This is a genomic window from Rhizobium sp. SRDI943 (assembly GCF_057653695.1).
On sequence record NZ_CM172787.1, the window covers coordinates 4370207 to 4427877 of the forward strand.

Below are 57671 nucleotides of genomic sequence, written 5' to 3' on the forward strand. Positions count from 1 at the left end.
AGGAGATCGGCCACAGCTTTGTCGTGCTGACGCGCCTGCTGCTGAAGACGGGCATGACCAAGGCCGATATGGCGGAAGTGATTAGCCGGCTGCAGGCGGCCCTGAAGAAGCTGAAAACCGCCTTCGCCGGACAGGTGGCCGGCGAGGTCGCCGTGCGCCAGGCGGAGTACAGCCAGGCGGGCCTGCCCGAAAAACTTGCGGCCGAGATCGCCAGCCTCCCGATCTTCGCACTGGTGCCGGAGATCATGCAGATCGCAGAACGCACTGGTGAACCGCTGGTGCGCGCCGCCGAGAACTACATCGCCGTGTCGCAGACCTTCCGTATCGGCAGGCTGCTGGCGGCGGGCGGGCGGATCCTCACCTCAGACCATTACGAGAATCTGGCGCTTGCCCGCAGCATCGACCAAATCGCCAGCGCAAGGCGCGACATCGTCATCTCGGCCCTTTCCGATCACGGCAAGGAGAAGCTTCCCGTTCAAGCCTGGCATGCGCAGGATCGCATCCGCATCAACCGCATCCTCGAGGAGCTTTCAAGCCTCAGCGACGGCGGCGATCCCAATCTCGCGCGTATTACCGTTGCTGCAGGTATCCTGACCGATCTTGCGCGCGACCGGGCGAGGTGAGACAGTCCGCGTCAAAACAAGGAGCGGATGTTGAATCGCATTGACTGGACAGGAACGCAACCGCCGAAGGCCACGGAGAAGGGCATCTGGGGGTGGATGTTCTTCGACTGGGCAGCACAGCCCTTCTTTACCGTGGTCACAACCTTTATATTCGGCCCCTATTTCGTTTCCCGCCTGACCGATGACCCGGTTTCCGCGCAGACGACGTGGAGCAACATGGCGACGATCTCCTCTGTGATCATCGCCCTGCTCTCACCCGTTCTCGGTTCGATCGCCGACCAGTCCGGCGCACGCAAACCTTGGATCGGCTTCTTCGCGATCATCAAGATCGCCAGCCTCTCCTGCCTGTGGTTTGCCGCACCCGGTTCGCCTATTGTCTATCCCGTCATTTTCATGATCCTCGCCTCGATCTCGGCCGAGTTTTCGATCGTCTTCAATGATTCGATGATGCCGCGCCTGGTCAGCAAGCACGAAGTCGGCAAGCTTTCCAACACCGCCTGGGGGCTCGGTTACCTCGGCGGCATCATTGTGCTCATTGCCGTCGTGACGCTTTTGGCGGCGAGCCCCGAGACCGGCAAGACCATCCTCGGTCTCGATCCGCTATTCGGCCTCGATCCTGAGACCGGTCAGGATGCACGCATCACCGGGCCGATCTCGGCCGTCTGGTATCTGATCTTCATCCTGCCGATGTTCTTCTTTACGCCGGATGTCGGCAGGGGTCTTCCCTTCGGCACCGCCGTCCGCTCCGGCTTGCGGGAACTCAGAAACACGCTTGGCGAACTCAGAGAACGCCGCGGCATCCTGACATTCCTCATCGCCCGCATGATTTATCAGGACGGCGTCAACGGCCTGCTGATCCTTGGCGGTATCTTCGCGGCCGGCATGTTCGGCTGGGCGACGATCGAGATCGGTATCTACGGCATCATCCTGAATGTTGTCGCGATCTTCGGCTGCCTGATCGCCGGCCGCGTCGACAAGAGCGTCGGTTCGAAGGTGACCGTCGTCATCAGCCTCACCATGCTGCTTCTCGCCACCATCGGCATCATCTCGACAGGACCGGGTTACACCCTATTCGGACTGATGCCACTGCCGACGGCCGATTCCGGCGGCCTTTTCGGTACTGCCGCGGAAAAGGCCTATATCCTCTATGGTTTGCTGATCGGGCTCGCCTTCGGGCCGGTGCAGGCCTCGTCGCGCTCCTATCTCGCCCGCAGCGTCAGCCCGGAGGAAGCCGGCCGCTACTTCGGCATCTACGCGCTTTCGGGCCGCGCCACCAGTTTCATGGCGACGCTGCTCTTCTCTCTGGTGACTTATATGAGCGGATCACCGCGGCTCGGGATGGCAACGCTGATCCTCTTTCTTGCCGGCGGACTGGTGCTCTTGTTCCGTACACCCTATCCGGCCGCCCGGGCATAGGAACGAGCCCGATCAAACCGGAGATGAGCGTGTGACCGCGCCCAATCCTCATTCAGTGCCGGAAATGGCGCATGCCGGTAAAGACCATTGCGACGCCGTGTTCGTTAGCGGCATCGATGACCTCCTGGTCGCGCATCGAACCGCCCGGCTGGATAACCGCCGTCGCCCCCGCGGCGATCATCGACAGAAGACCGTCGGCAAAAGGCAAGAAGGCCTCGGAGGCGACCGCCGAGCCGTGCGTCATCGGCACTGCGAGGCCGAGCGCCTTGGCAGCCTCTTCGGCCTTCAGCGCGGCGATACGGGCGGAATCGACCCGGCTCATCTGGCCGGCGCCGATGCCGGCCGTCTGGCCGTCCTTGGCATAGACCACGGCGTTCGACTTCACATGTTTGCCGACCTTGAAGGCAAACTTCATATCTTCCAGTTCCTGCGCCGTCGGCGCGCGCCTGGTGACGACCTTGAGTTCCAGATCCTCGACCATGCCGTTGTCGCGGCTCTGGACGAGCAGGCCGCCGGAAACGGTCTTTGCCGTCAGGCCCGCGGCACGCGGATCGGGAAGGCCGCCGGCAGACAACAGCCGCAGGTTCGGTTTGCGGGCGACGATCGCCTTTGCCTCCTCCGTGACATCCGGCGCGATGATCACTTCGGTGAAGAGCTTGACGATCTCTTCGGCCGTTTCGGCATCCAGCGTCTGGTTCAGCGCGATGATGCCGCCGAAGGCGGAAACGGAATCGCAGGCGAGCGCCCGCCGATAGGCCTCGACCAGGCTCGATCCGGTGGCGACACCGCAGGGATTGGCGTGCTTGATGATGGCGCAGGCCGGCGCCTTCTCCGGCAGGAACTCGGCGACGAGTTCGTAGGCGGCATCCGTATCGTTGATGTTGTTGTAGGAGAGCTGCTTACCCTGGAGAAGAGCGGCCGTCGAAACACCCGGACGCTTCTCGCCGGTCACGTAGAAGGCAGCCTTCTGGTGCGGGTTTTCGCCGTAGCGCATCTCTTCCTTCAGCGCGCCGCCGATGACCCGGTGGCGCGGCGTGTCGATCGACAGCGCCTCAGCAAACCAGTTGGAGATCATTGCATCATAGGCGGCGGTGCGGGCATAGGCCTTGGCAGCCATACGCTGGCGGAAGGTATAGGCAGTGTTGCCGTCATCTGCGGAAAGCTGCTCCAGCAGCTCGGCATAATCGGCCGGATCGGTCAGTGTCGTGACATAGGCATGGTTCTTGGCCGATGCGCGGATCATCGCCGGACCGCCGATGTCGATATTCTCGACCGTCGTCGGATAGTCGCCGCCGGCGGCGCGCACCTCTTCAAAGGGATAGAGGTTGATGACGGCGAGGTCGATGCCCTCGATGCCGTGTTGTTTCATCGCTTCCTGGTGTTCGCTGTCGTCACGGATCGCCAGCAGGCCGCCATGCACCGTCGGATGCAACGTCTTCACACGCCCGTCCATGATCTCCGGAAAACCGGTGATTTCGGAGACATCGGTGACGGCAAGACCGGCCGCAGCGATCGCTTTATAGGTGCCGCCGGTCGAGAGCAGGCGCACACCTCTGGCAGACAAGGCGTGGGCGAGGTCGACGATCCCGGTCTTGTCGAAGACGGAGATGAGCGCGGTCTTGATTTCGACCTTGTCGGGGGCGGGGATCTTCTTGGAAATGACGGCCATGAAACCTTCTCCGTTCGGGCTTCGGGAGGACATCCGCAAGGGATGTTCGCATGCTGGCGTCGCGTTAGCACAGGTTTGCCGCCGCGCAAACAGGCCTCAGAGCAGATGTCGAAAGCACGAGCCTTTTTTGGACGGCATCGTACTCTACTCCCTTGATGTGGATGCGATCCCATTCTCGGGCCACTCGCCCAAAACCATTCGCCTTTAGGTTTTGCGGGACAAAAACCAGCGGATTTCCGTCTTCTCGGCAAGATCGAAATCGATCTCGATCTGGTCCGAACCGCAGATGCCGGAGCTGTCGGCAAAAAAGATGTCCTCGGCGATCAGCACTTCATTGCCAGGGGCGGAAAACAGCCAGCTTTCGCCATCAGGCGCCGTCAGCAGCACGGACTCGCCATCACTCTGATGCAGGACGATCGAAGGATGGATATGAAAACGGGCGACCGCCTTCAACGGTTCGTCATGCTCATATCCTTCGCGGACGACAAGCCGGTCGCGGCCGGTCACGATCGAGCCTGCGGCATTGAGTGTCAGCTCACGCTCGTGCAGCACCCCGAACACCCTGAGATAACCGTCATGGCTGAGCTTGATGCCGTCGCGTCCGTCCTCGGTTTCGGCACGCTCGACGGTGATTGTCCTCACCGGTTCGGTGATTGCGTGGTTAAGGAAGGGCGAGGGCGAAAAACGGCTGGACGAGGTGTCGTTGAGGATGACGGTCGAATGCGCCGCCGTCGTGCGCGCCATCTGGACATAACGGTGCCCGGCAAATTTCGGCGAACCGGAATTGACGATGAATCGATGGCGTCCGGACGACATCTCGAAGGAGAGGCTGCCGGCATGGACGGTCCGAAGCGCGCCTCCAGAAGGCGGCGTGCCGGTATCGGCAATGATCACCGTCTTTCCCCCGGAAAGCCGCTGATAGCGCGAATGCGGCAAAGCCTTGAACGGCTGGCCGGCGGTCTCGTCATACCGCAGCACCGACATCAGCTCGTTTGCGAGCGTCGAGGTCGCCCCGTTGAAGAGCGCCAGGTCCCCGTCCTGATGGCGAAAGAACCGCAATGCCGGATAGATGCGGTCTATGCCGGAGATCAGCTTCTGCGGCAGGTCATGGCCGAGATTGACATAGGTCTGCCGGAGCGGCAGCAGATCGAGCAGCAATTCCAGCCCGACGCGCGGATTGCGCGACACATGGCCGCCATCCGGCAGAATCTGGCTATCGAATTCGCGGTCGAGCGCCTGCGCCGCCCTTCTGAGCGTAGAGGCGCGGGTCGGCATGGCGACGGAAGCCATGGCGAGCGCGATACGCAACCGAAACAGCTCCAAGCCGCCGAGGGTAAACGGCGCCATGCGGCGCAGGAACCTCACCTGGAACGCCAGCGACTTCATGAAACGGCGATAGAAGCCGCGGTCGGCGTTCTGCAGCACCACCGGCGAATGCGACAGCCAGGCGATAACGCGTTGGGCGGTGACGTCGGTCTCCCAGGCAATCCCCTCCATGCGACCGGCATGGATGGAAAGCCAGCTGTCGACGATCGCGCGGGCGGCAGCCGAGTTGCGCTCCGTCTTGTTCGCGCGCATATGCCGCAGCCAGCCGAAGCTGTGAAGACGGGTCGCAAAGGGTCGTGAGGGCAGGGTGAAGGTGAAGGGCGACTTTCCGTTCGTTTCCAGCATGCGCCCGGCCAGGAGAAACCGTCCGTTGAGGATTTCGTCGGCCACATGCGGATCGATGCTACGGAGATCGGTCGGCGCCACGATCAGACGCTCGGGCACCTTGATCGAATGGCGAAAGAGCTTCAGGCGCAGCAACGCGACGCGGCGCAAGGCGCGCCGCCAAGCCTCCCGAACATACATGCTCGCAAAACGCCGACCGGACTGCATATTCTATTGTCTATTGACCCTCGTGGTTAAGAATAGGTGAAAAGCGGCCGATTTCATCGCCCGCAATGAATTAATTCGTGACAAGGTTCGAATATACGCAAATTAGCGTGTTTTACCTGAAATCATGCGGGGCTTTTTGGAGAGAACGGCATGCGTGATACGAGGCTATGCAGCACCTCGTATAGGCCAGATCGCCGCGAGCGCTAAAACCTTGCAATCAGGCCACGCGCCGCAGCACAGCCGCATAGAAGCCGTCGAGGCCGGAGGCAATGCCTTCGGGCATTTTCAGCATAGTGGGAAGCGTGCGGAATTCGCCGAGCGGCGTGATCGCCGCCTCAAGGCCGGGCCAGTCACTGGCGCCGATCGGAACGCGCTCGACCGCATCCGTATCGGAAAGAACGCGGGCGACGACGTCCTCACCCTCGACAGGATCGAGCGAACAATTCGAAAAAACCAGTGTACCACCCGGCGTCAGCAATGTCAGCGCATGACGCAGCAGCCGTTCCTGCAGCGCCGCCAGCCTGGCGATATCCTCAGGTCCCTTGGTCCACAACACGTCAGGGTGCCGGCGTGTCGTGCCGGTGGAAGAGCAGGGAGCATCGAGCAGGATCGCATCGAAACGTTCCGCCGGCTCGAATGTCGTCAGATCTGCCGCAATCGTCTCCGCCTTGAGGCCGAGCCGGTCGAGATTCGAGCGCAGCCGTCTCAGCCGGCTTTCCGACTGGTCGAGTGCGGTGACTGCGCCGCCGGCAAGGATGAGCTGCGCCGTCTTGCCGCCGGGCGCAGCACAGAGATCGGCGGTACGTTTGCCCAAGAGATCGCCAAAAAGCTTCGCCGGTATGCTTGCCGCCGCATCCTGCACCCACCACGCGCCCTCATCGAAGCCTTCGACCGAAGGAATGCTGCCGTCGAAGGCGGCGAGCCGCACACTGCCCGTGGGCAGGACGACACCATTCAGCCGCTTCGCCCAATCTTCAGGGTCGGACTTGACGGTCAGATCGATTGCCGCCGGTTCGAGCTGGGATTCCGAAATCGCCAGCGCCGCGTCCCGGCCATAGGCCTTTTCCAGCCTGGCGATGAACCAGGCCGGCATCGGCGCGACCTTGCCGATTTGATCAAGCACCTGCTCCTTCTCGCGGCCGAGCCGGCGGAGTATGGCATTGACCAGCTTGGCGAAACGGCGGTTGCGTGGATCCAGATTGGCCTGCTCGACGGCAAGATCGACAGCCGAATGATCCGGCACGTCGAGATAGAGGATCTGCGCCGCCCCGATTGCGAGCACGTGATGCAGCGCCCTTGCGCCCTCCGGCAGCGGCGAATCCAGCAGCCCTGCAATCGCGGCATCGATGCGCGGCAGGTGGCGCAGCGTCGTGTTCAGGATGGCGCGAACGAGCGCCCTGTCGCTTTCGCCGAGCGCCCTATAGGCCGGATTGCCGTGTTCATGATCGAGAGCGCCATCGAGCGGCAGCTTGCGGTCGACGACGGCAGCAAGAATTTTTGCCGCCGCGGCCCGGGCCTGCAGGCCAGGCTTATCAGGCGCAGGTCGCTCAGTAGAGGGCTTATGCTTGCGGAATGGCTTCTTCGTGCCGTTTGAATTCAAGACCACGGACCTTTTGGCGGTTGCGAACCACCGCGACCAAGACCCGTATCCGGAACAGAGCGCGATTTGCGCGACGGATTAGCAGCACGAGCCGGCGACGTCGAGACATTCATGCCGCTTTGCGCCATGTCGTGCAGCGCAGCGATGCGGTTTTCCGTGTTCGGATGTGTGGAAAACAGATTGTCCATGCGCTCGCCGGAGAGCGGATTGATGATGAACATATGCGCCGTTGCCGGATTGCGCTCGGCGTCTTCGTTCGGCACGTGGGCAGCGCCGCGCGCGATCTTGCCGAGCGCCGAAGCGAGCCAGAGCGGATTGCCGCAGATCTCGGCGCCGCGGCGGTCGGCCGAATATTCGCGCGTGCGGCTGATCGCCATCTGCACCAGCATGGCGGCAAGCGGCGCCACGATCATCGCGACGATGACGCCGACGAAGCCAAGGGGATTGCTGTTGTTCTCACGGTTGCCGCCGAAGAAGAAGGCGAAGTTGCCGAGCATAGAGATCGCACCGGCAAGCGTTGCCGTAATCGTCATCGTCAGCGTGTCGCGGTTCTGAATGTGGGCCAGTTCATGCGCCATCACGCCTGCGACCTCCTCGGCAGACAAGGCGCTGAGCAGGCCGGTCGAGGCAGCGACGGCGGCATTGTCGGGATTGCGGCCGGTGGCGAAGGCATTCGGCTGAGGGCTGTCGTAGAGATAGACCTTCGGCATCGGCAGGCCGGCATTGCGGGCGAGATCGCGCACGATCCGGAAGAATTCCGGCGCGTTGCGCTCGTCGACCTCCTGCGCGCGATAGGCCGAAAGCACCATGCGGTCGGAATTCCAGTAGGAGAAGAAATTCATGCCGGCGGCAATGACGAATGCGATCATCATGCCGGCCCGGCCGCCGATCAGGAAGCCGACAAACATGAAAAGCGCCGTCATGAAGGCAAGCAACATGGCAGTGCGAACGAGGTTCATGGCGGATCTCCATCTCCGATTTCGGCGTCACAAGCTTTCAATCCCGACACCGGCGCATTATGATTTGGTTATTCACCAGCCATTTTCAATATTTCCGGCAGGAGACGGCCATGCAGGACGCCGATAACGACAATAGCGAAACGCCGATGGCCGAGGGAACGGAGCCGCCGCGCAAGATGCTGTCCCCGGCTGCCAGACGCGCCCTTGCCGAAGCCGAGGAGCGGCGACAGAAGCAGAAGCCGCTGGAGCTGCCGCCGGAGATCGGCGGCCGCGGCGGAGCCGAGCCGGCGCGCTTCGGCGACTACGAGATCAATGGCAGGGCGATTGATTTCTAAGCAATTTTCTCTGGTCGGAACCCGGATGTGCGCCATGCGCTGGAGGATATAACAGCCCGCTCGCCGAGAATCCGGCTAATGATCTTTTCTGGCGACAAATATTTGGCCGCATCCGGCGAATGTTACTCTGACAGACGGACGTGATCTTTCTCGTGGCTTCGACCGTGAACGGGGGCCGCAAGCCACGCATCAATGCGTAGAAGTGAAGTGAGCCGCCCTCGGACGCGGGCCGGAGCGGCTCGATAAATCAAGCGGTCGCCTTGTTCTGCCGGTTGGCGATCAGATCGTCGACGACTGCCGGATCGGCAAGCGTCGAAGTGTCGCCGAGAGCGCCGAAATCGTCTTCGGCAATCTTGCGCAGGATGCGGCGCATGATCTTGCCGGAGCGTGTCTTCGGCAGGCCGGGCGCAAACTGGATCTTGTCAGGCGCAGCAATCGGGCCGATTTCACCCCGCACATGTTTTACCAGTTCCTGGCGAAGCGTATCCGATCCCTCATGACCGGCCATCAGCGTCACGTAGCAATAGATGCCCTGGCCCTTGATCGGATGCGGATAACCGACGACCGCGGCTTCCGAAACCAGATTATGCGAGACGAGAGCGGATTCCACCTCCGCTGTACCGAGCCGGTGGCCGGAGACGTTCAGCACGTCGTCGACCCGGCCGGTGATCCAGTAATAACCGTCCGCATCGCGCCGGCAGCCATCGCCGGTGAAATACTTGCCCTTGTAGGTAGAAAAATAGGTCTGGATGAAGCGCTCGTGATCGCCATAGACCGTGCGCATCTGGCCCGGCCAGCTGTCGGTGATGCAAAGATTGCCATCGGCGGCGCCTTCAAGCACCTTGCCCTCATTGTCAACAAGCTGCGGCTTGACGCCGAAGAACGGCGTCGTCGCCGAGCCGGGCTTCAGGTCGGTGGCGCCGGGCAGCGGCGTGATCATGTGACCGCCGGTTTCCGTCTGCCACCACGTATCGATGACAGGGCATCGCTTGTCGCCGACGACATTGTAATACCACTCCCCAGGCCTCGGGATTGATCGGCTCGCCGACCGTGCCGAGCAGGCGCAGCGAAGAACGCGAGGAGCGCGTGACGAAGTCGTCGCCGGCACCCATCAACGAGCGGATCGCCGTCGGCGCCGTATAGAAGATGTTGACCTTGTGCTTGTCGATGACTTCCCAGAAACGACCCTGATCCGGGAAGTTCGGCACGCCCTCGAACATCAGCGTCGTTGCGCAGTTCGCAAGCGGCCCGTAGACGATATAGGAATGGCCGGTCACCCAGCCGACATCGGCTGTACACCAGTAAACGTCGCCGTGGTGATAATCGAAGACATACTCATGCGTCATCGCTGCATAGACGAGATAACCCCCCGTCGTGTGCAGCACGCCCTTTGGCTTGCCGGTCGAGCCGGACGTATAAAGAATGAAGAGCGGATCTTCCGCCTTCATCTTCACCGGCGGGCATTCCGCCTTCACGGTGGCGATCTCCTGGTGATGCCAGAGATCGCGACCCGGCGCCCAGCCGGTCTTGCCACCGGTGCGGCGAACGACCAGAACCTTCTCCACGATCACGTGCTGGCGTGCCGCAATGTCAATTGCGGTATCGGTATTGTTCTTCAACGGCACCGGCTTGCCACCGCGCAGGCCTTCGTCGCAGGTGATGACGAAGGTGGATTCGCAGTCGACGATGCGCCCGGCCAGCGCCTCGGGCGAGAAACCGCCGAAGACGACCGAATGCACCGCGCCGATGCGGGCGCAGGCGAGCATCGCATAAGCCGCTTCCGGGATCATCGGCATATAGATGGTGACGCGATCGCCCTTCTTGACGCCGTGCTTCTTCAACACATTCGCCATCCGGCAGACATGCTCGTAGAGTTCGTTATAGGTGACCTTCTTGTCGATATAGGGGTTGTCGCCTTCCCAAATGATCGCCACTTGGTCGCCATTCGTTTTCAAATGACGGTCGATGCAGTTGTAGGAGACGTTTGTCTGACCGTCCTCGAACCACTTGATCGAAACCTTGCCGGTAAAGGATGTGTTCTTGACCTTGGTATAGGGCTTGAACCAGTCGATCCGCTTGCCGTGCTTGCCCCAGAACTTGTCCGGGTTCTCGACGCTTTCCTCGTACCATTTCAGGTACTTTTCCTTATCGATCAGGGCGCGCGCCTTCACCGGCTTCGTGACCGGATAGATCTTCTCCGACATGCAACTCCTCCTCATGGGACATGCGACGGGCCGCGTGAGCTAGGAAGGGCCCGGACTTGAAATCACGGCAATTCATAGCAGTTCGCATCGCCACGGCAATTAGACAAAGGTCATTTCATTTCGGAAGAATTGCAATTCTGCGACAGTGCGGTTATATAGCGCCATATTTCCCGGACATTGTGGTGACAATCCACGGACCGCGACCGGCGCGGACGATAGAAGGACTATATCCATGGCTCAAACACTGCTCATGCCGAAGGCGACAGCCATTTGGCTCGTCGACAATACGGCACTGTCTTTCGATCAGATCGCGCAGTTCTGCAAACTGCATCCGCTCGAAGTCAAGGCGATCGCCGACGGCGAAGCGGCGCAGGGCATCAAGGGCCTCGACCCGATCTCGACAGGACAGCTTTCCCGCGACGAGATTGCCCGCGCCGAGGCCAATCCGAACCACAAGCTGAAGCTTTCCGAACCGAAGGTGCGGGTGCCGGAATCCAAGCGCCGCGGTCCGCGTTATACGCCGGTTTCCAAGCGTCAGGACCGCCCGAACGCCATTCTCTGGCTCGTTCGCAACCATCCGGAACTGAAGGACGCGCAGATTTCCCGCCTCGTCGGCACGACGAAATCGACCATCGAGCAGATCCGCGAGCGCACCCACTGGAACTCCGCCAACCTGGCGCCGATGGATCCGGTCACGCTCGGCCTCTGCAGCCAGATCGATCTCGACATGGAAGTGGAAAAGGCCTCCAAGGGCCGTCCGCTGCCGACCGCTGCCGAGCTTGGCGCGACGCTGCAATCGGCACAGGAAACCGAACGCCTGACCCCGAGCTACGAGCGCGAGGAGGAAAAGGAAAAGGAAATCGACGCCGATGCCGTCTTCCGCAAGTTGAGCTCGCTGCGCTCGGCCCCGAAGGACGAGGACGACGATCAGTACTGAGATATCAGCGATCTCATGAAAAACCCCGCCGGTATGAGCTGACCGGCGGGGTTTTTTGTTGCAGATGGCCTGTTTCCGATTAGCTGCGGAACAGGGTGAGGATGTTCTGCGCCGAGCTATTGGCGATCGAGAGCGACTGGATGGCGAGCTGCTGCTGCGTCTGCAACGCAGAGAGCCTGCTCGATTCCTCTTCCATATCGGCATCGACCAGGCGTCCGACGCCGGAGTCGATCGAATCGTGAAGACCGCTGACGAAAGTTTCCTGCAACTGGATACGGGTCGAGATCGAGCCCAATGCCGAGCCGGCGGCGGTCATAGCGCCGAGAACCAGTTCGACGCCTGTCAGGGCTGCGTCAAGCTGACCCTGGGTGAAACCGGTGATGTCGAGATCATATATTGACGCCATGACGATGACGGTGCTGCCATAGGTTCCGTTGAAGGCCGTGCCGATGATACCGCTTGATGTCTCGATCGCACCGGTGCTCGTCATGCCGAAAAGCACGTTTCCAAGCGAGCCCGAATCGAGCACATAATCCGTCATCTTGACGGAGACGGCATTGCTGCCGTCGCGGACGAAAGACGAGACGACGCTCTTCGTGCCGGAGGCGCCGGCAACCCAGTTTTCGCCGGAGAAGGACGCCGATTGAGCGATGCTGAGCAGCTGCTCCTGCAGCTGGTCGAGTTCTTGCTGGATCTTCGTCTTGTCGACGCCCTTTTCGGTGGCGGCGACAATCTTGGCCTTGATGTCGCTGACGACATCGAGCGCGCTGTCCATAGCCGAATAGGCCGTGTCGACCTTGGCCGCGCCGAGACCGAGCGCGTCGGAGACGGCCGAAAGCGCCTTGTTGTCAGAACGCATGGTCGTAGCAATCGACCAGTAAGCGGCATTGTCAGCCGCCTTTTCGACACGATAACCCGATGAAACGCGACCCTGGGTGTCCTTGAGGCTATCGTTTACGCCGCGCAAAGTCTGCAGCGCTGCCATAGCAGCGTTGTTGGTAAGGATGCTTGTCATGATCCGTTCCACAATCGTTGAGAAAGGGGCAATCCGGACTACAGCGCCGCGCGTCTTTCAGACGCGCAAAGGACGTTGTAGCACTTCTACTGCTGCATAATTTTGCCCCTTAAATCGATTCCGATTTAAGGAATTATGCAGTAGGCCGGTAACGGCGACCGCGTCATGCAAAGCCTGCTATGCAAGCCATTGCCGTTAACAAATGCTTGCATCAACATGGTTAACAATTCCTCAATCAGGCTTACCGAAAGTTTAATTCACATCGGCAAGGAGCCTAAACTGCGCCCACGCAGCACCTCGGCAATTTCCTCTAAAATCGTTGGATCATCAATGGTTGCAGGCATTTTCCAGGGTATGCCGTCGGCGATTTTCTGCATCGTACCGCGCAGGATTTTGCCGGAGCGTGTCTTCGGCAACCGGTTAACGGTGATGGCGGTCTTGAAGGCGGCGACAGGTCCAATCGAATCACGAATCATCGCCACGACCTCTGATTCGATCACCGTCGCGTCACGGGAAACATGCCGTTTCAGCACCAGGAAACCGCAGGGAGCCTGACCCTTCAGCACATCGATCACGCCGATAACAGCACATTCGGCGACATCGGGATGACGCGCACAGACCTCCTCCATCGCCCCGGTCGAGAGCCGATGCCCGGCGCAATTGATGATGTCGTCGGTGCGCGACATGATGAAGAGATAGCCGTCTTCGTCGACATAGCCGGCATCGGCCGTCTTATAGTAACCGGGAAACTCATCGAGATAGGCCGAGCGAAAACGGTCGTCCGCATTCCAGAGGGTCGGCAGGCAGCCGGGCGGCAAGGGCAGCTTGACGACGATATTGCCGAGCGTTCCCGCCTCGATCGGATGACCGGCATCGTCGAGCACCGCAATATCATAGCCGGGCATCGGCAGTGTCGGCGAACCGTGCTTGATGGGCAGGGCGCCGAGACCGAGCGGATTTGCGGCGATCGGCCAGCCGGTCTCCGTCTGCCACCAGTGATCGATGACGGGTATGCCAAGCATGCGCTCGGCCCATTTCAACGTCTCCGGATCCGCTCTTTCGCCGGCCAGAAACAGCGCCCGCAGATCCGGCATGGGATATTGGCGCATCAGTTCACCGTCACCGTCCTCCCGCCGGATGGCGCGGAATGCTGTCGGCGCCGTGAACAGTGCCCGCACCTGATACTCTGAAACGATGCGCCAGAATGTGCCAGCATCCGGAGTGCCGATCGGTTTTCCCTCGAAGATCAGCGTGGTTACGCCTGATAGCAGCGGGGCATAGACGATATAGGAGTGTCCGACGACCCAGCCGATATCCGAAGCCGTCCAGAAGACCTCGCCCGGCTTCAAGCCGTAGATATTCCGCATCGACCAGTTGAGCGCGACCATATGACCGCCATTATCGCGCACGACACCCTTCGGCTGGCCCGTCGTGCCCGAGGTATAGAGGATATAGAGCGGATCGGTCGCCTTGACGGAGACACAGGCGATCTCAGCGCCACGATGCTGCGCCACCGCCGCCTCGAAATCCTGATCGCGGCCGCTGACGAGATCTGCCCGAAGCTCGTGCCGCTGCAACACCAGACAGTGCTCCGGCTTCGAACGCGCGATCTCGATTGCCTGATCGACCAGGGGCTTGTAGGCGACGATGCGACCAGGCTCGAGCCCGCAGCTTGCGGTGATCACCAGCTTCGCACCGCAATCGTCGATGCGCGCCGCAAGTTCGCTGGCGGCAAACCCGCCGAAAACGACGGAGTGAACCGCACCGATGCGGGCGCAGGCGAGCATCGAAAAGACCGCCTGCGGCACCATCGGCATATAAAGGATGACACGATCGCCTTTGCCGATGCCGCGCTCGACCAACGCTGCTGCGATGGCCATCACTTCCCGCAGCACCTGATCATAGGTGAAACGGCGCTTCTCGCCGTTCATTGCGCTGTCGAAGATGACCGCCGTCTCGCCGCCGCGGCCGGCAGCCACATGCCGGTCCAGGCAATTGTGGCATGTATTGGTTTCCGCGTCTGAGAACCAACGGCCATAGACGCCCTCATTGGGTGAAAAAATCCGCTCTGGCGGCTTGAACCAGTCGATGTCACTGGCCGCTTCGCGCCAGAAGGCTTCGGGATCGCGTTTCCAGGCCGCATAGACCTGATGATAGCCGTTCCGCATCTGCTCCTCCCCAGGACATGCAAACCTCGATATCAATCTAGGCGGCATTAAGGGGAACAGGAAGCCCGACCAAAGCAGCGTTTCAGCGCGTGCCGAAAATCGCTGACCCTACACGCACGCTGGTGGCGCCAAAGGCGATCGCCGTCCCGTAGTCGCCCGACATGCCCATGGAAAGTTTTTCGACGCCGCATTTGAGCGCAAGCTTTGCCAGCAGGGCGAAATGCGGCCCAGGATTTTCCTCGGCCGGCGGAATGCACATCAACCCTTCGATGGAAAGGCCGAGTTCGTCGCGGCAGAGAGCGACGAAGGCTGGCGTGTCGTCAGGAGCGATGCCGGCCTTCTGCGGTTCGAGCCCGGTATTGACCTGGACATAGAGCCGCAGCGCCTTGCCTTGCCGCCTCATCTCCTCGGCAAGTGCGCGGGCGATCTTTTCCCGATCCACCGTCTCGATGACGTCGAAAAGCACCACCGCATCCGCCGCCTTGTTTGATTGCAGCGGTCCGATCAGATGCAGCGCGATATCCTGATGCTCGGCCTTCAGCGCCGGCCACTTGCCCTGGCTTTCCTGCACCCGGTTCTCACCGAAGACACGCTGTCCGGCTTCGATGGCCGGGCGGATCGCGTCCGCCTCGAAGGTCTTCGACACCGCGACGAGCTGAACGGAACCCGCCGGACGACCTGCTTCGCGTTCCGCAGCGGCGATCCGCGACCGCACGTCGTCTAAGCGCTCTTGAAGTTCCATCTATCTGCCTCGGCATATCCGCATGAAAGGATCGGCAATGCCTAACGAGCCAATCTGTGCTTGCCAAGTCCCGCCTTGGCGAAATCGCCTTGTCACGATCAAGATCGGACGCTTGCAGCGCCTGCAAAACTTGACGCTACGGTGGTTTCATGGTGAAGGTCTCGACCAACCTCCCCTGATGTTCCGGAAATACGAATACCATGGCCACCGAACGTTATAATCCGCGCGATGCCGAGCCCCGCTGGCAGCAGAAATGGAATGAAGACAAGGTCTTCGAGACCGACAATGCCGATCCGCGCGAAAAATATTACGTCCTCGAAATGTTCCCCTATCCGTCGGGGCGCATCCATATGGGTCATGTCCGCAATTACGCCATGGGCGATGTCGTGGCCCGCTACAAACGCGCCCGCGGCTACAACGTCCTGCATCCGATGGGTTGGGATGCTTTCGGCATGCCGGCGGAGAATGCCGCGATGGAGCGCGGCGTGCATCCCGCCTCCTGGACCTATCAGAATATCGGCTCGATGAAGGCGCAGCTGAAGGCCATGGGGCTTTCGTTGGACTGGAGCCGCGAATTCGCCACCTGCGACGTCGAATATTACCAGCACCAGCAGCATCTCTTCGTGGATTTCCTGGAGAAGGGCCTGGTCTATCGCAAGCAGTCGAAGGTCAACTGGGATCCCGTCGATAACACTGTGCTGGCCAACGAGCAGGTGATCGATGGCCGCGGCTGGCGTTCCGGTGCGCTCGTCGAACAGCGCGAACTGACGCAATGGTTCTTCAAGATCACCGACTTCAGCCAGGATCTGCTGGACGCACTGGATACGCTCGACCAGTGGCCGGAAAAAGTGCGGCTGATGCAGAAGAACTGGATCGGCCGTTCGGAAGGCCTGACGATCCGCTGGGAGATCGTACCGGAAACGGCGCCTGCCGGTGAGAGCGAAGTGACGGTCTATACTACCCGGCCGGACACGCTGTTCGGCGCTTCCTTCCTGGCAATCGCCGCCGATCATCCGCTGGCGAAGGATGCCGCTGCAAAGAACCCTGATATCGAGGCCTTCTGCGACGAATGCCGCCGCGCCGGGACCTCGCTCGCAGCACTCGAGACCGCTGAAAAGAAGGGCATGGATACCGGTATCCGCGTCAGGCACCCGCTCGATCCTTCCTGGGAGCTGCCGGTTTATATCGCCAATTTCGTCCTGATGGATTATGGCACGGGCGCGATCTTCGGCTGCCCCTCGGGTGACCAGCGTGACCTTGATTTTGCTCGCAAATATGGCCTTCCGGTCGTGGCCGTCGTCATGCCCAGGGATGGCGATGCCGCAAGCTTCTCCGTCGGCGACACCGCCTATGACGGTGATGGCGTGATGATCAACTCACGCTTCCTCGACGGCAAGACCACCGGCGAAGCCTTCAACATCGTTGCCGATCGGCTATCTGCCGCTTCGCTCGGCAATGCGCCGCAGGGCGAGCGCAAGGTCAATTTCCGCCTGCGCGACTGGGGCATTTCCCGCCAGCGTTATTGGGGCTGCCCGATCCCGGTCATCCATTGCGATGATTGCGGTGTCGTGCCGGTGCCGAAGGCGGACCTGCCGGTCAAGCTGCCCGACGACGTCACCTTCGACCAGCCCGGCAATCCGCTCGACCGCCATCCGACATGGCGTCATGTCTCCTGCCCGAATTGCGGCAAGGATGCTCGCCGCGAGACGGATACGATGGACACCTTCGTCGATTCGAGCTGGTATTTCACCCGCTTTACCGCGCCCTGGGAAGAAAGGCCGACCGATCCGGAGGCGGCGAACCGCTGGCTGCCGGTCGACCAGTATATCGGCGGCATCGAGCACGCGATCCTACACCTGCTCTATTCGCGCTTCTTTACCCGCGCCATGCGCGAGACCGGTCACGTCGCGGCCACCGAACCTTTCAAGGGTCTCTTCACCCAGGGCATGGTGGTCCACGAAACCTATAGCCGCAGCGCCGGCGCCAGCCGCGAATGGGTGGCACCCGCCGATATCCGCATCGACGAACTCGACGGCAAACGACGGGCTTTCCTGCTGACGTCGGGCGAGGAAGTCGCGATCGGCTCGATCGAGAAGATGTCGAAATCGAAAAAGAATGTCGTCGATCCCGACGATATCATCGCCTCCTACGGCGCAGATACCGCCCGTTTCTTCGTTCTGTCCGACTCTCCGCCCGAGCGTGACGTCATCTGGTCCGAGGCAGGCGTCGAGGGCGCCCATCGCTTTACCCAGCGGCTGTGGCGCCTGATTTCCGAAGCCGCGGACGCGCTCTCCGCCGTCGCACCTGCGCCGGCTGCCGATGGGGAAGCGTTGCCAATCTCGCAGGCCGCCCACAAGACGCTGAAGGCTGTCGAGAACGACTATGACAAACTCTGGTTCAACAAGGCCGTTGCCCGAATTTATGAACTCGTGAACGCGCTGGCCGCACCGATGACGAGGGTTGCCGCAGGCGAGGGTAATGCCACCTATCGCGCGGCGGTGCGCGATGCCGCCGAGATCCTGATCCAACTCGTCTCTCCGATGACACCGCATCTGGCTGAGGAATGCTGGGCTGCGCTCGGCAATGAAGGCCTGCTTGCCCGGACAAACTGGCCGCGGTACGACGAAACACTCGTCATCGAAAACGATGTGGTCCTGCCGGTACAGATCAACGGCAAGAAACGCGCTGAATTGACAATTTCTCGCGATGCAGATCAGAATGCCGTCACCGACGCCGTGCTGAATCTGGATGCGGTGAAGAGCGCGTTGAACGGACAGGCACCGAAGAAGATCATCGTGGTTCCCCAAAGGATTGTAAACATTGTCGTCTGATATCGCTTGCAAGCTGGCCCGCAATGCCGGCATCGCCATGATCCTTGCCTCCGCGGCTTTTCTCTCGGCCTGCCAGGTCCGTCCGCTCTATTCAGAGAGTTCAGGTGTGGTTGAAAAACTTTCTTCGGTCGGCTTTTCCGAGGCAGGCAGCCGGGTCGAGCAGCAGGTTCGCAATCGCCTGATCTTCCTTGCGTCACGCGGTGCAGGCGAAGCGGTAAACCCGCAATATCTGGTCGAAATACACGCCACGTCGGCTGTAGCCGATACGCTGCTGGCCGAATCCTCTGACACGTCGAAGGCCGGCCGTGTGACCGTCAACGTCAGTTACACGCTGCGTGCCACGGCCGACAATCATGTCATCAAGGCCGGCAGCCGCCAGGCCACGGCGCTGGTGGATTTCTCCGAGCAGGAATTTGCCAAGCAGCGGGCGATCCGCGATGCTCAGAACCGCGCGGCCGATCAGACGGCGGAATTCGTGGGAGCCGATATCGCCGCCGCCCTCAGCCGCTGAGGGCGGAGATGTGGCAGAGATAAAATCCCACGAATTCGAGAGTTTTCTGCAGAAATCGGCGCGGAACTATCGGATTTTCGTCATCTACGGGCCGGATCGCGGCCTTGTTTCCGAACGGGCAAGCCAGCTTGCCGGTAAGAGCGGTGTTGCTCTCGATGATCCCTTCTCGCTGACGAAACTCGATATTGGCGACCTCCAGAAAGACCCGGGTCGATTGGTCGACGAGGTCCAATCCATCGGGCTGTTCGGCGGTGAGAAACTGATTTGGATCCGCGGCGCCGCCAACGAGAAATACCTCGTTGATTCCCTGGCGCTGCTGGCCGAAAAACCACTCGAAGCAGCCTATCTGATCGTCGAGGCCGGCGACCTGAAGAAGGGTTCCCTGCTGCGCAAGACTGCGGAATCCGCCCGTTCTGTCATGACGATCCCGTCCTACGCCGATGACAGCCGCGCCCTGAATGGCTTGATCGATACGGAGCTCGGTGCAGAGAAGCTCGGCATTACGCCGGCCGCGCGCCAAGCACTGATCGCCTTGATCGGCGGTGACAGGATCGCTTCCCGCAACGAGGTGCGCAAGCTCGCTCTTTACTGCCGGGGTTTCGATACCGTCGAAGAACATCACGTTACCGAAATAATCGGTGACGCCAGCGCCATCTCGGTTGACGACGCGGTCGACGCTATCCTCGGGGGCGATCTAAACGCCTTTCTGCACGCCATGCAAAAAATCAGCAGCTCGAAAACCGCGATCTTTCTCGTTCTGCAGGCATGCCTGAAACAATTCCAGCTTCTCGATTCGATGCGCGCCGAAATGGATGAAAAGCGGCTGCAGACACCTCAGATTATGCAGACGATGGGGCGGCATCTGCATTTCCGGCGCAAGCCGATCATCGAACAGGCGCTACGCCAATGGCCCGCGGAAAGCATCGCCCGTGAATGCAATCGGCTGCAGGCCGCTATTCTGCAAAGCCGACGGCGACAGGTGCTGGAGGACAGCGTTGCGATGCAAACGCTTCTCTCCACCACCCTTCAATCCGGCCGGAAATCCGGCTGATCAGCGCATCGGTCCAAAATCAGAACCGATCTTCGGAAAGCAAAGATGCAAGGGATTAGACGTCCTACGGCGTTCTAGAGCAATTCCGGCAAAAGTGCGGAGCGGTTTTTCATCCGGAATTGCGTGAAAACAAAGAGATAGAATATTTCCGTGATTCGGAGAAAAACGAAAACGCTCTAGCGCCTCTCAAGCAAACGGCAGATTTCCTCGAGCTGCTCTAACGACTTATAGGAAATTTTGATCTGGCCGCCGCTTGCCTTGTGATTGATCGCAACATCAAGGCCGAGTGCATCGGAAAGTGTCCGTTCCAGCGCCAGCGTGTCGGAATCTTTCTGATCTCGCTGCAACGTCGCCCGCAGTGGCTCCGATTGGGCCTTGATATTGTTTTGCGCCAGCTTCTCGGCATCACGCACCGACATGCCCTTGGCAACGATCGTGCGGGCAAGACTTGCCGGGTCGGATGTCGAAACCAGGGCGCGTGCGTGCCCAGCTGATAGGCTGCCGGAGGCAAGCAGATCGCGAACCGGATCAGGCAGCTTCAACAGGCGCAACGAGTTGGCAACGTGGCTGCGGCTTTTGCCGATGATTTCGCCGAGGTCGTTCTGGGTGTAACCATATTCAGCGATAAGCTGCTCGTAGCCCAACGCCTCTTCGAGGGCATTGAGATCCGCGCGTTGCACGTTCTCGACAATGGCGATTTCCAGCGCCGTCTTGTCATCCACATCACGGACAATGACAGCAATCTCGATCAACCCGGCAAGCTGAGCCGCGCGCCAACGTCGTTCGCCGGCGATGATCTCATATCGATCCCGCGACATCGTCCGCACAACGATGGGCTGAACAATGCCGTGTTGACGAATGGAACTTGCGAGATCGTGCAGTTCCGAGTCATCGAAGAACCGACGAGGATTGCGGGGATTGCGGCTGACGAACTCGATCGGGATCATTCTGTCGGCGCTGATAACCCGCTCGGCTTCGACCGGGACGGGCTGATCCATTTCACCAATCAGCGCCGCAAGGCCGCGGCCCAATCGCCTCTTTGATACATCGTCATTCATGATCTACACTCACCTACACCCCTAAATGATATCACGCGGCCAATCTTTGGCGCTCTCGCTGGATGACCTCAGAGGCCAGCTGCAGATAGGCCTGGCTGCCCGCGCACTTCAAGTCATAGAGAATAGCCGGCTTACCGTAGGACGGAGCCTCGGAAACCCGGACGTTGCGCGGAATTAACGTGTGATAAACCTTGTCGCCGAGATGCGTGCGCACGTCATTGACAACCTGTTGGGCAAGATTGTTGCGCGCATCGAACATCGTCAAGACGATACCCTGAATATCCAGACGCGGGTTAACAGTCCGCCGAACCTGGCTGACGGTCTCAAGCAACTGACTCAATCCCTCAAGCGCAAAGAATTCGCATTGCAGCGGAACGAGGACCGAATGGGCCGCTGCCATGGCATTCATCGTCAGCAGATTGAACGATGGCGGGCAATCCAGAAGAATATAAGAAAACGCCATCGCTTCGGGCGAAGACAGCGCTTTCCGCAACTTGAACACTCGATCGCTCTGCTGCGAGATTTCCATCTCGATGCCAAGAAGATCCATCGTCGACGGGACAATAAACAGATTAGGAACCGCTGTTTCGAGAGTCACCTCGGGGATTCCACGATCACCAATCATCAGATCGTAGGAGGACAGCTTGCGATCACGACGATCAATACCCAGGCCGGTGCTGGCATTGCCTTGCGGGTCGAGATCGACAATCAAGACGCGCTCGCCGATAGCAGCAAGCGCCGTTGCCAGGTTGATTGCTGTGGTCGTCTTGCCAACGCCACCCTTCTGATTTGCGATGGTGATAATCCGATGTCGTTCGCCAGCCATTGCCGCAATATCCGATCTGTTAAACCAAGCGCCGGAGATTTGATACTTCCAAAATAACAGATTCCTGCTCGACGGCGCTCTTATGTTCTAACAGATCGAATTCCCACCGACCACGTGCTTTGTTGACTTCTCTCAGGTAATCCCGGCCTTTGTGAAAAAAGCCTCGACAATTTTCCTTGCCAAGCATCCAGGGGGCTGAATACTCGATAAGCCCATCAAGATCGGCAAGGGCGCGCGCTGAAATCGCATCACATTCGCCAACCTCCGCATAAGCGTCTTCGATTCGCAGGATATGAACGCTGCCGCGCGCATTTGTCTCCCGCAACGCTGTCCGCAGAAACGCCGCCTTTTTATGGTTGCTTTCAACCAGATGGACCCATCCGTCCTTCAGCTCGGCCAGAAAAATCGCCGTGATAACACCGGGAAAACCGCCGCCACTACCGAGGTCGACCCAGCTTATCGCTTGAGGATTGATCTGGAAAACTTGGCTGCTATCGGCGATGTGTCGATGCCATAGATCATCGAGTGTCGACGGCGCCACCAGATTAATTGCTTTTGCCCACTTCTGAAACAGCACTGCAAAGTGTTGCAGCCGTTCCTGTGTTTCACGTGAAACACGCAAACCGTTTAATTCCATTCTGAAAGACTCTCAAATCTTGTAATCAAGCGCTATGACGCTCGGCAGAGGATAGGCGACGCAAATGCACAAGCAGCAATGCCACCGCTGCCGGCGTCATTCCTTCAACGATAGCGGCCTGAGCAATGCTGAAAGGGCGAGCAGCGCTAAGTTTTAGCTTTAGCTCGTTTGAGAGACCGGACAGTGCGTCATAGTTGAAATCAGGCGGAATCTGCCGCTGCTCGTCGCGTTGCTGGTCGACAATCGCCGCGGCTTGTCGATCCAGATAAACCGAATAACCGGCCTCAATTTCCAACGCTTCGGCGATCTTCGGTCCAATCACGCCGAGCTTCTCCGGCCAAACATGCCGGAGCGCGACGAAATCATAATTCGGATAGGACAGTAAATCATACGCGGTTCGGCGCTGGCCATCGAGATTGATATTCAAGCCAGCGCGGCGCGCCTCATTCGGTGTAAGCGCCAGCGACTGCAACACCGCCCGACTGGAGTCGATCTCCGCCCGATAGGATGTGAATCGCTGCACTCGCGCGTCACTGACGCACCCGAGCCGCATGGCCAGCGGCGTCAAGCGCATATCGGCGTTATCAGCCCGCAACGTCAGCCGATACTCCGCACGCGATGTAAACATTCGATACGGTTCCGTAACGCCGCGTGACGTGAGATCGTCGATCATGACGCCAATATAAGAATTCGTCCGGCTAAAATGGAACGGATGCGAATCGCTGCTTCGCAATGCAGCATTCAGCCCGGCTGCCAGCCCCTGCGCGGCCGCCTCTTCGTAGCCGGTAGTGCCATTGATTTGGCCTGCGAGAAAGAGGCCTCTCAGCCGTTTAACCTCCAGCGATGGAGTCAGCTCTCTCGGATCGACATGATCATATTCGATCGCATAGCCCGGTTGCAGTATTCTTGCCGCTTCCAGGCCGGGAATCGTTTTGATGAAGGCTGCCTGCACCTCCGCCGGCAGGGAGGTGGAAATCCCGTTCGGATAAACCGTGTCATCGTCCAGTCCCTCTGGCTCGAGAAAGACCTGATGTCCATCCCGCTCTCCGAATTTCACCAGCTTGTCTTCGATCGACGGGCAATAACGAGGTCCGACCCCTTCGATCTGCCCGGAATACATGGCCGAGCGCATAATGTTGTCGACAATGATGCGGTGGGTCGCTTCAGTCGTCCTGGTGACCCCGCATTCGATCTGTGGCGTGGTAATCGTGTCTGTCATAAAGGAGAAGGGGACAAGCTCCTCGTCAGCCCCCTGTCGACCGACGGATTGCCAGTCGATCGTTTTTCCGTCCAGCCGGGCGGGAGTGCCGGTCTTCAGACGTCCAAGCCGCAGTCCCAGCCGGGCGAGGGTGGCAGACAATCCGATCGACGGCGCTTCACCGACGCGCCCGGCCGGCGTCTTTTCCGACCCTATATGAATAAGACCGCGCAGAAAGGTTCCAGTAGTCAAAACCACGGCCGGCGCTTTCAGGGTTCGACCATCCTTCATCATCACGCCAGCGATACAGCCATCGACAACGTCCAGATCAAAGGCGTCGCCTTCGATAATATCCAGGTCAGGCGTCGCTTCGATCGCCGCCAACATTGCCAGGCGATAAAGCTTTCGATCGGCCTGCGTCCGTGGTCCTCGGACAGCCGCACCTTTCTTCTTGTTGAGTATCCTGAATTGAATGCCTGCAACATCGGCGACGCGACCCATCAGGCCATCCATCGCATCGATCTCCCGAACAAGATGGCCCTTGCCCAAGCCGCCAATCGCCGGATTACAGGACATTACCCCGATCGTGCCCCGCCTATGCGTAATGAGGGCGGTTTTTGCCCCGAGGCGCGCAGCTGCGCTGGCAGCCTCCGAGCCCGCATGGCCGCCACCGATCACAATTACATCGAAAACATTATCCGTCATTCAGGCACTCCACATGCGGCGGACGTTTCACGTGAAACCATTTAGGGCGTTTTAGTGCCCCAAGGTTTCACGTGAATCATTTACCGATACAAAACTCTGAGAAGATCACGCTGAGCAACTGCTCAACATCGACTCGTCCAGTAATCCTGCCCAAATACTCAGCGGCAATTCGCAGCTGCTCAGTCCGCAGTTCGAGATTCATATCTGCCTGCGATATCGCCGCATCGAGCGCCGCTAAACATTTCGCCAGAGAATCCTTATGCCGTTGCCGGCTGGGGATTGCCATAGACAGACCAGCAAAACGTTTGTCGATGATGTCGCCAATCAATCGTCGCAATTCCGGCAGACCGTCACCGGTCGTTGTCGAAATCTGCAAGTCGTACCGATCCTCGGCAATGCCGATGAGATCCTTCTTCGTCCCGACAGTAACATGTGGAGAGGCTTGCTCCAAGTCGTCGGGAACCAGAGGATTAGTCATGTCAACCAGCAACAGGACAAGGTCGGCATCACTAAGCGCCGCGCGCGCGCGCCGCACCCCTTCCATTTCGACCCTGTCGTCCGCCTCGCGAAGTCCCGCAGTGTCATAGAGCTTGATCAGGTAACCATCAATATCGAGATCAACCTGCAGGACATCGCGGGTGGTTCCGGCAATCTCCGTCACGATTGCCACGTCTCGGCGCGCCAAAGTGTTCAACAGGCTCGATTTCCCAGCATTCGGAGCGCCGGCTATAACCACCTTGAAACCGTCCCTGATAATCTCCCCGGCCGAAGCTGTTGCCAGGTGATTCTCGATATCGCTGCGAAGCTTCGCCATATCGGCCCAGACCACATCCGATACCGAGCTAGGAACATCATCCTCGTCGGGGAAATCAAGCTCCGCCTCGATCAGCGCCCGGGCGCGCGTAAATCGTTCCGCCCACGAATCGTAAATTGCGGACAGTCCGCCTGCGCTATGTTCGACCGCAAGGCGTCTCTGCATCTCGGTTTCCGCCCCGATGAGGTCGGCCAGACCCTCCACCTCGACGAGGTCAAGTTTGCCGTTCTCGAAAGCTCGGCGAGAGAATTCACCCTCGACCGCCATCCGAACACCCGGAATATCGCCAAGTGCGTGAAACAGCGCCGCAAGTACCGCTTTGCTGCCGTGGATCTGCAGCTCGGCAACATCCTCGCCGGTAAACGAATTCGGAGCAGGAAAAAACAGCACCAACCCGCTATCGATCGGCTGATTGTTACGAGTCCGAATCGTTCTGTGAGATGCATGCCGGGCTGCCGGAACGGATCCGGCGAGGCTCACCAATATGTCGCTGGTCAGCGGCCCGCTGATTCGAACGACCGAGACACCCGAAGGCAGGGCACCGCTCGATAGCGCATATATGGTATCATTCAACATGGCCATATCGCCTGGTTCATCGGTTGGAATCGAAATCGATTCCTCTCAAATAGAAAAGCTGGAGGCGTCATGACGATGCCTCCAGCTTTAAGGGGTGAATCCGGCTAAGGATTATGTGTTCATCGATTCGAAGAAGTCGGAATTGTTCTTCGTCTGCTTGAGCTTGTCGATCAGGAATTCGACCGCATCGGTCGTGCCCATTGGAGCAAGGATGCGGCGGAGCACGAAGATCTTCTGCAGATCCTGGCGCGGAACCAGAAGGTCCTCCTTGCGAGTACCGGACTTCAGAATATCCATGGCCGGGAAGATACGCTTATCGGCGACCTTGCGATCGAGGACGATTTCCGAGTTGCCCGTGCCCTTGAATTCTTCGAAGATCACTTCGTCCATGCGGCTGCCGGTATCGATCAGCGCGGTCGCGATGATCGTCAAAGAGCCGCCTTCCTCGATGTTACGGGCCGCGCCGAAGAAGCGCTTCGGCCGCTGCAGAGCGTTGGCGTCCACACCGCCGGTCAGGACCTTGCCTGACGAGGGAACGACCGTGTTATAGGCACGGCCCAAGCGCGTGATCGAATCGAGCAGGATGACAACGTCGCGTCCGTGTTCGACAAGGCGCTTGGCTTTCTCGATGACCATCTCGGCTACCTGCACGTGACGGACGGCTGGTTCGTCGAAGGTGGAGGAGATAACCTCGCCGCGAACCGAGCGCTGCATGTCGGTCACTTCTTCGGGGCGTTCATCGATCAGCAGGACGATCAGATAGCACTCCGGATGGTTGGCGGTGATCGAATGCGCGATGTTCTGCAACAACACGGTTTTACCGGTACGCGGCGGCGCGACGATCAATCCACGCTGGCCCTTGCCAAGCGGCGCCACCAGGTCGATTACACGTGGCGACAGATCCTTGGTGGTCGGAATATCGAGTTCCATCTTGAAGCGCTCGTTCGGATAGAGCGGCGTCAGATTGTCGAAATGGACCTTGTGCCGGATCTGTTCCGGATCGTCGAAATTGATGGTGTTGACCTTGAGCAGCGCGAAATAGCGTTCGCCTTCCTTCGGTCCACGGATCGGGCCTTCGACCGTATCGCCGGTTTTCAGCGAGAAACGGCGGATCTGCGACGGGGAGATATAAATATCATCCGGGCCCGGCAGGTAGTTCGCATTGGGCGACCGCAGGAAGCCGAAACCGTCCTGCAGCACTTCGACGACGCCTTCGCCGATGATTTCGACATCCTGGCTGGCAAGCATCTTGAGGATCGCAAACATCAGCTCCTGCTTGCGCATCGTGCTTGCGTTCTCGACCTCGAGCGATTCGGCAAATGCCAGCAGATCCGTCGGGGATTTACTCTTAAGTTCCTGAAGCTTCATTTCAGCCATGAAGTGACCAATACTCTTTTTAATTTCAAAGGGGAAAGGCGATGTTGGGTCGTATTCGGTACCGCGAAAGGGCTCGCAGACGACTGAACTCTACACACATGCCACGTAGATGAGATGCGCGGAAAATAGCGACTCGCAATCGCTGCCGCAAGAGGGCTGCTTAAAATGAAGCAAATTTAACCTGAGGACGATTTTCCTCAGAACGGCTTCACCACGACGAGGATGACGATCAGGATCATCAGCACTGTCGGGGCCTCGTTCATGAACCGCCAATAACGCGCCGAGCGGCGATTTTCATCCCGCTCGAACGCTCCGACGGCGCGGCTGAAGAACATATGAACAGCGGTCAGCAATACGACGAGACCGATCTTGGCATGCAGCCAGCCGCCCTGGAATCCATAAACCGACCAGGCGAGATAGAGGCCGAAAATCCACGTCAACATCATCGCCGGAGTCATGATGATTCGAAGCAGCCGGCGCTCCATTACCTTGAAGGTTTCCGACTGCACCGAACCCGGCTCCGCATCGGTGTGATAGATGAACAGCCGCGGCATATAGAACAGCCCGGCCATCCACGAAATGACTGCGATGATGTGTAGCGCCTTGATCCAGAGGTAGAGATTATCGGGGTTCCACGCAAAAAGCCCGATCGCCATCAGCGCAAAGAAGGCCAGCGCAAAATGAGCCCGGCGCCGGGCGTAAGCGCCAGATCTGCGATCGGTCTGTTTTTCCATCGTCACGCCCCGCCTCGCACACGATCCACCAGCAGACGCACATGCTCGGGGTCGGCCTGCGGTGTAATGCCGTGACCGAGATTGAAAATCAGCGGACCATTGCCGAGATGCTGCAGGATATCGTCGATGCCGTCTTCCAGCGCCCGGCCGCCGGCAACAACACGCATCGGATCGAGGTTGCCCTGAACCGGTCCATCCTTTTGAAGTTCGGCGGCAAAGGCCAGCGGGACCGACCAGTCGAGGCCGATTGCATCTGCGCCCGTCTTCTGGCGATAGGTTTTCAGCTGATAGCCGGCGCCCTTGGCAAAAGCGATGATGCGAGCATGTGGCCGTTGCGACTTGACGGAAGCGATCATCCGCGCAACCGGCCTGACCGCAAACGCTTCAAACTCCTTCTCGCCAAGAACACCAGCCCAGGAATCGAAGATCTGCACGGCATCGGCGCCGGCATCGATCTGGGCGACGAGATAATCGGCCGATACGTCGGCAAGCAGCATCAGCAGATGCTCGAAGGCGCGGGGATGCCTGTAGGCGAAGAGACGGGCAGGGGCCTGATCCGGCGTGCCGTGACCGGCGATCATGTAGGTCGCAACAGTCCATGGCGCGCCGCAGAAGCCGAGCAGCGTCGTCTCGACTGGCAACTCCTCGCGCAGCCGCCGCACTGTTTCCAGAACCGGCCTGAGATAGTCGACAACCTCTTCGCCATTCAATCTGCCGATACCAGCTTCATCGATCGGATCCATCTCCGGACCATGACCCTCGGTGAACCGGACGTTCCGCTTCATTGCATCGGGAATGACCAGAATATCGGAAAACAGAATAGCCGCATCGAAGCCATAGCGGCGGATCGGCTGCAATGTCACTTCGACGGCATGGTCAGGCGTGTAGCAGAGATCGAGAAAACTCCCTGCCTTTGCCCGCGTCTCCCGATATTCCGGGAGATAACGTCCTGCCTGTCTCATCAGCCAGAGAGGAGGAGGGGAGAGACTTTCGCCACTCAAAACCCTCATGATCTTTCGGCGCGTATCGCTCAAGCGCTTCTTCCCTATAATAAAACAAAGATATTTTAAAAGGTTTCTATTTCTTAGAGTCGGTGACTATCAAGGATTAAAATCCATCCACCGCCGATGCCATTTGTCGCGCGCCCGCAAAACAACATCGGAAAGATTTGTCGATCTCGTCCAAATTTCGGGGAGAAGCCGAATCGGGAAATGATTCCAAATCCTTCCGGATCGGCAATTTTTCTCATAGCTGTGGACAGGCTGTGGACGAGCTTTCAAGAAGCCCACCCCTTCCCCATCGTCCACAGGGCCAACCGAAACCGTTCGGCAAAATCCGAAATGTGGATAAGCAGGCATGTTTTCCCTTGCCGGAGACTGCCTCGCCGCCGTAGCTCTGTTTCATCCAGTGTTTTCAACAGGCAGCGGAAAATAGCGTGGAGAACAGAACGAACTTCTTTCATCTGCATCTGATTTCTGACTCAACGGGAGAGACTCTGATCTCCGCCGGGCGCGCCGCGTCGGCGCAGTTCAGATCAGCGCAGCCGATTGAACATGTCTATCCGCTGATCCGCAATCGCAAGCAGCTGCTGCCGGTTCTGCAGGCGATCGATGACGCCCCCGGCATCGTACTCTACACCATTGTCGACCGGGAGCTTGCGAGCCTGATCGATGAGCGCTGCATCGAGATGGGTGTCGCCTCGGTGAATGTGCTGGAGCCAGTGATGAATGCCTTCCAGATCTATCTCGGCGCTCCATCGCGCCGTCGGGTCGGAGCTCAGCATGTGATGAATGCCGGCTACTTCGCCCGCATCGAAGCGCTGAATTTCACCATGGATCACGATGACGGCCAGATGCCCGACGATTACAACGACGCCGATGTCGTGATCATCGGCATCAGCCGTACGTCGAAAACACCCACCAGCATCTACCTCGCCAACCGAGGTATCAAGACGGCGAACATTCCGATCGTCTATGGCGTGCCATTGCCGGAGAGCCTCTTCGTCGCGAGTAAACCGCTGATCGTCTGCCTGATCGCCACCACCGACCGCATTTCCCAGGTGCGGGAAAATCGTGTGCTCGGGGTGACGCAGGGATTCGATCGCGAACACTACACCGATCGCGCCGCGATTTCGGAGGAACTGAAATATGCCCGCTCGCTTTGCGCCCGTCATAACTGGCCGCTGATCGACGTCACCCGCCGCTCAATCGAGGAAACAGCAGCGGCGATCGTTGCCCTGCGGCCGAAGCTGCGCTAAGCGCTGGCGAAAAACTGGCACGCCGAGGAACCCATGACGCCGAAACTCATCCTTGCATCGTCGAGCCCCTATCGCCGGATGCTGATGGAAAATGCCGGTCTGTCCTTCGAGGCGCATGCCGCAAGGATCGATGAACGGGCCGTCGAAGCGCCGCTGGAAAAAGCCGGCACCAAGCCTGATGCCGTGGCCCTCGTCCTGGCCAGGGCCAAGGCCGAAGAAGTCAGCAGCCGTTTTCCGGATAGCCTGGTCATCGGTTCGGATCAAACGATGTCGCTCGGCGACAGCGTCTTCCACAAGCCGAAGGACATGACCGACGCCGCTAGCCATCTTCAAGCCCTTTCGGGGGTCACCCATCGATTGAACAGCGCCGTTGCGATTGTGAGCGCCGGCGTGGTCTTGTGGGAACATCTTGCGCATGCGGAGCTGACGATGCGGCCGCTGACGATGGAGTTCATCACCAGACATCTGGCGCGGGTTGGTGAACGGGCGCTTTCCAGCGTCGGCGCCTATCAATTGGAGGGGGAGGGCATCCAGCTCTTCGAAAAGATCGAGGGTGATTATTTCACCATTCTCGGCTTGCCGATGCTGCCGCTCCTAAAAAAATTGCGAGAACTCGGAGCAGTCGATGGGTGATTCACGTGAAACATTCGGGCCGAAAGCATTTGTCACGGGCTTTCCTATCAAGCATTCGCGCTCGCCGTTGATCCACGGATATTGGCTGAAGACGCTCGGCCTGCCGGGCAGCTACCGCGCTCATGAAGTGGCGCCCGAGGCCTTTGCCGATTTCATTCACTCGCTGAAGGACGGCAGTTCCGGCTTTGCCGGAGGCAACGTCACCATTCCGCACAAGGAATTGGCGTTCCGGCTCGCCGACAAACCGGACGCGCTGTCGCGCGAGCTCGGCGCCGCGAACACTCTCTGGCTGGAGGATGGCGCTCTGCATGCAACGAATACCGACGGTCGCGGATTCATCGCCAATCTCGACGAATGTCATCCGGGCTGGGACCGGCATGGCACGGCCGTCGTCTTTGGCGCCGGCGGCGCCAGCCGGGCGATCATCCAGGCAATCCGTGATCGCGGTTTCAAGGAGATCCACGTCGTCAACCGTACGGTCGAACGCGCGCGTGAACTTGCGGATCGCTTTGGTCCGCGTGTTCAGGCCCATCCGGCTGGAGCGCTCGCCGACGTGATGAAAGGTGCGGGCCTCTTCATCAACACCACCTCGCTCGGCATGGACGGCGAGGCGGCGCCGCAACTCGATTTCTCGCCTCTTGCAGCCGATGCCGTCGTCACCGATATCGTCTATGTGCCCTTGAAGACGCCAATCCTGGCACAGGCGGAAGAGCAAGGATTTCCCATCGTCGATGGTCTCGGCATGCTCTTGCACCAGGCCGTGCCCGGATTTGAGCAATGGTTCGGCCGGCGTCCCATCGTCGACGCGGCGCTACGCGCGCTCATCATCGCGGATATGGAAGCACACTGATGCTGAAGATCGGTCTCACCGGCTCCATCGGAATGGGAAAATCGACGGCGGCAAAGCTCTTCGCCGATGCTGGAATCCCGGTGAACGATTCGGATGCCGTGGTCCACGATCTCTATGCCGGCGAGGCTGCACCCCTGGTGAATGCAGCCTTCCCCGGTACAATGAAGGATGGAGCAGTCGACCGGCATGAACTCGGCCGCCAGCTCGCTCTTCATCCTGGCGGCTTCAAACGCCTGGAAGCGATCGTCCATCCGCTGGTTCGCAGACGCGAGAGGGAATTTCTGGAGCAACAGCGCGCCGCCGGCGCCGACATGGTATTGCTCGATATCCCATTACTTTTCGAAACCAGCGCCGAGGCAAGAGTGGACGTCATCGTCGTGGTCAGCACTGATCCACAGATTCAGCGCCAAAGGGTGCTTGCGCGCGAAGGCATGACCGAGGAAAAATTCGACATGATTCTCTCTCGCCAGACGCCGGACACGGAAAAACGGCGGCGGGCCGATTATCTGATCGACACCAGTCACAGTATCGCGACGACGAGAGAACGGGTGTTCGAAATCGTCGCCGACCTGAAAACGCGGATTGCCAAGGGAGATTTCCGGAATGCGTGAGATCATCTTCGATACGGAAACAACCGGCCTCGACAACCGCGCCGACCGCATCATCGAAATCGGTGGCATCGAGCTCTTCAATCATTTCCCCACCGGCAACACGATCCATATCTTCATCAATCCTGGAGATCAGAAGGTTCATCCGGATGCGCTCGCCGTGCACGGCATCACCGATGAATTCCTGAAGGACAAGCAGCCTTTTGGGGAGGTTGCCGAACAAATCCTTACCTTCTTCGGCGACGCGAAGTGGATTGCCCATAACGCCACCTTCGATATGGGCTTCATCAACGCGGAATTAGCGCGGATCGGTTTGCCGCCAATCCTGCCGGAACGGGTGCTCGACACCCTGTCGATGGCGCGGCGCAAACACCCGATGGGACCGAATTCGCTCGATGCGCTCTGCCGACGCTACGGCATCGATAATTCGCACCGCACCAAACACGGCGCGTTACTCGACTCCGAATTGCTCGCCGAAGTCTATATCGAGATGATCGGTGGCAGACAGGCAGCCCTCGGCCTCGGCATGGTTGGCAGGTCCAACCAAGCAGCTCGCGGCGACATGGCGATGGAAGACGACGTGGTGATTGCCGCAGTGCTTGAGCGGCCCCGGCCGCTCGCCCCGCGCCTGAGCCAAACCGAGGGGCAGGCACATGAGGCTCTCGTCGCCAAGCTCGGTGAAAAAAGCGTCTGGGCGAAATACGCCAACCTCGATTAAACCGGTCCTCAATTGAAAATGCCCGGGACCAGCCCGGGCATCCGCATTTCAGACAAGCAAGACCGGTCAGTTCGGAACGGCCTGAACCTTGGCGCGGGCCTGTTCCTCGGCAACGCGCTGAGCGAACATCTGCGTGAAGTCGATCGGGTCGATCATCAGCGGCGGGAAACCACCGTTGCGGGTGACGTCGGCGATGATCTGACGGGCGAAGGGGAAGAGCATACGCGGGCACTCGATGAAGAGAACCGGCAGCATGTGTTCCTGCGGGAAACCGGCAACGCGGAAGACGCCGCCATAGGTGAGTTCGGTATGGAAAACCGTCTTGTCGCCGTCCTTGGCCTCGGCATTCAGCGACAGCACGACATCGAAATCCGTATCGGAAAGCGGGTTGGCGTTGACGTTTACATTGATGTTGATCGTCGGCGCCTTGTCGCGGGCCTGCAGCGAACGCGGCGCACCCGGATTTTCGAAGGACAGATCCTTGGTATATTGCGCAAGGATCGAAAGGGTGGGGTTGGTCGCACCGTTGCTGTTGTTATCGTCTGCCATTGGCTTTTCCTCGAGGGGCATGGGAATGGTGCCGCCATCTAACATTTCAGGGAAGGGCTTACAACCCTGGGCGCTTGGCGCGGTTGATCAGCCGCAGTGCCTCAATCGCCGAGATGTTTGCCGGACCACGGTGAGTTGCGATCCGGCTCTCTATGATAGTCCTCTTCGTCGAGATCGACCACCTTCGAGTTCGGCTTGCGGTCGCGGAAATCGGCTTGCGGGCCCGAGGAAGAGGCGCCCTTAGCATTGACGACGACGAAGCGTTTGGCGATCGCCCGCCAGACGAGATCGCGCACCGGCGGAATAAGAATGAGGATCGCGATTATATCGGACAGGAAGCCGGGAATGATCAGCAGCAGCGAGGCGATGACGTTCATCGCCGGCCGCAGCAGGTCGCGGCCCGGCATCACCCCGTTTCGTCCTTCGCTCGACATGCGGCGCAAAATACCGATGCCTTGCCGGCGCAGCAGAATCACGCCGAGGACGAAACCGAGCATGACGAGCGCCAGCGTCAGCCACAATCCGATAGCCCGGCCGACCACGACGAAACCGGCAATTTCGGCGAGCGGCAGCAGCAGAATGAAGGCTGGCAGGATCGAAAAACGCATGTCGGTCATGTCCCGGGCTCGCCGGTCTCCTCTTGGCGCCGGCGAAGATGCCAGCCATCATTTGAATCATCTGTATAGGCAGACTATATGGGAGTACAAATCAGAGATGTTAACGGGCGGCTGCGATACGATATGAGTTCGAACGACTTCATCACATTATTTTTCCTGGTGGCGGCTGTGCTGATTTTCTTTCAGCTCCGCTCCGTGCTCGGGCGCCGTACAGGAAATGAGAAGCCGCCGCGCGATCTCTATACGCCGCGGGATGCGGCTCCGGCCGAAGCCGCCGATGCCGGCAAGGTAGTGACGCTGCCGCGGCGTGATGCGACGACGGAGGACGAGGATCGCTTCGCCGCCATCGATGCTTTCGCGGCACCCGGAACGCCGCTCAACGAATCGCTGCGCGCGCTGAACAAGGCCGATCCCGCCTTCACCCCGAAGGAGTTTCTGAACGGCGCCCGCATGGCTTACGAGATGATCGTCATGGCCTACGCCGATGGCGACCGGAAAACGCTGAAGAACTTGCTGTCCCGCGAAGTCTATGACGGGTTCGATGCGGCGATCGGCGAGCGCGAAGCCCGGGGCGAGAAGGTGAAGTCCACCTTCGTCGGCATCGACAAGGCCGAAATCACCCATGCGGAAACAAAGGGCAGCGAAGCGCAGATCACCGTGCGCATCGCCAGCCAGCTGATATCGGCCACCTACGACAAGGCGGATGTGCTGATTGAAGGCGACGCCGAAAACGTCGCCGAGGTCAACGACGTCTGGACCTTCGCCCGCGACACCCGCTCGCGCGATCCGAACTGGAAACTCGTGGCGACCGAATCGGAACATGAGTGACCACGCATCGGACTTCGTCCTGCAGGCCATAAGCTTCGACACTCTGGAAGGCTGGAAGGATGATGATCCCTCCGGCCTTTTTGAAGTGATGCGAAGCTGCCGCCGGCAAATCACCGATGTCAAATCGTACCGTACCGGATCGCTGGGCCTGAGCTCGGAAGACCTGCTTCCGCTTCTCGCCGCTGCCGAAGATTTCACTCCGCCATCTCCGGCGTCGGCGCGCGCTTTTTTCGAGACGCACTGTCGGCCCTTTCTGATTCGCCGCAAGGATGGCAATTCCGGCTTCGTCACCGCCTTCTACGAACCCGATATCGACGTGGCCGAGCGGCCGGACGAAATTTTCCGTTTTCCTTTCTACCGGCGTCCGGGCGATCTGATCGATCTCGACGACGCCAATCGCTCCGCCGAGCTCGACAAGGCCTATGTTTTCGGCCGTCTGCATGAGGGCCGCGTCGCTGCCTATCCGGACCGCCGCGCCATCGATCAGGGTTTTCTCGAAGGCCGCGGCCTCGAAATTGCCTGGGCGAAGTCGAAGGTCGATGTCTTCTTCGTGCATGTGCAGGGTGCTGCCCGTCTGCGTTATACGGATGGTCGTATCGGCCGCATCACCTATGCGGCGAAGGCCGGCCATGCTTTCTCGGCGATCGGCAAGCTGCTCATCGGGCGCGGGGAGATCAATCGGGCGGAGATTTCGATGCAGGCGATCCGTGCCTGGCTGGCGCGCAATCCCGAGAGCGTCGACGAAGTATTATGGCATAACCGCTCTTATATTTTTTTCCGCGAAGCGCCGGTTGCCGATCCACAGGCAGGCCCGATCGCGGCCGCCAAGGTGCCGCTTCTCGCCGGGCGCGCGCTTGCGGTCGACCGGATGATCCATACCTTCGGCTTTCCTTTTTTCATTCGCGCCGAAAGTCTCACCCATCTCGACCAAGGCCGCCCGTTCCACCGGCTGATGCTGGCGCTCGATACCGGCTCGGCGATTATCGGGCCGGCGCGGGGTGATATCTTCACCGGCTCGGGGGACATGGCCGGGGAAAGTGCCGGCACCGTCCGCAACGAGGCCGATTTCACCATCCTCATTCCCAATGCCGCCGCCGGAAGATTCGACTGATGGCCAGGGATCGCAAGCTGAGCGCGGATGAGAGGATCCTCTGGGGCAAGGTTGCCCGCAGCACGCGGCCGATGCCCGGCAAGGCGGGGGCGTTGACCGAACTCGACGCCTTTCTTGCCGAGGCCGAGGCGGCGGCCGAACGGGAACAGGAAAAGCAGACGCCAGCCACACCCACGCCGCTGCAGGCGACAGCACCGTCAACGGCGAAGCCATCGGCCGGGGTGCATCATCCGCTGGAAAAGCCGGTCAAGCGGAAGATCGCCAAGGGCCGGCTGGCGCTCGAAGCGCGGATCGACCTGCACGGGTTGGTGCAGAGCCAGGCTCATGCCATCCTTCTCGATTTCCTGATCCGCGCCCATGAGCGCGGCATGCGCCATGTGCTGGTCATTACGGGCAAGGGCAGCTCCATGGGCAGCGAGGGTGCGCTGAAGCGGGCGGTGCCTCTCTGGTTCTCGAAGCCGGAATTCCGTTACCTGATCTCCTCCTATGAGTCGGCCGCACAGCATCATGGCGGTGAGGGCGCGCTCTACATTCGCCTGTCGCGGCGGCATGGGGAAAGGCCATGACACCCTTCGGAGAGGCGGTTCGCAGGCTGAGAGCGCGCAAGGGCGTCTCGCAGAAGGAGATGGCGGAGGCACTGAATGTCTCCCCCGCCTATCTCTCGGCGCTCGAACATGGAAAGCGTGGTTTGCCGACATTCGATCTGCTGCAGCGCATCGCCGGCTATTTCAACATCATCTGGGATGAGGCTGAGGAACTGTTCCTGCTCGCCCGCTCGTCCGACCCGCGCGTCGTGATCGACACCTCCGGACTGCCCCCCGAATATACCGAATTTGCCAACCGGCTGGCCCGGCGGATTCGCAACCTTGACAGTGCAGAGATAGGCCGGCTATCGGCTCTTCTCGAAAATGGCGGCAAAGGCGACGGAAAAGCGTCATAATCCCCTGTTTTATGCCTTGTTTTAGGGGCTTGCCATTGGGAAGTGGGTTCAAAAAACCTATATACGAGAGTGAAGAAAGCCGGTGATTCGCAAGGCGCGCCGCAGCTTTACGACAACAGGGAAAATCTCGACAGAATGAGCGATACATCCGCGACGGAAAACGGCGTAAGCACCGAATATGGCGCAGATTCCATCAAGGTTCTGAAGGGCCTCGATGCCGTGCGCAAACGCCCCGGCATGTATATCGGCGATACCGACGACGGCTCCGGCCTGCATCACATGGTCTATGAAGTCGTCGACAACGCGATCGACGAAGCGCTTGCCGGCCATGCTGACATCGTCACGGTGACCCTCAATTCGGATGGCTCGGTGACCGTCACCGACAATGGTCGCGGCATTCCGACGGATATTCACACCGGCGAAGGCGTGTCGGCTGCCGAAGTCATCATGACGCAGCTCCATGCCGGCGGTAAGTTCGACCAGAATTCCTACAAGGTTTCCGGCGGCCTGCACGGCGTCGGCGTCTCCGTCGTCAACGCGCTGTCCGTCTGGTTGAAGCTGAAGATCCGCCGTCACGACAAGATCCATGAAATGAGCTTCACCCATGGCGTGGCCGATGCTCCACTGAAGGTTACGGGCGACGCGCCGAATGAGACCGGCACGGAAGTGAGCTTCATGCCGAGCACCGGCACCTTCACCATGACGGAGTTCGATTACGGCACGCTGGAGCATCGCCTTCGCGAGCTCGCCTTCCTGAATTCAGGCGTCCGCATCCTGCTGACCGACAAGCGCCATTCCGACATCAAGCAGGAAGAGCTGCGTTATGACGGTGGCCTCGAGGCTTTCGTCGCCTATTTGGACCGCGCCAAGAAGTCGCTCGTCGACAAGCCGGTTGCCATCCACGGCGAAAAGGACGGCATCACCGTTGAAGTCGCGATGTGGTGGAACGACAGCTATCATGAGAACGTGCTCTGCTTCACCAACAACATCCCTCAACGCGACGGCGGCACGCATATGGCCGGCTTCCGCGCGGCGCTGACGCGCCAGGTCGTTTCCTATGCCGACAGTTCCGGCATCACCAAAAGGGAAAAGGTAACGCTGCAGGGCGAAGATTGCCGCGAAGGCCTGACTGCGGTTCTGTCGGTCAAAGTGCCGGATCCGAAATTCTCCTCGCAGACCAAGGATAAGCTCGTTTCCTCGGAAGTCCGTCCTGTTGTCGAAAGTCTCGTCAACGAGGCGTTGAGCACCTGGTTCGAAGAACATCCGAGCGAAGCCAAAATCCTCGTCGGTAAGGTCGTCGAGGCAGCCGCCGCACGCGAAGCGGCCCGCAAGGCCCGCGAGTTGACCCGCCGCAAGGGCGCACTCGATATCGCTTCGCTGCCGGGCAAGCTTGCTGACTGCTCCGAGCGTGATCCGACAAAATCCGAAGTCTTCCTCGTCGAAGGCGATTCTGCCGGCGGCTCTGCCAAGCAGGGCCGCTCGCGCGAGAACCAGGCGATCCTGCCGTTGCGGGGCAAGATCCTGAACGTCGAACGCGCCCGTTTCGACAAGATGCTGTCGAGTCAGGAAATCGGCACATTGATCACCGCGCTCGGTACAGGCATCGGCAAGGACGAGTTCAACGTCGAAAAGCTGCGCTACCACAAGATTATCATCATGACCGACGCCGATGTCGACGGCGCCCATATCCGCACCCTGCTGCTGACCTTCTTCTTCCGCCAGATGCCGCAACTGATCGAGCGCGGTCATCTCTATATCGCCCAGCCGCCGCTCTATAAGGTCTCGCGCGGCAAGTCGGTGCAGTATCTGAAGGACGAGAAGGCGCTGGAAGAATATCTCATCAGCCAGGGCCTGGAAGATGCTTCGCTGAGGCTCGGTAGCGGCGAAGTTCGCGCCGGCCAGGATCTGCGCGAGGTCATCCTCGATGCTCTGCGTATGCGCGCGCTGCTCGACAATCTCCATTCGCGCTACAATCGTTCCGCCGTCGAACAAGCGGCGATTGCCGGCGCCCTCAATGCCGAGCTCGCCAGCGACCCGGCCAGAGCGCTGGCGCTGGCAAACGAAGTGGCTGGGCGCCTCGACATCATCGCCGAGGAAACCGAGCGCGGCTGGCGGGGCGATGTGACAACCGATGGCGGTCTGCGCCTCGAGCGCATGGTCCGCGGCGTCAGGGAACTCGTCGTGCTCGATATGGCGCTGATCGGTTCCTCGGATGCCCGTCACATCGACCAGCTGACGGCACGCCTCAAGGAAATCTATCAGACGCCGCCGTCGCTGCATCGCCGCGAAGGCGACGTCGAAATCTCCGGCCCGCGTGCCCTGCTCGACGCGATCTTCGCAAGCGGGCGCAAGGGTCTCACCATGCAGCGCTACAAGGGTCTTGGCGAGATGAATGCCGAGCAGCTCTGGGAAACGACGCTCGATCCGAACGTTCGCTCGCTGCTGCAGGTCAGGGTCAACGACGCCACCGACGCCGATGGTCTCTTCGCCCGCCTGATGGGTGACGAAGTCGAGCCGCGGCGCGAATTCATCCAGGAGAATGCGCTGAGCGTTGCAAACCTCGATATCTAATTGATATTTCAAAAATAAATGGCCCCGCTATCTTTAGGATGGCGGGGCATTCGTTTGCCGGATATCTGCTTGGCCTTTGGCTTCGCTCAATTCGCGACGAAGCGGCCGTTGAAGGCGACCTCGGAGAGCGGCTTGCGCTGGCTGGGGAATTCGCGTGCCTGATTGCGTTCGGAAAGAACGCTCTTATCGGCCAGCCGGCCGACGGCGACACCTGCTTCGACCCGGTATCCCTCGGGAATGGCGAAAGCCTGCCTGATCTCCTCATGCTTGATGCCGCCCATGCCATGGGCGTAAAGTCCGGAGAGGCGCGCTTGGATCGTCAGATGCCCCCACGCGGCACCGGCATCGAAGGAATGGGTGTAGCTCGGCTTTTCCTCAGCCGAGCCGGCAGCCCCGGTGAAGGCGCGCGACACGACGAAGATCAGCGCCGATGCATGCCTGGCCCATTCCTGGTTGGAATCGTTGAGCAAAGCGACGAATTTCTCCCAATGCTCCGAACCCTTGAGGCCATAGACGAAGCGCCAGGGCTGGTGGTTGGCCGAGGACGGCGCCCAACGGGCGGCGTCGAGCAAACCGAGCAGCTGCGCTTCCTCGATGATTTCGCCGGTGAAGGCGCGCGGCGACCAGCGATCGAGAAACATCGAATCGATGGGATATTCGGATTCGCGACTATTGCTCTTCGTCATGCTTGTTCCATGGTTTGGGGGGAGAAAATTTGGACCGGGGCTGGGTTTAGGCCGTCCAAACGATGTCGAGTTCTTCGCGGAAGGCGAAGCGCTTCAGATGATCGTCGATGACGTGCTGCATCCTTTCCTGTTGCGAGGAATCGGCGACGGAAAGTGTCATGGTCAGCGCCGCATCGTCGGCCGCAAACGTTACCTCGGCCGTATCACTGAACGGCACCCGGCCCTTCAGAGGATCAAGATCGACGCTGAACTTGTGGCTCCAGTGTTTGCAGAGCTGCTGCAGGTAGCGGCTTGCGTGTTCGGTCCGCACGACGGCCTTCGAGAGATGCATTTCGAACTCCACGTCATTTTGTATAGCGGAGACATATTTCCTGCTTCACCGGCTTGGCAAGCGCAGCATCGTCGCAGTTGGGGTGTACAGACTGTCTCCATAAAAGCGGCCTCACGCCGGCGTCGAAGCAGGATAATAAACCGTTTAGTCAATCGTTCGGGGAGTTGCGCATGCTGGTGAACGGAAAATGGACCGAAGACTGGCAGCCCGTCCAGGCAAAGGACGAAAAGGGCGGCTTCGTCCGCCAGACCTCAAGTTTCCGCAATTGGGTGACCCCGGATGGCAGCGCCGGGCCGACTGGCGAAGGCGGCTTTGCAGCCAGCGCCGGCCGTTACCATCTTTATGTCGCCTATATTTGCCCCTGGGCCTCACGTACCCTGATCGGCCGCAAGCTCAAGGGACTGGAGGACGTCATCTCCGTCTCGGTCGTTGAACCGCTGCTGGGCAAACAGGGCTGGCGCTTCGGCGATTATCCCGGCGCGACGAAGGATCACGTCAACGGCGCAACCTATATGCATGAAATCTATACCGGGGCAGCACCCGATTTCACCGGCCGGGCGACCGTGCCAGTGCTCTGGGACAAGCAGAGAAAGACCATCGTCAACAATGAATCCGCCGATATCCTGCGTATGCTGAACAGCGGCTTCGGCGGTCTGGCAAAAAATCCGATCGATCTTTACCCGGCGGAGAGACGCACCGAGATCGATGCTTTCAACGACCGCATCTATCCTGATCTCAACAACGGCGTCTACCGCGCCGGTTTTGCCACCACGCAGGTCGCTTACGAAGAAGCCTTTGCCGATGTCTTTTCCTGCCTCGACTGGGTCGAGCAGCAATTCGAGGGCCGGTCTTTTCTGTTCGCCGATCATCCGACCGAGAGCGATATCCGGCTTTTCGTAACGCTGGTGCGCTTCGACGTCGCCTATCACGGCATCTTCAAATGCAATCTGCGCCGACTTTCCGACTATGCCAAGCTGCGCGCCTTCTGCCGCCGCATGCTGGATTGGCCGGGCATCGCCGAAACGGTGAACCTCGATCACATCAAGCGCGGCTACTATTCGATCGAAAGCCTCAGCCCGACGAAGATCGTTCCCGTCGGCCCTGATCTGGCGGAAATTTTCAGAGCATGATGCCGAAAGATACGGACGGTTTTCGGCAGAAAATCATCCGAATCGCGGCAAAGCCGTACCGCTTCCCGGCAAAGCCGTAATGACACCGATGAATAATTCGTTCATAGGTGGCTGCAAATCCGTTTTCGATGAGGAGGAAGTTCCATGAAGCTGATGCGTGTTGGCGAAGCAGGCAGTGAAAAACCAGCACTTCTCGATGCCGATGGCAAGATCCGCGATCTCTCCGGTCATGTCGCCGATATCGGCGGTGAAGCGATCGGACCGGCAAGCCTTGCAAAGATAGCAGCGATCGATCCGAAGAGCCTTCCGGAAATCGCACCCGGCCGCATCGGCGCCTGCGTCGCGGGCACTGGGAAGTTCATCTGCATCGGCTTGAATTATTCGGATCATGCTGCCGAAACCGGTGCGACCGTGCCGCCCGAGCCGATTATCTTCATGAAAGCAACATCCGCAATCGTCGGACCGAATGACAATGTCATTATTCCCCGCGGTTCGGAAAAGACCGATTGGGAAGTTGAGCTCGGCGTCGTCATCGGCAAAACCGCCAAATATGTGACGGAAGCCGAAGCGCTGGATTATGTCGCCGGTTATTGCGTCTCCAATGACGTTTCCGAGCGCGCTTTCCAGACCGAGCGGTCTGGTCAGTGGACCAAGGGCAAATCCTGCGACACCTTTGGCCCGATCGGCCCCTGGCTCGTGACCAAGGACGAAATTGCCGAACCGCAGAACCTCGGCATGTGGCTGACGGTCAACGGCCAGAAGATGCAGAACGGCTCGTCGAAAACGATGGTTTACGGGGTTGCGTTTCTCGTCTCCTACCTCAGCCAGTTCATGTCGCTGCATCCCGGTGACGTGATCTCCACCGGCACGCCTCCGGGCGTCGGCATGGGCCTCAAGCCGCCGCGTTATCTCAAGGCCGGCGACGTGGTCGAACTCGGCATCGAAGGTCTCGGCACGCAGAAGCAGACCTTCGTAGCGGATCGTTAATAACGCTTCCTGCTGAGAAACTTAAGTTTTCAGGTCGATTATGATGCCGGAGATCAATTCTCCGGCATTTTTTGTGTGGGTCTGGTTCGTCAATGTTGCTGTGCAACAAAAAACTGTTAGTCTGCGCTACGTGCCTGCGTTACGAAAAGAGTCGATGTCTTTCAATCGGCGTCATCTTTTCGATAGAGAAAGGTGGCGCCTTCCATGTTTTATCAGCTTTATGAATTGAACCATGCCGCCATGGCGCCGTTTCGCGCCGCGGCAGATATCATGCGATTTGCCTATGCCAATCCGCTGAATCCGTTCTCCCATACGCCGTTCGGCCGGACGATGGCGGCAAGTCTCGAAATGTTCGAACGCACGACGCGCCGCTATGGCAAGCCGGAATTCGGATTGAAGCAGACGACGATCGGTGAAAAGACGGCTTCCGTCCGCGAAGAGGTTGTCTGGTCGCGACCCTTCTGCAATCTTCTGCATTTCGCCCGCGGTATTCCAGCCGCCCGCGGCAATGACCCACGCATCCTGATCGTCGCGCCGATGTCCGGCCACTATGCCACGCTGCTGCGCGGCACGGTCGAGGCGCTGCTGCCGAGTGCCGATATCTACATCACCGACTGGATCGACGCTCGCATGGTGCCGATGACGGAAGGCACGTTCGATTTCGACGATTACGTCGACTACGTCATCGAGATGCTGCATTTCCTCGGTCAGGACACGCATGTCATCGCCGTCTGTCAGCCTTCCGTTCCGGTGCTGGCAGCCGCTGCCGTGATGGAGGAAGCCAGGGATCCGCTTTCGCCGGCGTCGATGACGCTGATGGGCGGCCCGATCGACACGCGCATCAACCCGACGGCGGTCAATAAGCTCGCCCAGGAGCGGTCGCTGCAGTGGTTCTCCGACAACGTCATCATGAACGTGCCCTGGCCGCAGCCGGGCTTCATGCGCCCGGTCTATCCGGGATTCCTGCAGCTTTCGGGCTTCATGTCGATGAATCTTGATCGCCACCTCGTGGCGCACAAGGAATTCTTCATGCATCTCGTGAAGAACGACGGCGAGCCGGAAAGACATCGCGATTTCTACGATGAATATCTCGCTGTCATGGATCTGACCGCCGAATTCTATCTGCAGACGGTGGAGGAAGTCTTCATCAAGCATTCGCTGCCGAAGGGCGAACTGATGCATCGCGGCAAACGCGTCGATCCGGCGGCAATTCGTAACGTGGCGCTGCTGACCGTCGAAGGTGAGAATGACGATATCTCAGGTGTCGGCCAGACAAAGGCGGCGCAGACTATCTGCGTGAACATTCCCGAAGATATGCGCATGCACTATCTCCAGCCGGATGTCGGCCATTATGGTGTTTTCAACGGCTCGCGTTTCCGCCGCGAGATCGCGCCGCGCATCGTCGATTTCGTCCGAAAGCATTCCCGTTCCGCCGTCAAGCCTCCGATCCCGCGTGTCATCAAGGGCGGCCGGACGGGCTGAATCAGGGGCAGCTGAATTAGCAAAACGAATTCAAGGCTTTGTCCGATTTCGCGGGCAATCGTCTTGAAGGCGCTTATTGCGGTTACCACATCGATTTCAGCGTTCGGTATTCTGCCGGGCGCGGAAAGCGAGGGATACCCGCACGATGAACCAGTCAGCATTGCTTCGACCGGATTGGACTCCGGCTACCATTGCCCTGATGATTCTCGGCTTCATGGTTTTCTGGCCTCTGGGTCTTGCCATGCTTGCCTACATCATCTTCGGCGACCGTCTGCGCGGCTTCAAGCGTGACGTCAACCAGGCGACCGATGGCTTCTTCGCCTCCTGCCGCCGCCCGCATGGCCGTCACCGCCCACACTTCTCGACCGGCAACGGCGCCTTCGACGACTGGCGTAAGGCCGAACTCGACCGGATGGAGGAAGAGCGCCGCAAGCTTGACGAAATGCGCGAGGAATTCGACTCGTATCTGCGCGAGCTCCGTCGGGCCAAGGATCAGGAAGAGTTCGACCGCTTCATGCGCGACCGCAGGAACGCCAAGCGCGATGACAACGGCCCGGTCGCCGAATATCAGACGCCGTAAACGCCTGAACGATGAAATGATGACCGGCATCTGTCGATGCCGGTTTTTCCATGTCTGCCCTTCCGCCGATCATTTAGATTTGCCGGCGAATCGTATAGAAAACACGCATGTTCTCGCTTCTGAAAACAATGTCGAAGGCGCGAAAGCCGGCTCCGCCCGAAATGCGGACGCTCGATGTCGCCGGCCGGCTCATGCCGCTGACGATTAAGCAGCACGACCGGGCGACACGAATCACGCTGCGCATCGAGCCGGGTGGCCGCGCCTTGAAGATGACGGTGCCGAAAGGCCTTGCCGCGCGCGAGGTCAATGCCTTCCTCGACCGTCATCAGGGGTGGCTGCTCACCAAGCTTGCCAAGTTTTCGACCGATACCGGCCTGCGTGACGGCGGCGAAATCCTCCTTCGCGGCGTTTCCCAGCGCATCCAGCATAGCGGCAGCTTGCGCGGGCTGACGGAGGCGGTTTCAATAGACGGCAGGCCGGTGCTGCGCGTCAGCGGCATGCCGGAACATGTCGGACGGCGCATTGCGGCCTTTCTCAAGAAAGAGGCGCGTGCCGATCTCGCAAGACTGGCGACGATGCACGCCGCAGCGATCCGGGCGCCGATCCGCTCGATCTCGATGAAGGATACTCGCAGCCGCTGGGGCTCGTGTTCGTCGGAGGGAAATCTGAGCTTTTCATGGCGCATCGTCATGGCGCCGCCGTCGGTGATCGATTATCTCGCCGCCCACGAGGTCGCCCATCTCAAGGAAATGAACCACGGCCCGCACTTCTGGGCCCTCTGTGGCAAACTTTGCCCCGGCATGGACGAGGCGAAATCCTGGCTCAAGCGGCATGGCAGCCAGTTGCACGCGATCGATTTCGACTAGCGCATAAACTCGAATATCGGAATCGATTTTTCGGAAAGGATTACGCGCAGATATAAAGTGATAGAGCGTCCCTAGCATGTCCTGTGGACGCGCAGCGCTCTGGCCGAGAGCCGCGCTAAATTCAGCGTCTGTCGCAAATTGGCTCGACTCTTTCTGCATTTCGTGTCACTTCGCTGCCATGAGACCGGATATCAAGATCTGTGGCTTGAAGACGCCCGACGCTGTCGATCGCGCGCTGAAACGCGGCGCGACCCATATCGGTTTTATCTTCTTCGAAAAGAGCCCGCGCTATATCGAGCCGGACCTAGCGGCAAAACTGGCCGAACCTGCGCGTGGCAAGGCGAAAATCGTCGCCGTCGTCGTCGATCCGACCAATGACGAACTCGACGAGATCGTGTCGATATTGAAGCCGGATATGCTCCAGCTTCACGGCAACGAGAGCCCCGAACATGTGCTGACCATAAAGGCGGTCTATGGTCTGCCTGTGATGAAGGTCTTTTCGGTCCGCACGGCAGACGACCTGAAGCGCGTCGAGGCCTATATCGGCATCGCCGACCGTTTCCTCTTCGACGCCAAAGCGCCGAAGGGTTCGGAACTGCCTGGCGGCAACGGTATTTCCTTCGATTGGAGCCTTCTCAGCTGGCTTGACGGCAGCGTCGACTACATGCTTTCCGGCGGGCTGAACAAGGACAATGTCGCCGAGGCGCTTTTCGTCACCAAGGCACCGGGTATCGACGTCTCCTCGGGTGTCGAAACTGCGCCTGGCGTGAAGAGCGTCGCGAAGATCGATGAATTTTTTGACGCGGTCGAAAAGGCGAATGCGCCGATGATGGCCTCAGGGAGTTGAGAGTGAACGAGACGCCTAAACCGAATTCCTTCCGTTCCGGCCCCGATGAAGATGGCCGTTTCGGCATATATGGCGGTCGTTTCGTCGCCGAAACACTCATGCCGCTGATCCTGGATCTGCAGGACGAGTGGAACAGGGCGAAGAACGATCCGACATTCCAGGCCGAATTGAAGCATCTCGGCGCGCATTATATCGGCCGCCCGAGCCCGCTCTATTTCGCCGAGCGGCTGACGGCCGAACTCGGCGGCGCGAAGATCTATTTCAAGCGCGAGGAGCTGAACCATACCGGCTCGCACAAGATCAACAACTGCATCGGCCAGATCCTGCTCGCCAAGCGCATGGGCAAGACCCGCATCATCGCCGAAACCGGGGCCGGCCAGCACGGCGTCGCCTCCGCGACCGTGGCCGCCCGCTTTGGCCTTCCCTGCGTCGTCTATATGGGCGCCACCGACGTCGAGCGTCAGGCGCCGAATGTTTTCCGCATGAAACTGCTCGGCGCGGAAGTCAAACCGGTCACCGCAGGCAGTGGCACGCTCAAGGACGCCATGAACGAGGCGCTTCGCGACTGGGTCACCAATGTCGAGGATACCTATTACCTGATCGGAACGGCCGCCGGTCCGCATCCCTATCCGGAGATGGTCCGCGATTTCCAGTCGGTGATCGGTATCGAGGCGAAGGAGCAGATGCTGGCGGCCGAAGGCCGTCTTCCGGATCTGGTCATCGCTGCCGTCGGCGGCGGCTCGAACGCCATCGGCATTTTCCATCCTTTCCTGGATGATCCCTCTGTCAAGATCGTCGGCGTCGAAGCCGGCGGCAAGGGTCTGCAGGGCGACGAACATTGCGCCTCGATCACCGCCGGTTCGCCGGGCGTGCTGCACGGCAACCGCACCTACCTGCTGCAGGACGGTGACGGTCAGATCAAGGAAGGCCATTCGATTTCGGCCGGCCTCGATTATCCCGGCATCGGCCCCGAACATTCCTGGCTGAACGATACCGGCCGCGTCGACTATGTGCCGATCATGGACCACGAAGCGCTCGAGGCTTTCCAGACCCTGACCCGCCTCGAAGGCATCATCCCGGCGCTCGAGCCCTCGCATGCGATTGCCGAGGTCATCAAGCGGGCACCGACGATGGGCAAGGACGAGATCATCCTAATGAACCTCTCCGGCCGCGGCGACAAGGATATCTTCACCGTCGGCAAGCTTCTGGGAATGGGACTGTAAGACATGACCGCACGCATGGACAAACGCTTTGCCGAGCTGAAGGCCGAGGGCCGTCCGGCGCTTGTGACCTATTTCATGGGCGGCGATCCTGACTACGACACCTCGCTTGGCATCATGAAGGCGCTGCCGGAGGCGGGCTCAGACATTATCGAGCTCGGCATGCCCTTTTCCGATCCGATGGCCGACGGCCCGGCGATCCAGCTGGCCGGCCAGCGCGCGCTGAAAGGCGGCCAGACGCTGAAGAAGACGCTGCAGCTGGCGGCCGATTTCCGCAAGACCAACGATGCGACGCCGATCGTGATGATGGGTTACTACAACCCGATCTATATTTACGGCGTCGAGAAATTCCTCGACGACGCACTCGCCGCCGGCATCGACGGCCTGATCGTCGTCGACCTGCCGCCCGAGATGGATGACGAACTCTGCATTCCGGCGATCCGCAAGGGCATCAATTTCATTCGCCTGGCGACGCCGACGACCGATGAAAAGCGCCTGCCGAAGGTACTGAAGAACACCTCCGGCTTCGTCTACTACGTCTCGATGAACGGCATCACCGGTTCGGCGCTGCCCGATCCGTCGCTGGTTTCGGGCGCGGTCGAGCGCATCAAGCAGCATACCAGCCTGCCCGTCTGCGTCGGCTTCGGCGTCAAGACGGCGGAACATGCAAAGGTCATCGGCGGTTCGGCCGACGGCGTCGTCGTCGGCACCGCGATCGTCAATCAGGTCGCGACCAGCTTGACGCATGACGGAAAGGCAACGGCGGACACTGTTCAGGCGGTTGCCACGCTGGTGCGCGGCCTTTCCACGGGAACACGTTCGGCGCGCCTTGTTGCTGCCGAATAGTTTGCCCACATTGGCAATAAAGCATGTCGCGCAAAAGTGTGCAGCGTTTTTGCGGCAACGACATGCGGGAAACTAGGACCTAAAGCGTGGCAGCGAATCTGAAAGATCGCGACGCGCTTTTAGACTATCAGGAGTATTCGAGTTGAACTGGATCACCAACTACGTTCGCCCGCGGATCAATTCCATGCTGGGCCGTCGCGAAGTGCCGGAGAACCTCTGGATCAAGTGCCCGGAAACGGGCGAGATGGTCTTCCACAAGGACCTGGAAGGCAACAAATGGGTCATTCCGGCGTCCGGTTATCACATGAAGATGCCGGCCAAGGCCCGCCTGGCCGATCTTTTCGACAATGGCGAGTTCGAATCGCTGCCGCAGCCGAAGGTCGCGCAGGATCCGCTGAAGTTTCGCGATTCGAAGAAATATAGCGATCGCCTGCGCGACAGCCGCCTGAAGACCGAACAGGAAGATACGATCCTTGCCGGTGTCGGAAAGGTGCAGGGACTGAAACTCGTGGCCGTCGTGCACGAATTCAACTTTATCGGCGGTTCGCTCGGCATGGCCGCCGGCGAGGCGATCGTCAAGGCTTTCGAGCGCGCGACGGCTGAAAAGTGCCCGCTGGTGATGTTCCCCGCTTCCGGCGGTGCGCGCATGCAGGAAGGCATCCTGTCGCTGATGCAGTTGCCACGCACGACGGTTGCCGTCGACATGCTCAAGGAATCCGGGCAGCCCTATATCGTCGTGCTGACCAATCCGACGACCGGTGGCGTCACGGCCTCCTATGCCATGCTTGGCGATATTCATCTGGCCGAGCCCGGCGCCGAAATCGGCTTTGCCGGCAAGCGCGTGATCGAGCAGACGCTGCGTGAAAAACTGCCCGAAGGCTTCCAGACCTCCGAATATCTGCTGGAGCATGGTATGGTCGACATGGTGGTCAAGCGTCACGATATTCCGGAAACGCTGGCGCGCCTCTTGAAGATCCTGACCAAGAAGCCGGTTTCTGCGGCGAACGACATGAATGGCGGCGCGATTGCTCTGGCGGCGAGCGCCTGATAACCGACAAGCAGGCGGGGTGCTGAATTGATACCCAGAGGCCAAACCGCGGTGAGTGAGGCAGCACAGGAGATCGACAAGCTCATGGGATTGCATCCCAAGGGTTTTGATCTGTCTCTCGATCGCATCACCCGTCTTCTCGATGTGCTCGGCAATCCGCACAGGAAACTGCCGCCGGTGATCCATGTCGCCGGCACCAATGGCAAGGGGTCGGTCACCGCCTTCTGCCGCGCTTTGCTCGAAGCCGGCGGCTACAGTGCTCATGTCCACACTTCACCGCATCTGGTCAATTGGCACGAGCGTTATCGCATTGGTGTCAAGGGTGGACGCGGGCAGCTTGTCGATGACGCCGTCTTTGCCGAGGCCGTGCGTCGCGTGGCCGCTGCCAATGCAGGACAGCACATCACCGTCTTCGAAATCCTGACGGCGGTCACCTTCATCCTGTTTTCCGAACATCCGGCCGATGCCGCGATCCTCGAAGTCGGTCTCGGCGGCCGGTTCGACGCCACCAATGTCATTTCCGATCCGGCCGTCTCAGTGATCATGCCGATTTCGCTGGATCACCAGCCCTATCTCGGCGACAGGGTCGAGCTGATCGCGGCCGAAAAGGCCGGCATCATGAAGCCGGGATTTCCCGTTGTCATCGGTCATCAGGAATATGACGCAGCTCTCGACGTGCTGATGTCGACGGCCGAACGGCTGCATTGCCCGAGCGCCGTCTTCGGGCAGGATTTCATGGCGCATGAGGAATATGGCCGGCTCGTCTACCAGGACGAGTTCGGTCTTGCCGACCTGCCGCTGCCGCGTCTTCCCGGCCGGCATCAATATGCCAATGCCGCTGCCGCCATTCGGGCCGTCAAGGCGGCGGGTTTTACCGTCACCGAGACGATGATGGAAAAGGCGATGGGTTCGGTCGAATGGCCGGGCCGGCTGCAGCGTCTGAGCGAGGGCCGGCTGCTGTCGCATGCGCCCGCCGGCGCCGAGATCTGGATCGATGGCGGGCATAATCCGGGTGCCGGCGAAGTGATCGCCGAAGCCATGGCCAATTTCGAGGAGCGCCAGTCTCGGCCACTTTTTCTGATTATCGGCATGATCAACACCAAGGATCCGGTCGGCTATTTCAAGGCCTTTGCCGGCTTGGTCGAGAAGATATTCTGCGTGCCGATCCGCGGCAGTGAAGCGATGATCGACCCGGTGATCTTGTCGAATGCCGCCTATGATGCCGGCTTGGTTGCCGAACCGATGTCGACGGTCGGGGATGCGCTGGAAGCGATAAAAGCCGTCGTCGATCCGGAGGCATTGCCGCCGCGCATCCTGGTCGGCGGCTCTCTCTATCTTGTCGGCGATGTGCTTGCCGACAACGGCACGCCCCCGAAATGAAGGCCGCGAAATGAAAAAGCCCGGTCGAACCGGGCTTTTTCGTCAAGTAATATAAGTTGGCCGATATCAATCAGGCGGCGCTCGAAATCCAGTTCGACAGAGCCGTCTTCGGCTTTGCGCCGACAGAGATATCGGCAACTTCGCCGCCCTTGAAGATTGCAAGGGTCGGAATGGAGCGCACACCGAACTGTGCAGCGAGTTCCGGGTTCTCATCGATGTTCAGCTTGGCGACCTTGACCTTGCCTTCCATCTCGACGGCGATTTCTTCGAGACTCGGAGCAATCATCTTGCACGGGCCACACCATTCGGCCCAGAAATCGACGACGACGGGTTCTGCGGATTCCAGAACTTCCGACTGGAAGTTATTGATATCGACTTTCACGGTAGCCATGGGCTGCTCCTTTAACGGAATTGGGTGTTGAACCACATGTGATGGTGCGGTGCCGAATTTTCAATGTCCGGTATTTCACTTTGTCTTGACCGCTGCAAGCGCCAAACCGAGCGCTTTTTCGCTCAGCGTGAAGAGTGAGGCGTTCTCGGTATAGACAAGCATGCAATCGATACGCCTATCAGCATAGAGTGGCGTCAGGATCTCGCGATAGATCGCCAGCTGCGCCCGGTGCGCGAAGGGGATAGCCTCCTCTGTTGCCGGCGGCACCCGATTGGTCTTGTAGTCGAGAATGACGACGCGATCGGCAAGGACGGCAAGACGGTCGATGCGGCCGGAGACGGCATAGCGCCGATCTTCGAGCGTCAATGTTCCCATGATCGAAACTTCTGGCTGGGCCTGCGCACCGAGGACGGCCTGCAGACCTTCCTCGTCCAATAGTTTCAGAACCGAATCGACAAGCTTGCGCCGTTCGGCTTCCGGCCAGAATCGAGCTGCCCGTTCAGCATAACGGCTGGCCGCATCAGGTCGCTCCGCAAGTGGAATTTCGGGAAGCGCCTGCAGCATGCGATGGATCAGCCTGCCTTTCTCCAGTGAACGATCGCTGCGCTCCGTCTCGCCGAACAGCGGCGAGACGACCAGCAGGCCACCCGCGTCTTCATCGATAATCGTCCCGGCGCCGGAAGGACTGAGCGGCCGGGGCAGCTCAGCCTGCGGCGGCAATGGCCGCAACAGGCCGTCCGGCAAGGTCTCCTCGCTGCCGCGCTCTTCGCTGCGGCCGATACGCTCGAAGCTTCGTTCCACCCGCGGCACGCGCCATTTGATGCCCGGCCATTCCCCATCGGGACCGGAGAATGTGGTCGCCTCCACATGCGGATGGTCGTCGCGCAGTGCCGTCGAAATCATCATGTGCCAGGTGTCGTTGTTCACACGCACGCCACGATAGCCGCAGACGACCAGCCGGTCGGCGGCACGCGTCATGGCGACATAGAGCAACCGACGATATTCTTCTTCGGCCAGCATCTGGATACGCGCGGCATCATCCTGGGTCAGCGAATTGGCGAGATCGGAGACAGGAACCCAGACGGGCATCGGCGGTTCGTCGGGGCCGGTCTCGATCAGACGAAGCTTCGGCAGATGGGTATGGGTGAAGGCCTTCGAACCGCCGTCGACGAGGAAAACGATCGGTGCTTCAAGACCCTTGGAGGCATGCACCGTCATGATCCGCACCTCGTTGCGCCCCTTGTCCTGCTCGCGCTTCATCACCGGTGCTTCGAGTTCCAGCGTCGAGATGAAGGATTGCAGCCCGGGAAGGCCGGAGGTCTCGTGGTCGAGCGTGAAGGTCAGGAATTCGTCGAGGATATCGCTGACCTCGGTGCCGAGACGGGCAAGGAATTGCCGCCGCCCGCCATAGCTGCCCAGCACGCGCGCATAGAAATCGTGAACCGAAAGGCTCCTGGACTGCCGGAGAAACAGCTCCAGCCTCTCGACGGCGGCGCGGAAACGCTCGGTGCCGTCGGCGGCGAAGCTTTTGAGATGGCTCCAGACGCTTTCATTGTCGCCACGCAACGCGGCGACCGCAAAGATGTCGTCCTCCGAAAGGTCGAAAAGCGGGCTCTTGAGCACGGCGGCGAGCGAAAGATCGTCTTCCGGCAGAAGCAGGAAACGGCCGAGCGCCAGCAGATCTTGCACGGCGATATGGCTGGTCAGCACGAGCCTGTCCGCACCGGCGACGGGAATATCGCCGCGCCGCTTCAACGCGCGCGTCAATGCATTGACGAAGGCGTCGCGCTTACGCACCAGCACCAGGATGTCGCCAGCCTCGATCGGGCGCTCCTTGCCTTTGTCGACGATCGTTTCGCGGCCGACGAGACTGCCGATCGAATGGGCGATCCGCCGTGCGAGGATCGCGGCCGGCGCGCTTTCCGGCGTCGCGTCGAAGGGCGCCGTCCAGTCCTCCTCCTTCATCACCGCTTCCGGCGCGACCATCTCCCAGAGGTCGACGGCGCCGGGATGGCCGATGCGGCTGGAGCGATGCACGACCGGTTCGCCGAGCGCGCTGAGGCCGCGCGCGTTCTCGGGTGCCTTGAAAATGTGGTCGACGGCCTCAAGCACGTCGGCGGTCGAGCGGAACGACAGCGGCAGCCGCACGGAGGAAAAACTCTGCCCGCTGTCGGAAACGCGCCGCCGCGTCCGGTCGCTCTCCTCGGAAAAACGCTCGGGTCTCGCCCCCTGGAAGGAATAGATCGACTGCTTTTCGTCGCCGACGGCAAATAGCGTGCGCACGATCGGCCGGGCGCTTTCGCCGGAGAAGAAATCTTCGGCGAGCGACTGGATGACGCTCCACTGGATCGGGCTGGTATCCTGGGCCTCGTCGACGAGGATATGATCGATGCCGCGATCGAGCTTGTAGTGGATCCAGGGGCCGACGCCACTTTTCGTCAGGAGGTCGGCGGTGCGGGTGATCAGGTCCTCGAAATCGAGCTGGCTGCGCTGCTTCTTCAACTCCTCATAGTCGTGATTCAGCCGATCGGCGAGCACGAGCGCCGCATGCGTGGCGCCGTACATCCGCATCAGCTTCAGCCGGTCGCGGCTTGCTGCGACATGCGCGCGGGCGATGGCGATAGCCTCCGCCAGCTGCGGTGCCTCGGCAAGCATGGCCTTGACGAAGAATTGCGAGTCCGCCTTGGGCTCGCCCTTCACGGTCAGAAAGATTTTTTCGAGGATCTCAGCGCGCCTTGCGTCGTCGCGCTCCCGCCCGGTGAGCCTGAGGCCATAGGCAACCTCTTGCGCCTTCGCACCGCCTTTCTGGTCGGCGAGCGAGAGATAAAGCTCCAGCGTGCCGCCCGAAAGCGCGGGCAATGGCCAATATTGCGCCGCGATCCGGTCTTCCGTGTCGCCGGCGGCAAGGCCGAGCCTTTTGCGCAGAACCATTTCGACGCCGCCCTGCTGTTCCGCCGTCGTGGTGAAACGACGAATGGCATTGCGGTTGGCGACGATGTCGCCGAGCAGGTTCTCCAGTCCAGATTCGTCGCCGAGATTGAGCACGTAGGCGAATGCCTCGGAAAGGGCGCTGTCTTCGTCAGGCGCCGTTGCCGTCAGCAGCGCCCGGCGCGCATCGGAAAGCAGCGCCACCGCCGCGCGATCGTCGAGAACCGAGAAATGCCCGGCAACGTTGGCCTCTAGCGGGAACTGATGCAGCAGCGCCTCGCAAAAGGCATGGATCGTCTGGATCTTCAGTCCGCCTGGTGTCTCCAGCGCCTTGGCAAACAGCCGGCGGGCCTCGGCAAGCTTCAGTCCGTCGGGAGCCATGCCTTCGATCTGTGTGATGCGACGGCCGAGGTCTTCATCGTCAGGCACCACCCATTCCGCCAGCCGTTCGAAGACGCGGTTCGACATTTCCGACGCTGCGGCCTTGGTGTAGGTGAGGCATAAAATGGCGGAAGGCCGCGCCCCTGATAGCAGCAGCCGGATGACGCGCTGTGTCAGCACATGCGTCTTGCCGGAACCGGCATTGGCCGAGACCCATGCCGAACGCAGCGGATCGGAGGCAATCGCCTGCTGGATCGTCGTCCAGCCGATCCAGGCGCCCGGATCGTCGTCGTTGGGAATGGCGGTCACATCACTCATCGCCGCCGCCCTCTTCGGTTTCGGCCGTCGACCATTCGGAAACGCGGGCGAGATGATCGTAGTCGCCGCCGAAATCGAATTGCTGGGCCGGGATCAGCCGCGAGGTAAAGCCTCTTTCGCTGGATTGCAGCAACCCCACGAATTTGACCAGCTGGTCGATCGATTCGGCGGCGAGATCCATCGCCGATTTCGCCTTGTCGCTGCGGGCCGAGCTCTCGTTGTTGACGGTATCGACTTGAAAGCGGCTTCCCGGACGCAGACGCACATAGAGAAGATCCTGCGGCACGAGGCTGCCGGCATCGCGAAAAGCGCCGGCGCTCAAGGCCGCCGCTTCAAGCGCAAGCTGCGGATCGAGAAGCACGCGTGCCTGCGCCGGCGAGGGATTGTAGCCGGTCTTGTAGTCGATGATGTCGGCCGAGTGTGGTCCTGTTATGTCGATCCGGTCTGCGACGCCGGTGAGCCGGATATTGATCGGCTCCAGCTCCATGCCACCCCGCACCTCCGTCAGCGTTTTCAGGATGCCATGCCGGCGTCCAGCCTCCCATTCGAGGAAGGCGCGGGCCACCGCGCGAAAGCGCGGCCGCCACACGGCATCGATATGCGGCGGCAGCTTTTCCATGTCGAAAAGCTCGGAAAGGACGTGCTCCATCGCCGCTGCCGCATCCGGCGTGCCGGCGATATGGGCTTCGCGGATGAAACGGTCGATGATCTTGTGGTAGAGCGTTCCGCGTTCGGCCGCCCCTGGATCGCGATTGAACGGGTCGACCGGGTCGAGCCGCAACACACGGCGGGCATAGATGGCATAGGGATCTCGGCGCAGCCGGCCGACTTCACTGAAGGAATAGGATTTCGGCTGCAGCGCCAGCGGCGGTTTCGGCGAGGGGCGCTGCGCCGGCGCCTGAGCATCTCCTCGATCGATGAGAGCGGCCCATTGGAGGAACCGGTTACCGCGTCCCTTCAATTCCGCTTCGAACGTCTCTCCGCCGAGCGCCAGCAGCCGCTGCAGCCAACGCGAGGCGACGGTTGGCGTTGAGCCCTGGCGCAGCGCGCGCGAATAGATCAGATGGCGCGTACCGTTTGCCATCTCGAAATCATGCGCCAGCTGGCCGATGCGCCGCTCCGGCGGCTCGAGGCCGATCTCCGTCTTCATCATGCGCGGAATGAAGGGATTATTGGCGGTCTGTCCCGGCCACGTGCCTTCGTTCAGGCCGCCGAGGATCAACGTATCGACGCTCTGCAGGCGGGCTTCCAGCGTGCCGAAGATGAAGAGCCTCGGATGGCTGAGCGCCCGTGGCTTCACCGCATGACCGGCGGCAAGGGCTGCCATGATGTCGATCCATTGCGGTCCGTCGGCCTCCATCTGGCCGTCCGTGTCGATCACTTCACCAAGCAGGGCGGCGAGGGCGTCTCCCGCTTCGTTCGACCAGAGATCGGCGAGATTGCCGTGCGGATCAACCGCGACCGCTTCAAGCGAACGGCCGGTGCGCTTCGCCCATTCCGACAATGTGAAGCGCGCTGTTCTTCCACGATCTTCCGGCCGCTCCCGCATCAGCGCCGAAGCCAGAGGCTCGGTCGCTTGTGTCACCCGCCGGGCAAGGTCGTATGCGGCGTCGGCGGCCTCGGGCGAAAGCGCTTTTCGCCATTGCGGCGCGTGCCTGTCCAGGGCCTGTTCGGCAAGTTGGTGAGCGAGCAGCGGTTCCAGCGTGCTGATATCCACCTCTGCCACGCCACCGCGCAGTGCCAGCAGCTCGAGCGCCTCGGTAGCGGAAATCAATGCGCCGCGTTCCAGGCCGAAGCGGGCAAGCGGATGTTTGAGCAGCGAGATGATCGCCACCGGATCGCCCGGCCGCAGCGCTGCCTCCAGCAGCAATTGCAGCAAGGTGCCCTGCGGCATGGCCGAAAGCGGCGTACCGGCCGAATCGTCGGCGAGGATGCCGAAGCGGGAAAGCTCGGCCATCACCCGCCGCGCAAGATTGCGATCCGGGGTTATGAGTGCTGCCCGGCTCTCGCTGTCCTGTCCCGGTCTTTCCAGCGCCAGCCGGAGCGCGATGGCAATCGCGGTTGCTTCCTCGCGCTCATTGGCGGCTTCAATCAGCGAGACATCAGAGAAGGCCGAAGACAGCGCGCCTGCCGGCAGGTCGTTTTTCCAAGCTCCCCAGTCACTGGTCGCCTCCGCCGGAGCAAGGGCCTGCGACAGGATTTCGGCACGCCGCTCAAGATCGGCCTCCGGTCTGTCGAGGAGCGTGAGGTCGGCCCGCGTCAGCTTCAGCCGCTTGAGCAGCGAAGACAGACCATACTGCGGATGGCTCCGGCTTGCCGGATTGGCATGTTGGCCGGGCGCCGGTTCCGGCGCGACCATCTGCCAGTGCCTTTCGGGCATGGAGAGATCGAGACCTGGAAGCACGATCACGCCTTCCGGCAGATGGGCGACGGCGGCAATGAGATCGGCGGTGGCGGGAACGGAACCCGTCGAACCGGCGATGATGATCGGCCCGGCGGGTTTCGTCGCCGAAAGCCGGCTTGCTTCGGCCCGGAGAATGGCGTTTCTGTGCCGCGCCGGCGAGGATTTGCCGAGTTCGGCCAGCCGCTCGGGCCAGAAGGCGCTGGCGATCTGCAGGAACTCCGCCGTCAACTGCCACCAGGCGGCATAATCGCCGGTATCGAGTTTCGACAGCTCCGACCAGTCAAGATCCTCGGTCTCGAT

The 57671-nt window shown here is 60.2% G+C and carries 49 protein-coding genes and 1 pseudogene (2 of these 50 running past the window's edge); 27 read left to right on the forward strand and 23 right to left on the reverse strand.

The genetic code is table 11. The annotated features are described in order from the left end of the window. Both AC245Y_RS21865 and AC245Y_RS21870 read left to right on the forward strand, forming a co-directional pair. Positions 1 to 623, forward strand: the final stretch of a protein-coding gene (locus AC245Y_RS21865) for an NAD-glutamate dehydrogenase (protein ID WP_017995571.1). Its footprint begins 4153 nt before the window's first position; only the last 623 of its 4776 coding nucleotides appear in the window; its start codon lies off the left edge, out of view; its stop codon occupies positions 621 to 623. Between the two features lie 27 nt (positions 624 to 650). Beyond that, positions 651 to 2039 (forward strand): MFS transporter, encoded by a 1389-nt coding sequence (locus tag AC245Y_RS21870; protein WP_017995572.1) that lies wholly within the window; start codon positions 651 to 653, stop codon positions 2037 to 2039. A gap of 52 nt (positions 2040 to 2091) precedes the next feature. Here the strand turns inward: AC245Y_RS21870 and purH are convergent, their stop codons facing one another. The 4 genes from purH to htpX all read right to left on the reverse strand — a co-directional run bounded on the left by purH (position 2092) and on the right by htpX (position 8145). After that, positions 2092 to 3708, reverse strand: coding sequence for a bifunctional phosphoribosylaminoimidazolecarboxamide formyltransferase/IMP cyclohydrolase (purH, locus tag AC245Y_RS21875; protein ID WP_017995573.1), 1617 nt, complete (start codon positions 3706 to 3708; stop codon positions 2092 to 2094). A 204-nt stretch (positions 3709 to 3912) separates the two neighbouring features. Continuing rightward, positions 3913 to 5586: a heparinase II/III family protein gene (locus AC245Y_RS21880; RefSeq protein ID WP_026157520.1), complete on the reverse strand. Its 1674-nt coding sequence runs from the start codon at positions 5584 to 5586 to the stop codon at positions 3913 to 3915. A gap of 217 nt (positions 5587 to 5803) precedes the next feature. Beyond that, positions 5804 to 7192: an RsmB/NOP family class I SAM-dependent RNA methyltransferase gene (locus AC245Y_RS21885; protein WP_017995575.1), complete on the reverse strand. Its 1389-nt coding sequence runs from the start codon at positions 7190 to 7192 to the stop codon at positions 5804 to 5806. Continuing rightward, entirely contained in the window at positions 7183 to 8145 is a 963-nt protein-coding gene (htpX, locus tag AC245Y_RS21890) for a zinc metalloprotease HtpX (RefSeq protein ID WP_012759524.1), read from the reverse strand. Before htpX ends, AC245Y_RS21885 begins: the two co-directional genes overlap by 10 nt. 110 nt (positions 8146 to 8255) lie before the next feature. Between htpX and AC245Y_RS21895 the strand changes: the two genes are divergently transcribed. Further along, positions 8256 to 8480 carry a DUF1674 domain-containing protein gene (locus tag AC245Y_RS21895; RefSeq protein ID WP_012759525.1) on the forward strand — a complete coding sequence of 75 codons (225 nt, stop codon included), beginning with the start codon at positions 8256 to 8258 and terminating at the stop codon, positions 8478 to 8480. A gap of 247 nt (positions 8481 to 8727) precedes the next feature. Here AC245Y_RS21895 and acs read toward each other — a convergent pair. Continuing rightward, positions 8728 to 10684 (reverse strand): annotated as a pseudogene (gene acs / locus AC245Y_RS21900) (acetate--CoA ligase). Positions 10685 to 10916: 232 nt separating this feature from the next. Here acs and AC245Y_RS21905 point away from each other — a divergent pair. After that, on the forward strand, positions 10917 to 11621 hold the full coding sequence (locus AC245Y_RS21905; RefSeq protein WP_007632151.1) for a DUF1013 domain-containing protein: 705 nt from the start codon (positions 10917 to 10919) through the stop codon (positions 11619 to 11621). 79 nt (positions 11622 to 11700) lie between these two features. On the opposite strand, the gene AC245Y_RS21910 is transcribed toward AC245Y_RS21905, so the two are convergent. The 3 genes from AC245Y_RS21910 to AC245Y_RS21920 form a co-directional block, all read right to left on the reverse strand. Then, positions 11701 to 12636, reverse strand: coding sequence for a flagellin N-terminal helical domain-containing protein (locus tag AC245Y_RS21910; protein ID WP_012759527.1), 936 nt, complete (start codon positions 12634 to 12636; stop codon positions 11701 to 11703). Positions 12637 to 12893: 257 nt separating this feature from the next. Then, a complete protein-coding gene (locus AC245Y_RS21915; RefSeq protein WP_026157521.1) occupies positions 12894 to 14804 on the reverse strand; it encodes a propionyl-CoA synthetase in 1911 nt (636 codons plus the stop codon). 82 nt (positions 14805 to 14886) lie between these two features. Continuing rightward, positions 14887 to 15546, reverse strand: a complete 660-nt coding sequence (locus AC245Y_RS21920) for a YggS family pyridoxal phosphate-dependent enzyme (protein ID WP_012759529.1) — start codon at positions 15544 to 15546, stop codon at positions 14887 to 14889. 200 nt (positions 15547 to 15746) lie between these two features. Between AC245Y_RS21920 and leuS the strand changes: the two genes are divergently transcribed. Genes leuS through holA form a run of 3 tightly spaced genes read left to right on the forward strand, consistent with a single transcriptional unit; the run spans position 15747 to position 19939 of the window. Further along, positions 15747 to 18377: a leucine--tRNA ligase gene (leuS, locus tag AC245Y_RS21925; protein ID WP_017995578.1), complete on the forward strand. Its 2631-nt coding sequence runs from the start codon at positions 15747 to 15749 to the stop codon at positions 18375 to 18377. After that, positions 18367 to 18888: an LPS assembly lipoprotein LptE gene (gene lptE, locus AC245Y_RS21930; protein WP_012759531.1), complete on the forward strand. Its 522-nt coding sequence runs from the start codon at positions 18367 to 18369 to the stop codon at positions 18886 to 18888. Before leuS ends, lptE begins: the two co-directional genes overlap by 11 nt. Before the next feature lie 10 nt (positions 18889 to 18898). Next, positions 18899 to 19939, forward strand: coding sequence for a DNA polymerase III subunit delta (holA, locus tag AC245Y_RS21935; protein WP_017995579.1), 1041 nt, complete (start codon positions 18899 to 18901; stop codon positions 19937 to 19939). Positions 19940 to 20115: 176 nt separating this feature from the next. On the opposite strand, the gene AC245Y_RS21940 is transcribed toward holA, so the two are convergent. The 8 genes from AC245Y_RS21940 to hemE all read right to left on the reverse strand — a co-directional run bounded on the left by AC245Y_RS21940 (position 20116) and on the right by hemE (position 28898). Continuing rightward, complete coding sequence (locus AC245Y_RS21940; RefSeq protein ID WP_017995580.1) at positions 20116 to 20997, reverse strand: ParB/RepB/Spo0J family partition protein; 882 nt, start codon at positions 20995 to 20997, stop codon at positions 20116 to 20118. 31 nt (positions 20998 to 21028) lie between these two features. Further along, positions 21029 to 21823: a ParA family protein gene (locus tag AC245Y_RS21945; RefSeq protein ID WP_012759534.1), complete on the reverse strand. Its 795-nt coding sequence runs from the start codon at positions 21821 to 21823 to the stop codon at positions 21029 to 21031. Positions 21824 to 21842: 19 nt separating this feature from the next. Next, positions 21843 to 22460, reverse strand: a complete 618-nt coding sequence (rsmG, locus tag AC245Y_RS21950) for a 16S rRNA (guanine(527)-N(7))-methyltransferase RsmG (RefSeq protein ID WP_017995581.1) — start codon at positions 22458 to 22460, stop codon at positions 21843 to 21845. 25 nt (positions 22461 to 22485) lie between these two features. Then, positions 22486 to 24363 (reverse strand): tRNA uridine-5-carboxymethylaminomethyl(34) synthesis enzyme MnmG, encoded by a 1878-nt coding sequence (gene mnmG / locus AC245Y_RS21955; RefSeq protein WP_017995582.1) that lies wholly within the window; start codon positions 24361 to 24363, stop codon positions 22486 to 22488. 76 nt (positions 24364 to 24439) lie between these two features. Further along, entirely contained in the window at positions 24440 to 25759 is a 1320-nt protein-coding gene (gene mnmE / locus AC245Y_RS21960) for a tRNA uridine-5-carboxymethylaminomethyl(34) synthesis GTPase MnmE (RefSeq protein WP_017995583.1), read from the reverse strand. Between the two features lie 105 nt (positions 25760 to 25864). Beyond that, the gene (gene rho, locus AC245Y_RS21965; RefSeq protein ID WP_012759538.1) at positions 25865 to 27130 is read right to left on the reverse strand and encodes a transcription termination factor Rho; all 1266 of its coding nucleotides are present in this window, start codon (positions 27128 to 27130) and stop codon (positions 25865 to 25867) included. A 197-nt stretch (positions 27131 to 27327) separates the two neighbouring features. Next, positions 27328 to 27864 carry a protoporphyrinogen oxidase HemJ gene (gene hemJ / locus AC245Y_RS21970; RefSeq protein ID WP_029874613.1) on the reverse strand — a complete coding sequence of 179 codons (537 nt, stop codon included), beginning with the start codon at positions 27862 to 27864 and terminating at the stop codon, positions 27328 to 27330. Positions 27865 to 27866: 2 nt separating this feature from the next. Next, positions 27867 to 28898, reverse strand: coding sequence for a uroporphyrinogen decarboxylase (hemE, locus tag AC245Y_RS21975; protein WP_017995585.1), 1032 nt, complete (start codon positions 28896 to 28898; stop codon positions 27867 to 27869). A gap of 401 nt (positions 28899 to 29299) precedes the next feature. Between hemE and AC245Y_RS21980 the strand changes: the two genes are divergently transcribed. From AC245Y_RS21980 to dnaQ, 5 genes are read left to right on the forward strand one after another with little or no spacing between them, the layout of a single operon-like run. After that, positions 29300 to 30121: a pyruvate, water dikinase regulatory protein gene (locus AC245Y_RS21980; RefSeq protein WP_011649834.1), complete on the forward strand. Its 822-nt coding sequence runs from the start codon at positions 29300 to 29302 to the stop codon at positions 30119 to 30121. Between the two features lie 33 nt (positions 30122 to 30154). Next, complete coding sequence (locus AC245Y_RS21985) at positions 30155 to 30754, forward strand: Maf-like protein (RefSeq protein ID WP_017995586.1); 600 nt, start codon at positions 30155 to 30157, stop codon at positions 30752 to 30754. After that, a complete protein-coding gene (locus AC245Y_RS21990) occupies positions 30747 to 31604 on the forward strand; it encodes a shikimate dehydrogenase (RefSeq protein ID WP_017995587.1) in 858 nt (285 codons plus the stop codon). Before AC245Y_RS21985 ends, AC245Y_RS21990 begins: the two co-directional genes overlap by 8 nt. After that, a complete protein-coding gene (gene coaE, locus AC245Y_RS21995) occupies positions 31604 to 32215 on the forward strand; it encodes a dephospho-CoA kinase (protein ID WP_017995588.1) in 612 nt (203 codons plus the stop codon). The genes AC245Y_RS21990 and coaE overlap by 1 nt, the downstream gene beginning before the upstream one ends. Beyond that, on the forward strand, positions 32208 to 32930 hold the full coding sequence (dnaQ, locus tag AC245Y_RS22000; RefSeq protein ID WP_017995589.1) for a DNA polymerase III subunit epsilon: 723 nt from the start codon (positions 32208 to 32210) through the stop codon (positions 32928 to 32930). Before coaE ends, dnaQ begins: the two co-directional genes overlap by 8 nt. Positions 32931 to 32996: 66 nt before the next feature. Here the strand turns inward: dnaQ and secB are convergent, their stop codons facing one another. Both secB and AC245Y_RS22010 read right to left on the reverse strand, forming a co-directional pair. Next, a complete protein-coding gene (gene secB / locus AC245Y_RS22005) occupies positions 32997 to 33479 on the reverse strand; it encodes a protein-export chaperone SecB (protein WP_017995590.1) in 483 nt (160 codons plus the stop codon). Positions 33480 to 33580: 101 nt separating this feature from the next. Next, complete coding sequence (locus tag AC245Y_RS22010) at positions 33581 to 34087, reverse strand: FxsA family protein (protein ID WP_032996743.1); 507 nt, start codon at positions 34085 to 34087, stop codon at positions 33581 to 33583. Positions 34088 to 34219: 132 nt separating this feature from the next. Between AC245Y_RS22010 and AC245Y_RS22015 the strand changes: the two genes are divergently transcribed. The 5 genes from AC245Y_RS22015 (at position 34220) to gyrB (ending at position 39546) form a co-directional block, all read left to right on the forward strand. Next, entirely contained in the window at positions 34220 to 34924 is a 705-nt protein-coding gene (locus AC245Y_RS22015; protein ID WP_012759547.1) for a Tim44/TimA family putative adaptor protein, read from the forward strand. Then, on the forward strand, positions 34917 to 36035 hold the full coding sequence (gene mltA, locus AC245Y_RS22020) for a murein transglycosylase A (protein ID WP_017995591.1): 1119 nt from the start codon (positions 34917 to 34919) through the stop codon (positions 36033 to 36035). Before AC245Y_RS22015 ends, mltA begins: the two co-directional genes overlap by 8 nt. Then, positions 36035 to 36601: a Smr/MutS family protein gene (locus AC245Y_RS22025; RefSeq protein WP_012759549.1), complete on the forward strand. Its 567-nt coding sequence runs from the start codon at positions 36035 to 36037 to the stop codon at positions 36599 to 36601. The genes mltA and AC245Y_RS22025 overlap by 1 nt, the downstream gene beginning before the upstream one ends. Further along, positions 36598 to 36975 (forward strand): helix-turn-helix domain-containing protein, encoded by a 378-nt coding sequence (locus AC245Y_RS22030; RefSeq protein WP_003544097.1) that lies wholly within the window; start codon positions 36598 to 36600, stop codon positions 36973 to 36975. The genes AC245Y_RS22025 and AC245Y_RS22030 overlap by 4 nt, the downstream gene beginning before the upstream one ends. Before the next feature lie 135 nt (positions 36976 to 37110). Continuing rightward, a complete protein-coding gene (gene gyrB / locus AC245Y_RS22035) occupies positions 37111 to 39546 on the forward strand; it encodes a DNA topoisomerase (ATP-hydrolyzing) subunit B (RefSeq protein ID WP_026157522.1) in 2436 nt (811 codons plus the stop codon). An 86-nt stretch (positions 39547 to 39632) separates the two neighbouring features. Here gyrB and AC245Y_RS22040 read toward each other — a convergent pair whose 3' ends face one another. Continuing rightward, the gene (locus AC245Y_RS22040; protein ID WP_017995593.1) at positions 39633 to 40232 is read right to left on the reverse strand and encodes a nitroreductase family protein; all 600 of its coding nucleotides are present in this window, start codon (positions 40230 to 40232) and stop codon (positions 39633 to 39635) included. Between the two features lie 46 nt (positions 40233 to 40278). Next, entirely contained in the window at positions 40279 to 40563 is a 285-nt protein-coding gene (locus tag AC245Y_RS22045) for a DUF2218 domain-containing protein (protein WP_026157523.1), read from the reverse strand. A 170-nt stretch (positions 40564 to 40733) separates the two neighbouring features. Here AC245Y_RS22045 and AC245Y_RS22050 point away from each other — a divergent pair, with 170 nt between their 5' ends. The 10 genes from AC245Y_RS22050 (at position 40734) to AC245Y_RS22095 (ending at position 50949) form a co-directional block, all read left to right on the forward strand. Continuing rightward, positions 40734 to 41693 (forward strand): glutathione S-transferase family protein, encoded by a 960-nt coding sequence (locus AC245Y_RS22050; protein ID WP_080635464.1) that lies wholly within the window; start codon positions 40734 to 40736, stop codon positions 41691 to 41693. A gap of 144 nt (positions 41694 to 41837) precedes the next feature. Then, positions 41838 to 42680, forward strand: a complete 843-nt coding sequence (locus AC245Y_RS22055) for a fumarylacetoacetate hydrolase family protein (protein WP_017995596.1) — start codon at positions 41838 to 41840, stop codon at positions 42678 to 42680. 204 nt (positions 42681 to 42884) lie between these two features. Continuing rightward, complete coding sequence (locus AC245Y_RS22060; RefSeq protein WP_017995597.1) at positions 42885 to 44162, forward strand: polyhydroxyalkanoate depolymerase; 1278 nt, start codon at positions 42885 to 42887, stop codon at positions 44160 to 44162. A gap of 145 nt (positions 44163 to 44307) precedes the next feature. Then, positions 44308 to 44742 carry a DUF2852 domain-containing protein gene (locus tag AC245Y_RS22065; protein ID WP_012759556.1) on the forward strand — a complete coding sequence of 145 codons (435 nt, stop codon included), beginning with the start codon at positions 44308 to 44310 and terminating at the stop codon, positions 44740 to 44742. 107 nt (positions 44743 to 44849) lie between these two features. Then, positions 44850 to 45608, forward strand: coding sequence for a M48 family metallopeptidase (locus AC245Y_RS22070; RefSeq protein WP_017995598.1), 759 nt, complete (start codon positions 44850 to 44852; stop codon positions 45606 to 45608). A gap of 178 nt (positions 45609 to 45786) precedes the next feature. Beyond that, positions 45787 to 46455: a phosphoribosylanthranilate isomerase gene (locus tag AC245Y_RS22075; RefSeq protein WP_012759558.1), complete on the forward strand. Its 669-nt coding sequence runs from the start codon at positions 45787 to 45789 to the stop codon at positions 46453 to 46455. A 2-nt stretch (positions 46456 to 46457) separates the two neighbouring features. Continuing rightward, on the forward strand, positions 46458 to 47678 hold the full coding sequence (gene trpB, locus AC245Y_RS22080; RefSeq protein WP_017995599.1) for a tryptophan synthase subunit beta: 1221 nt from the start codon (positions 46458 to 46460) through the stop codon (positions 47676 to 47678). Between the two features lie 3 nt (positions 47679 to 47681). Continuing rightward, positions 47682 to 48521: a tryptophan synthase subunit alpha gene (gene trpA / locus AC245Y_RS22085; RefSeq protein ID WP_012759560.1), complete on the forward strand. Its 840-nt coding sequence runs from the start codon at positions 47682 to 47684 to the stop codon at positions 48519 to 48521. 142 nt (positions 48522 to 48663) lie between these two features. Next, positions 48664 to 49569, forward strand: coding sequence for an acetyl-CoA carboxylase, carboxyltransferase subunit beta (gene accD / locus AC245Y_RS22090; protein ID WP_017995600.1), 906 nt, complete (start codon positions 48664 to 48666; stop codon positions 49567 to 49569). Positions 49570 to 49596: 27 nt separating this feature from the next. Further along, entirely contained in the window at positions 49597 to 50949 is a 1353-nt protein-coding gene (locus AC245Y_RS22095) for a bifunctional folylpolyglutamate synthase/dihydrofolate synthase (RefSeq protein ID WP_017995601.1), read from the forward strand. 70 nt (positions 50950 to 51019) lie between these two features. On the opposite strand, the gene trxA is transcribed toward AC245Y_RS22095, so the two are convergent. The 3 genes from trxA to addB form a co-directional block, all read right to left on the reverse strand. Further along, a complete protein-coding gene (gene trxA, locus AC245Y_RS22100) occupies positions 51020 to 51340 on the reverse strand; it encodes a thioredoxin (RefSeq protein WP_003544118.1) in 321 nt (106 codons plus the stop codon). A 75-nt stretch (positions 51341 to 51415) separates the two neighbouring features. Further along, positions 51416 to 54967, reverse strand: a complete 3552-nt coding sequence (addA, locus tag AC245Y_RS22105; RefSeq protein ID WP_017995602.1) for a double-strand break repair helicase AddA — start codon at positions 54965 to 54967, stop codon at positions 51416 to 51418. Next, positions 54960 to 57671, reverse strand: the 3' portion of a protein-coding gene (gene addB / locus AC245Y_RS22110) for a double-strand break repair protein AddB (protein ID WP_017995603.1). Its footprint extends 483 nt past the window's final position; only the last 2712 of its 3195 coding nucleotides appear in the window; its start codon lies off the right edge, out of view; the stop codon is at positions 54960 to 54962. Before addB ends, addA begins: the two co-directional genes overlap by 8 nt.

What these genes read in the sequence shown, in the direction of transcription:
- AC245Y_RS21870 (WP_017995572.1), top strand. Translation starts at nt 651, where the DNA reads ATGTTGAATCGCATTGACTGGACAGGAACGCAACCGCCGAAGGCCACG.
- purH (WP_017995573.1), bottom strand. Translation starts at nt 3,708, where the DNA reads ATGGCCGTCATTTCCAAGAAGATCCCCGCCCCCGACAAGGTCGAAATC.
- AC245Y_RS21880 (WP_026157520.1), bottom strand. Translation starts at nt 5,586, where the DNA reads ATGCAGTCCGGTCGGCGTTTTGCGAGCATGTATGTTCGGGAGGCTTGG.
- htpX (WP_012759524.1), bottom strand. Translation starts at nt 8,145, where the DNA reads ATGAACCTCGTTCGCACTGCCATGTTGCTTGCCTTCATGACGGCGCTT.
- AC245Y_RS21895 (WP_012759525.1), top strand. Translation starts at nt 8,256, where the DNA reads ATGCAGGACGCCGATAACGACAATAGCGAAACGCCGATGGCCGAGGGA.
- AC245Y_RS21905 (WP_007632151.1), top strand. Translation starts at nt 10,917, where the DNA reads ATGGCTCAAACACTGCTCATGCCGAAGGCGACAGCCATTTGGCTCGTC.
- AC245Y_RS21910 (WP_012759527.1), bottom strand. Translation starts at nt 12,636, where the DNA reads ATGACAAGCATCCTTACCAACAACGCTGCTATGGCAGCGCTGCAGACT.
- AC245Y_RS21915 (WP_026157521.1), bottom strand. Translation starts at nt 14,804, where the DNA reads ATGCGGAACGGCTATCATCAGGTCTATGCGGCCTGGAAACGCGATCCC.
- AC245Y_RS21920 (WP_012759529.1), bottom strand. Translation starts at nt 15,546, where the DNA reads ATGGAACTTCAAGAGCGCTTAGACGACGTGCGGTCGCGGATCGCCGCT.
- leuS (WP_017995578.1), top strand. Translation starts at nt 15,747, where the DNA reads ATGGCCACCGAACGTTATAATCCGCGCGATGCCGAGCCCCGCTGGCAG.
- AC245Y_RS21940 (WP_017995580.1), bottom strand. Translation starts at nt 20,997, where the DNA reads ATGAATGACGATGTATCAAAGAGGCGATTGGGCCGCGGCCTTGCGGCG.
- AC245Y_RS21945 (WP_012759534.1), bottom strand. Translation starts at nt 21,823, where the DNA reads ATGGCTGGCGAACGACATCGGATTATCACCATCGCAAATCAGAAGGGT.
- rsmG (WP_017995581.1), bottom strand. Translation starts at nt 22,460, where the DNA reads ATGGAATTAAACGGTTTGCGTGTTTCACGTGAAACACAGGAACGGCTG.
- mnmG (WP_017995582.1), bottom strand. Translation starts at nt 24,363, where the DNA reads ATGACGGATAATGTTTTCGATGTAATTGTGATCGGTGGCGGCCATGCG.
- mnmE (WP_017995583.1), bottom strand. Translation starts at nt 25,759, where the DNA reads ATGGCCATGTTGAATGATACCATATATGCGCTATCGAGCGGTGCCCTG.
- rho (WP_012759538.1), bottom strand. Translation starts at nt 27,130, where the DNA reads ATGGCTGAAATGAAGCTTCAGGAACTTAAGAGTAAATCCCCGACGGAT.
- hemJ (WP_029874613.1), bottom strand. Translation starts at nt 27,864, where the DNA reads ATGGAAAAACAGACCGATCGCAGATCTGGCGCTTACGCCCGGCGCCGG.
- AC245Y_RS21985 (WP_017995586.1), top strand. Translation starts at nt 30,155, where the DNA reads ATGACGCCGAAACTCATCCTTGCATCGTCGAGCCCCTATCGCCGGATG.
- AC245Y_RS21990 (WP_017995587.1), top strand. Translation starts at nt 30,747, where the DNA reads ATGGGTGATTCACGTGAAACATTCGGGCCGAAAGCATTTGTCACGGGC.
- coaE (WP_017995588.1), top strand. Translation starts at nt 31,604, where the DNA reads ATGCTGAAGATCGGTCTCACCGGCTCCATCGGAATGGGAAAATCGACG.
- dnaQ (WP_017995589.1), top strand. Translation starts at nt 32,208, where the DNA reads ATGCGTGAGATCATCTTCGATACGGAAACAACCGGCCTCGACAACCGC.
- secB (WP_017995590.1), bottom strand. Translation starts at nt 33,479, where the DNA reads ATGGCAGACGATAACAACAGCAACGGTGCGACCAACCCCACCCTTTCG.
- AC245Y_RS22010 (WP_032996743.1), bottom strand. Translation starts at nt 34,087, where the DNA reads ATGCGTTTTTCGATCCTGCCAGCCTTCATTCTGCTGCTGCCGCTCGCC.
- AC245Y_RS22015 (WP_012759547.1), top strand. Translation starts at nt 34,220, where the DNA reads ATGAGTTCGAACGACTTCATCACATTATTTTTCCTGGTGGCGGCTGTG.
- mltA (WP_017995591.1), top strand. Translation starts at nt 34,917, where the DNA reads ATGAGTGACCACGCATCGGACTTCGTCCTGCAGGCCATAAGCTTCGAC.
- AC245Y_RS22025 (WP_012759549.1), top strand. Translation starts at nt 36,035, where the DNA reads ATGGCCAGGGATCGCAAGCTGAGCGCGGATGAGAGGATCCTCTGGGGC.
- AC245Y_RS22030 (WP_003544097.1), top strand. Translation starts at nt 36,598, where the DNA reads ATGACACCCTTCGGAGAGGCGGTTCGCAGGCTGAGAGCGCGCAAGGGC.
- gyrB (WP_026157522.1), top strand. Translation starts at nt 37,111, where the DNA reads ATGAGCGATACATCCGCGACGGAAAACGGCGTAAGCACCGAATATGGC.
- AC245Y_RS22040 (WP_017995593.1), bottom strand. Translation starts at nt 40,232, where the DNA reads ATGACGAAGAGCAATAGTCGCGAATCCGAATATCCCATCGATTCGATG.
- AC245Y_RS22045 (WP_026157523.1), bottom strand. Translation starts at nt 40,563, where the DNA reads ATGCATCTCTCGAAGGCCGTCGTGCGGACCGAACACGCAAGCCGCTAC.
- AC245Y_RS22050 (WP_080635464.1), top strand. Translation starts at nt 40,734, where the DNA reads ATGCTGGTGAACGGAAAATGGACCGAAGACTGGCAGCCCGTCCAGGCA.
- AC245Y_RS22055 (WP_017995596.1), top strand. Translation starts at nt 41,838, where the DNA reads ATGAAGCTGATGCGTGTTGGCGAAGCAGGCAGTGAAAAACCAGCACTT.
- AC245Y_RS22060 (WP_017995597.1), top strand. Translation starts at nt 42,885, where the DNA reads ATGTTTTATCAGCTTTATGAATTGAACCATGCCGCCATGGCGCCGTTT.
- AC245Y_RS22065 (WP_012759556.1), top strand. Translation starts at nt 44,308, where the DNA reads ATGAACCAGTCAGCATTGCTTCGACCGGATTGGACTCCGGCTACCATT.
- AC245Y_RS22070 (WP_017995598.1), top strand. Translation starts at nt 44,850, where the DNA reads ATGTTCTCGCTTCTGAAAACAATGTCGAAGGCGCGAAAGCCGGCTCCG.
- AC245Y_RS22075 (WP_012759558.1), top strand. Translation starts at nt 45,787, where the DNA reads ATGAGACCGGATATCAAGATCTGTGGCTTGAAGACGCCCGACGCTGTC.
- trpA (WP_012759560.1), top strand. Translation starts at nt 47,682, where the DNA reads ATGACCGCACGCATGGACAAACGCTTTGCCGAGCTGAAGGCCGAGGGC.
- trxA (WP_003544118.1), bottom strand. Translation starts at nt 51,340, where the DNA reads ATGGCTACCGTGAAAGTCGATATCAATAACTTCCAGTCGGAAGTTCTG.
- addA (WP_017995602.1), bottom strand. Translation starts at nt 54,967, where the DNA reads ATGAGTGATGTGACCGCCATTCCCAACGACGACGATCCGGGCGCCTGG.